We start from the raw sequence: 54,331 nt of genomic DNA on the forward strand, positions 1-54,331 counted from the left end.
CTTCCACCCTACAGCCCCGATCTCAACCCGATCGAAATGGCATTCTCAAAACTGAAAACCCTGATCAGGAAAGCTGCCGCACGAACGTACGATCAACTTTGGGCCGCCGTAGGGAAGGTCTGCGACCTTTTCTCAGACGAAGAGTGCTACAACTACTTCAAGGCCGCAGGATATGAGGGCCATTGAGTGCAACATGCTCTAGATGGTAAGGACGAGCGGGCAATGGTCTGAAACCTCCGGATCGTAAACTACGTCAAAATGCTTCACTGCATTGGTATCATTGATCAGCATGTAGTCGGCAAACTTACCCGGCTTTTTATATTGAGAGTTTCGTGTGGTCTTGAACCCGCGTCCAGTCACGAGCTCGACCAGCCCAGCATCGGCCAAGATACGAAGCGTCTCGCTTTCTGGTTCAACGTTGAAGTCACCGCAAATTACCACCACATCCTCTGGCTCAGACACGTGCTGCGAGAGGTCGAGCAATCGTCGCGCCTGCTGTGTACGTTCAGGTGTATCCATCTTTCCCTTCAGATCACGCAAACCATGCATATGCGTAATGCTGATGGAATGATTGGAATCGTAATCGTACACGCGCACGCCATGGGCACTTCGAGAACGAGGGTGTTCACCGTAGCCAACTGGCGAGAAAGTCTTGTGGACGAAACCCTGAACCTGACCAATTATCGGCACGGATTTATGCACAAAAGTTGCCAACCCCCATTGTGACGGGATCGACTGTTCCCCATCCCACAAGACACCCTGCGCAGCCGGACAGAAAACAGCGACGTGATCCGGTAGCGCTCTCGCCACATCGCAGAAGAAGTTTGCGCGTTGCGGCAGGATGTGGTCCCCGTCACGGTAGGTCAGCCACTCCTTATCTGAGGCTGGGCTATGGACAACCTCTTGTAAGCATAGAATTTCAGGAGTGGCCGTCTGGAGAAAGAGGAGCAGGTCTTCGTGGAGCTTCCCACCCCAACCATTCAAGCACATAATGTCCATAGAGGTTCCCTTTTCTCCATCCCAACCTGACATTCTCTGCATCACAGAAAAACTGCAAGATGGGCTCTTCGCGGCCATTAGATCGGTTGCAGCATCACGGTGTATATGCACAAACCGCGTTGTCACGGACGGCCCATACCGGTCACTCGTCTAGGTGCCTTGTTGCTGCGGTCGCAGCCCGCATAGCGGACATTCATGCAGAGCGCAGCATTTCGGGTCGATTGGATGACTGCAGCGCGGTACGGAGCCACCGTTCAGCGGGTCTTTGGGAAGGTCCGCTCTTAGCAATCGTTTCGGTTTCGAAGTGCTCATTAGGCCTAAGTTGACACTGTCTCCCAAAGTCTAGGGTAAACTTGAACGAAGCCAAATCCATCGACGGCCAAATCTGCTTCGTACCCACTATCGACCGAAGTGTACCTATAGGTATTCTCGTTCAACCGCTCATATCGTTGCTTCAGCGGTTTGAACGTCCAAGTTTCGTCATCCAACCAGACAGCGGCAAACTCTGCATGATCTCCAATCCTCAGCTCAAGTCGCTTGATCGCATTCGTGTTCGTGGCCGGCGTAAATCCCAGATCGATATCGACCAATGAGTCTACGGCACTCACAACTTTTCCATTCGAGGTCCAGGTGCCGTCGTCTTGTCGCGAAAGAGCAAGATCAAGTTTATCAGCGCCAACCCAACGCTCGACGGTAGCGGCGCGACACTCCCAATTGTCGTTGCATGTTACGGAATAGGCTATTCGTGTCGGAGAATTCTCGCCAGCGTAAACGGCCATGCCAGAGACTAAGCGAGAAGTCCCGTTGTCGATAACCGAACAGGCTTCTGTGCCTACGGCATCAATTCGCCGCCACATGGTACTTCGCATCAATGTCTCCGACTATCGTTGTTGCGTTGCACATAAATAGCAGACTTTCGTTCGTGGCGCAGCATTGGGCATTTGGGGCTCGAAGCTATCATTGCGGGAGATTGGTTTCGTGTGCTTTGCCACGCAACAGATATGGAAGAGGTCAACCAGACCACCGGTGGCGATTGTTCAGTTTCGGGGCTGATCCAGCTCCTAATGCCCGTGCGGCTCTTCATCCAGTGATCCGTGGATTGCGAATTGGTCCAGTCCTGCCTCTTGCGGTGGGATGATCCGGTAGCTTTCGCGTACCCCGGCTTCTGTCAGTTCGCGGCTGACCATCAGCAGCGTGTTGGCCGTCTGGTCGGCGCAGAGCGCGGACATCTGTTGGATTTCTTCGGCCGCCACATCCCGTGCCGCGTCGACTGATGGTGCGCCGTAGTGGCTGACAAAATGTGCCGCCAGCGCCTCTGTCAGCGCGTCGATCTCTGCGGGTTCTGCTTTGGTGATCGCCACGACCGTCACCCGCCCGAAGGTTTCCAGCCCCAGCCAGCCGTTGGTGAAGGCTTGCCGTGCTTTGCCTGACAGGTCAGCCTCGGACCAGTTGGAAAATTCAAAGCCGCCGGAGATGCACCATTCGCCGGTGCGTGCGGGTGTGTGAAAGATATTCATGTCGCTTTCGTCGAAATGGATCGCGCGGGCGAGATAGTGATCGGTCATGCGGGCTCCAACAAAGTGGTCAGCGGGGTGAGTGTGGTGCCATCGTCGCTGCGGCGCAACAGGCCGAAGCGGTCGTCGGCACCTACAAAATCGTCGAGCTTTTGCAGCAGGCCGATCCATTCGGCGTGCAGCGCGGCAGGGCCTGCATCTGTCCAGCGGCTGATCCAGAGCAGGCTGTGCCGCGCCCAGGCCTCAAGCAGGTCAGTCGCGGTGATATCGCCGCAGCCTTCGGCATGCAGCGCGGTTTGCCCCGGTGTGTCCCCCGGTGTTTCGCTGGCAGGCCAAAGCGGCACTCTCAGCCCCACCACCAGCCAGTCGGGAATGGCCGTGGGGTCAGCGGTTGAGGCCCGCACTTGCAGCCCGCCGCAGTGCGCGCCGTTCACGATAATGCGCCCCTCCCAGCCTAGATGCACCGCGACTTCGGGCGGGGCGATGGCGCCAAGCGCGTTTTGGAACCCGACGGCGCAAGCGGGCAGCATGGACATGGCGTCAGCCAGCGGCACATCGGGGGCGAGGATGAGTGCGGCGCGCATCGGGTCGCTGCCCAGATGATGCACGATAACCCCGGCATCGCAGCCATCATGCGCCATGGTCACAGCGACGCTGAGCGGGTCATCGACGGTGGCCTGCCCTTGTAGCAGGGGTGGAAAGACTGGCCCGTTCATCCTTTGCCGTCAGCGATCAACTGCCGGGCAAGACTACGAAAGGCCTGCGCCTGCGCGCTGTCGGGTTTCGATACCACAACCGGCGCGCCGCCATCGGCTGCAAGCCGGATGTCCAGATGCAGCGGCAGTTCGGCCAGCAAAGGCACGCCCAGTTTTGCCGCCTCTTTCGCGACGCCGCCATGGCCGAAAGTGTGTTCCTCGTGCCCGCAGTTGGAACAGATATGCGTGCTCATATTTTCGACCATGCCGATGATCGGCGTGCCCAACTGGTTGAACATGTCGATCCCTTTGCGCGCATCAAGCAGCGCCACGTCTTGTGGAGTCGAGACGATGATCGCGCCGGTCAGTTCGGCCTTTTGCGCCAGCGTCATCTGCACGTCCCCGGTGCCGGGGGGCAGGTCGACGAGCAGCACGTCCAGCGCGCCCCATTGCACCTGGCTGAGCATTTGCTGCAAAGCGCCCATCAGCATTGGCCCGCGCCAGACAACTGCCTGATCTTCGTTTGTCATCAACCCGATCGACATCATTGTGACGCCATGATTACGCATTGGCAGGATCGTCTTGCCATCGGGCGAGGCTGGTCGCCCGGACACGCCCAGCATGCGCGGCTGCGAGGGGCCATAGACATCTGCATCCAGCAGCCCGACCCGCCGCCCTTCGGCGGCCAGCGCGCAGGCGAGGTTGGCAGACACGGTTGATTTGCCCACGCCGCCCTTGCCGGACGCGATGGCGATGATCCGGTCGATGCCGGGGATTTTCTGCGGCCCTTTGGGTTCCGCGCTGCGCTGCGGTTTCAGGTCCGGCGGTGCGGCGGGGCTGCTATGGGCCGTCATGATTGCCGACACGCTGCCAATACCGGGCAGTGCTTTCAGCGCGGCCTCTGCGGCGGCGCGCACCGGTTCCATTTGCGCGGCGGCAGAGCCCGGCACCTCGAACACAAAGCGTATGTTGCCTTCATCGACATGCAGCGCCCGGACAAGTCCGGCGCTCATGATGTCATCGCCCGAAACAGGGTCGTTAATCGTCTTCAGGGTCGCGATGACCACGTCACGTGTGATGGTCAAATCAGCTGTCCTGCCCGGTGATCTTGCCGGTCACCTCATGTTCGAGCCCCAGTTCGGGGATACTGAGCACCATCTTGGCGTCAAAGCTTTTCCCAGCGGCACCATTAGCGCGCATCGCTTCTTCGATGGCTTGCTGCGAGGTGACGCCGACCTGTTTGAGAAACTTGCGCATGGACATGTTGAAATCGTCGCTCATCTTCTTTTCCTTAGCTGAATGGCTTAGTGATCCCGGCGTTTTGACAGGTAGTCATCGGTGGTTCTGACGCGGGGCCGTGCGCCGCCGGTGAAGGGGTTGTTGTCAGAATGATATTGCGCCTGAATCCTGCAATTGTCGCACATCTGGATCATCCGCGCGGCCTGTGGATTGGCGAACATCGCATGTTTGCCTGCAAGCTTTTCGGTGATCTTTTCAATCGTGGATTTCACCCCGAACAGGCTGCCGCATTCTACGCAGGCAAAGGGTTCTTCTTCGTGCAGCACAACCTCTGACAGGGCCTGATCGCTTAGGTTCAGGCGCGGTGCCAGCGTGATCGCTTTTTCCGGGCAGATATTGGCGCATAGCCCGCATTGCAGGCAGGCGTCTTCCTGAAAACGCAGTTGCGGCATGTCTTCGTTATCTGTCAGCGCACCGGACGGGCAGAGCGAGACACAAGACAGGCACAGCGTGCAGGCCTCGGCATCCACAAGGACGGCACCATAAGGCGCGGTATCCGGCAGGGGGATCAGCGCATCGGCGGCGAGTGCCTTGCCCGCAGTGCGGGTGATCTGGCGACGTGTCCCGATCGCAAGAATAGGCGTCGCCACGGCGTCCATCACGGGCGCATCATAGAGTGCATCGGACAGTTGATCCGGATCGGCGAGATCGTGCAGCGTGATCTTTGGCCCGCCGATGGCTGTGGCCAGTTCCGCCTCGCGGTGCAACGTGTCCCGGTCAGAGGTGGGGGAGAGCAGGATATCGAGGGCGGCGAAGCCTGCGCCCAATCCGGCGAGCATTTCCGCGTGGCCGAAGCCTGCCAGTGCTGTGACTGCAAGGGGAATGACGTCGGCTGGCAGCCCGCGCCCGAACCTCGCGGCCAAGCGCAGCATCTCGGTCCCGTGTGCATCGTCGTGGACCAGCAGGCGGGGATTGCTGCCGCCTGCCTTGCGATAGGTTTCCGCCAGCGTTTGAATGCGTCGGAACAGGTGGCTGACGGGCGGTGCGTCATAGGTGATCGCCTCTGACGGGCAGAGCGCGGCGCAGGCCCCGCAGCCTGCGCAGATCAGCGGGTCGATGGCCACATGATCCCCGGCAGATGTGATTGCGCCGGTCGGGCAGGCGTTCAGACAGTTGGAGCACGCGGGCTTTTCGGCGCGGGAATGGGCGCAGAGCGCTTCTTCGAGACGGACATAAAGCGGCTTTTCGAATGTGCCGACCAATTGTGCCGCAGCAAAGACCGCAGCGGATACCGATGGCGCATGTTTCGGGTCTGCCCGCAGATAGCCGTCACGCTTTTCCGGGGCCGGGAACAGCGGGGTGCCCCCGGTCAAATCAAGGATCACGTCACATTGCGATCTGGCATTGTCGCGCGGGGCGGTGAAAGACAGCGCGCCGCGCCCGGATGGGTCGACCTCTTGCACCGCATCAAGCTGCATTTCGAAATGGCCCAATGTGCCCGTGGCGCGGATCAGCCGCCCCCGGATGATGTCATAGGCGTCGGTCACTGGCGGCTCTGTCGCATCCGACAGCAGCAGTGTGACGCTAAGCGTGTCCGACAGTCTTTGCGCGGCGTCCAGCGCCACCTCGCCATCGCCAATAATCAGACAAATCCCATCAGAGGTAATGTCGCGCACCTTTGGCTCTACCAGAGGCAGCAATGCGTCCGCAGCAAGTGCGGCCATCTTGGGACCTTTTGACGCGGTGTCCTCGGACCAGCCCGCGCGGTCACGCAGATCGACGAAATCAGGCGTTACCGCTTTGATTTCATGGGCAAGGTCTTCGAAACGGCGCCGTTCTTGCTGGCAGGCGATGATTACATCGCCGCCGGTCATCGCTGCGGCGGCATGATCTGTTTCGCGGGTACATAGGGCCGTATGCACAGGGGAACACGCCATGCCTGTTGCCGCTGTGATGCTGTCAGCATCAATCACCTGACTGCCGGAACAGTCACATAAAATCAGTTTTTTAGGGTGATTTTGCCCGTTCGGCATGCTCTTCCTCCACGGCGTTTGTGCTGTGCCGTCGGGCAACCTTAGCCGCTGGCAGAGGTGCGGGCAAACCGGAAAAAAAAGATAGGGAAATTGCTGCGGTGCGGCAGAGTTACCCACCAAAAAGTGCTTTGACTGGCGCGCATTTTAGTACAGCATACAACCATATACAGACCGGCGACGTAGCGCTTTGGGAGGAGCAATGGTCAACAATCCGCATCAAGATCAATCCATGCCGGTCGGCGTGGTGGTACGCCGCAGTCCCGGGGTGACCCGTTGGGCGGCGTGGTCGTGGAAAGCGGTGTCTGTATTACCCGGTGCTGCGCCGGCCAATTGGCGGTTGCTGCGCGAAGAGGGCGGCGTGGCCGAGTTTCACGCCGCCACACCGGTGCTTCAACTGCATCCTGCCGACAGTGAGGCGTATCTGGTCACCCTGTCTGATAAGACCCCGGCGGTCTATGTGGTGATGCGCCAGACTGGCGTGGCTGACAGGCCGCTGCAGGTGTTGCTTGTCACTGCCTCACCCTATGAAGCGCAGGATTACATGGATAATGGCGAGGATGTCGTAGAAAAGCTGCCAATGCCCAGCGGGCTGGTGGGCTGGATTAGCGATTTCGTGAATGCCCATTACGAAGAAGAGATCTTCGTCAAGCGCCGCCGTGACCGCAAGCATGTTGATCTGGTCGAAGACGGCGTGGGCGATGCGCGAATCGCGCAGATGACGGATGTTTACCGTGCGCCCGGTCGTAAGGAGCCTGCCGCATGAACAAACCGCAGACCGATTTCTGGTCGCGCCGCAAAGCGCGTGTCGCCGAAGAGGCCGCTGCACCGGTCGAGGCGCAGATGCCGGAAGCGGAGCCGATGTCAGACGCGGACATCCTTGCTGCGCTCGATTTGCCTGATCCTGATACGATTGCTTTGGGTGACGATATCAAGGGCTTCATGGACAAGGCTGTGCCTGCTCATCTCCGTCGTCGCGCATTGCGTACCCTTTGGCGGACGAACCCGGTGCTGGCCAATCTGGATGGGCTGGTCGATTACGCGGATGATTACACCGATGCTGCGACAGTGAAGACTGACATGCAGACCGCCTATCAGGTCGGCAAGGGCATGCTGGCCCATGTGCAGGAAATGGCGCGCCAAGCCGAGGCGCTGACCGCCGCCGGGCCTGAAGAGATCACAGAGGAAGAGGCGCTGCCCGTGACCGAGGTCGAAACCCCAGAGATACCGGATCATGCGGAGCGGGCTGTCGCGGTGGCAGAGCAATCCCCAGCCCCACGCGCCCGCATGCGGATCAGCTATGGCGCAGACACTCAAAGCGAGGCCCCGGTATGAGCGTTGCCGCCGATACGATCGCAGTCAGCGCAGAGGACCGGCTGCGCGCCGATCTTTATAACTACCTTGGTCTGATGCTGTCCGGGCCGCCGGATGATATGCTGCTTGGCCAGACGGCGGCGCTTGACGGGGACGACAGCGAATTGGGCCGCGCGGTGGCGCAACTGGCCCGTGTTGCCGGGGCGATGCAGCCGAAAACGATCACGCGCGAATTCAATGCGCTGTTCATCGGGCTGGGCCGGGGAGAGCTGTTGCCTTTTGCCAGCTATTACCTGACCGGGTTTCTGAACGAAAAACCGCTGGCAAGCCTGCGCACGGATATGCAACGGCGCGGCATTGCCCGCGATCCGAATGTGTTCGAGCCAGAGGATAACATCGCGTCGCTGATGGAGATGATGGGCGGGCTGATCGTGGGGCGCTTTGCTGCGCCACCTGCGCCGCTCGACGAACAAAAAGCGTTTTTCAACAAACACGTGGGCGTATGGGCAGGTCATTTCTTTGCTGATCTGGAAGCGGCCAAAAATGCGGTGTTCTATGCATCCGTAGGAACGGTGGGGCGCTTGTTCATGGAGATCGAACGCGAAGCGTTTCGAATGATTGCGGCATGATCCGCGTGGAAGATAGCGGCGGTTTCGCCGCGTGTGAAAGGAAGGCTTAAATGGCACAGGGTAAGGAAGACGGCACAAGCCGTCGCGATTTTCTGAAACTCGGGGCGGCCGCACCGGCAATGGTTGCGGCGACCGCGTCCGGCGCAGCGGCAGAGCCCGCGCAGGTCGACCTGAATGCAAACAAGATACAAGACACCGCCCATACACGCGCCTATCTGGCCAGCGCCCGCTTCTAAGGGCTTTTAACCACACACCCAGCGAGTCCGGGCAAGCCGGCGCCAGCAAGGGAGAACGATATGTTACGCAAAAAGACCAATGGTGTTGCGCGCCGCGCCGGGATTGAGACCCAGTCGACCAAAGGCACCATGGATCGCCGCAGCTTCCTGCGCGGCTCTGGATTGACCATCGGCGGGCTGACCGCCATCGCCGCAACGGGCGGCACCGTCACTGCCGCAAATGCGCAAGAGGCCGTGAATAGCGCGGTCAAAACCGTCAAATCTGTCTGCACCCATTGTTCTGTCGGCTGTACGGTGATTGCCGAGGTCGATAACGGCGTCTGGACCGGGCAAGAGCCGGGCTGGGACAGCCCATTCAATCTGGGCTCGCATTGTGCCAAAGGGGCCTCTGTCCGCGAGCACGCCCATGGCGAGCGCCGCCTGCGTTATCCGATGAAGCGCGAAAACGGCGAATGGGTCCGGATCAGCTGGGATCAGGCGATCAATGAGATCGGCGATCAAATGATGTCGATCCGCGAAGAAAGCGGCCCGGACAGTGTTTATTGGCTGGGGTCGGCTAAGCATAATAACGAACAGGCCTATCTGTTCCGCAAGTTTGCCGCCTATTGGGGCACCAACAACGTCGACCACCAAGCCCGGATTTGCCACTCGACCACTGTGGCGGGTGTTGCGAACACATGGGGCTATGGCGCCATGACGAACAGCTACAATGACATCCACAAATCCAAGGCGATTTTCATCATTGGCGGCAACCCGGCAGAGGCGCATCCGGTGTCGCTGCTGCATGTGCTGAAAGCCAAGGAAGAAAACAACGCGCCGCTGATCGTCTGTGATCCGCGCTTTACCCGCACTGCGGCCCATGCTGATGAATATGTGCGCTTCCGTCCCGGCAGCGATGTGGCGCTGGTTTGGGGTATTCTTTGGCATATCTTTGAAAACGGTTGGGAGGATGAGGAATTCATCCGCACCCGTGTCTGGGGTATGGACCAGATCCGCGACGAAGTGAAAAAGTGGGACCCCGAAGAGGTTGAGCGCGTCACCGGCACACCCGGATCGCAGCTAGAGCGGGTCGCCCGCACGCTGGCCAATAACCGACCCGGCACCGTGATCTGGTGTATGGGCGGCACGCAGCACACCAACGGCAACAACAACACCCGCGCGTATTGCATCTTGCAACTGGCGCTGGGGAACATGGGCACCGCTGGCGGGGGCACCAATATTTTCCGGGGCCACGACAACGTGCAAGGGGCGACCGATCTGGGCGTTCTGGCGGATACGCTGCCGGGGTATTACGGCTTGTCGGATGGCGCCTGGGCCCATTGGGCGCGTGTCTGGGAAGAGGATATTGACTGGCTCAAGGGGCGCTTTTCAGAGGCCGCATTCGGCGATACGTCGATGATGAACCTGAACGGGATCCCGGTCAGCCGCTGGATTGATGGGGTTCTGGAAGATAGCGAAAATATCGACCAGCCTGACAACACCCGCGCGATGGTGCTTTGGGGCCATGCGCCGAACAGTCAGACCCGTCAGAAGGAAATGAAAACGGCGATGGAAAAGCTCGACCTGATGGTCGTGGTGGACCCTTATCCGACAGTCTCGGCCGTGTTGCAGGACCGGACAGATGGTGTCTATCTGCTGCCCGCCTGTACGCAGTTCGAAACGCGCGGATCGGTCACGGCCTCGAACCGGTCACTGCAGTGGCGTGACAAAGTGGTTGAACCACTGTTCGAATCTCTGCCGGATCACACGATCATCGCGAAGTTTTCCGAAAAATTCGGGTTCCACGACAAGATTTTCCGCAACATCGCCATCGATGATGGGGGAGAGCCGAATGTAGAGGATATCACCCGCGAATTTAACCGTGGCATGTGGACCATTGGCTATACCGGTCAAAGCCCGGAGCGCATGAAAATGCATATGGCCAATCAGCATACCTTTGACAAGACATCGCTGCGCGCTGTTGGCGGGCCTGCTGATGGTGATTATTACGGGCTGCCGTGGCCCAGCTGGGGCACTGCCGAAATGAACCACCCCGGTACGGCGAACCTATACGACATGTCGCTGCCTGTGGCCGAAGGCGGCCTGACATTCCGTGCCCGCTTTGGCGTGGAACGCGATGGTGACAATCTGCTGGCCGAGGGCGTCTATAGCGTTGGGTCCGAGATCGAGGATGGCTATCCCGAATTCACCATGCAGATGCTGATTGATCTTGGCTGGGATGGTGATCTGACGCCTTATGAGCGTGCGGTGATTGAATGGGTGTCCGGCTTCCGCGACACGCGGCCCGGCACCGAGGAGGTGGGGGAAACCTCGCAAACAGGGGAAATCCCGTCGGATTACAGCGACAAGGTTGGCGGCGTGAACTGGAAGACCGACCTGTCGGGCGGTATCCAGCGTGTGGCCATTGCCCATGGCTGTGCCCCCTTTGGCAACGCCAAAGCCCGCGCTGTGGTCTGGACATTCCCCGATCCAGTGCCGCTGCATCGCGAACCGCTATACAGCAATCGCCGTGATTTGGTGGCGGATTACCCGACCTACGACGACCGGAAATTCTGGCGGGTGCCGACGCTTTACAAGTCGATCCAGGAAAATGACTTTTCCGAGGATTATCCGATCATCCTCACCTCTGGTCGCTTGGTCGAATATGAAGGCGGCGGGGATGAAACCCGCTCCAACCCGTGGCTGGCCGAATTGCAGCAAGATATGTTCGTCGAGATCAACACCCGTGACGCTAATAATCTTGGGGTACGCGAAGGCGCTGATGTCTGGGTCGAAGGGCCCGAAGGTGGCAAGGTCAAGGTAAAGGCGATGATTACGGAACGGGTCGGGGCCGGCGTCGCCTTTATGCCCTTCCACTTTGGTGGGCATCTCGAAGGCGTGGATTTGCGGGATAAATACCCCGACGGCGCGGACCCTTATGTTTTGGGCGAAAGCACCAACACCGCGCAGACCTATGGCTATGATTCAGTGACCCAGATGCAAGAGACCAAAGCGACTCTTTGCAAAATCTGGACAGCGTAAGGAGACAAGAAGATGGCAAGAGCAAAGTTCCTCTGCGACGCTGAACGCTGCATCGAATGCAACGCCTGTGTCACGGCCTGTAAAAACGAGCATGAGGTCCCTTGGGGGATCAACCGCCGCAAGGTTGTCACTATAAATGACGGGAAACCGGGCGAGCGGTCGATTTCGGTCGCCTGTATGCATTGTTCCGATGCACCTTGCATGGCGGTCTGCCCGGTCGATTGCTTTTATCAAAGCGAAGACGGCATCGTTTTGCATTCTAAGGATCTGTGCATCGGCTGCGGGTACTGTTTTTACGCTTGCCCCTTTGGCGCGCCGCAATACCCGCAGGCGGGCAATTTCGGATCACGCGGCAAGATGGATAAATGCACCTTCTGTGCTGGTGGGCCCGAAGAAAACCACTCTGCCGCGGAATTCGCCAAATACGGGCGCAACCGGATCGCAGAAGGCAAGCTGCCAATCTGTGCCGAAATGTGTTCGACCAAGGCGCTTTTGGCTGGTGACGGGGACGAAGTGTCCAGCATCTACCGCGAACGCGTGGTCGCCCGCGGCTTTGGCTCCGGTGCCTGGGGCTGGGGAACCGCCTACGACCAGAAGGGCGGCTAAACCCGCAATGGCGGGCGGCTGATGCTGCCCGCGATACGTGTCAGAATGACCAAGGAGCAGGCCATGATTCGTGCCATTTTTGTGATGTGTTTTGCGTGTTTCCTTGGGACAGCGGCACAGGCGCAAGAGGTTGCCCCACCCGACCGCACGGCAACGGGTGGTGCCCAGACGCTTGAAGATATCATGGCGCGCCAGCAGCAGCTGGAAATTGACGAAAGTTTCCGCAGCGACGCGCTTGGCGATCCGGATGCGGCGGCACCCGCCACGGACCCATTGGGTACGCGCGGCGGTGTGTCTGACGCTGAAATCTGGCGCGCGCTGCGCTATGATGCGGCGGATGTGACAACGCAGTCCCGTGGTGCTGCCAGCGATGTTCTTATTCAGGATAGCGGCATGTGGTGGCTGCAGTTCCGCGAAGGGCCGCTGGCGACCTATGGGGCGTATTTGCTGGGCGGAACGATTGCGCTTTTGGCGCTGTTCTATCTGATCCGGGGGCGTATCCGGATTGATGGCGAAAAGACAGGGCGGACGCTCACCCGGTTCAAGGCGATTGAACGGTTCGGACATTGGCTGATGGCAGGCTCATTCGTGCTGCTGGCGCTGACCGGTCTGATCAGCCTGTTTGGGCGCAAGGTGATGATTCCGCTGTTCGGACACGACAGCTTTGCCACGCTGGCGCTGGCGACGAAGTGGATCCACAATAATGTATCATGGGCCTTTATGCTGGGTCTGATCATGATCTTCTTTATGTGGGTGCTCGAAAATATCCCCAATCGGACGGACCTGAAATGGATCGCCGTGGGCGGGGGTCTGTTCAAGAAGGGCGTGCACCCGCCTGCAAAGAAATTCAACGCGGGTCAAAAGGTGATTTTCTGGTCGGTGATCCTGCTGGGCGGGTCAATCTCGCTATCTGGCCTGTCGCTGCTTTTCCCGTTCGAACTGCCGATGTTTGGCAAGACCTTTGCGCTGATGAACGATACCGGGCTGCCCGCAATACTGGGCTTTGGCGTGCTGGAAAGCAATCTGACGCCTCATGCCGAAATGCAATATGCGCAGCTTTGGCACGCGATTGTCAGTTTCCTGCTGATGGCTGTCATCATCGCCCATATCTATATCGGCTCTGTCGGGATGGAAGGCGCGTTTGATGCGATGGGATCGGGCGAGGTCGAAGAACAATGGGCCCGCGAACACCACAGCCTGTGGGTGGATGAGGTGAAGGAAAAAGAGACCTCTCACGCGACGCCCGCAGAATAGGAAGGATCAGCCGATGAAAGCCATGCTTGCCGCATTTGCGACCACCGCACTGATTGCCGTCGTTGCGTATTTCGGATTGCATCAGGCGGGGTTTGGGTCAGAAGACCGCACCACCAGCGATGCGGTCCGTCTGTCGGATTAATCGCCGTCGGCGACCCCGCGTGCCCGCAACCTTGCCCGGCGCGCGCGATAGCTGGGCAGCATGATCAGCAACACCGCGATGGCCAGTAGCGCGAGCGTCAGGGGCCGTTCGTAGATAAAGCTCCACCCGTCATAGAGGTTCATTGACCGGGAAAAATTGTTTTCCAACATCGGTCCCAGAATGAACCCGATCAGCAGCGGGGCCAGCGGGTAGTCCGCAAAGCGCAACACTGTCCCGCAGACACCCAGCCCAACAAGGATCAGCAGCTCTGTCGCGTTGTTCTGGCCGATATAGGCCCCCATCAGGGTAAAGAACAAAATGAACGGTATCAGGAAAGTGCGCGGTACAGCGAGGATTTTGGCGATATAGGGGATCAAGGGCAGGTTCAGGATCAACAAGATCAGGTTGCCCAGATACATAGAGATAATCACCGCCCAGAAGATTTCAGGGTCGTCGATCATCAGGCGCGGCCCCGGTGAAACATTCAGTGCCACCAGTGCCCCCAGCAGGATCGCTGTGGTGCCAGAGCCGGGAATGCCCAGCGTCAACAGCGGCACGAAGGACCCGGTGCAGGCCGCGTTATTGGCGCTTTCGGGGGCGGCGAGCCCTTTGAGACTGCCCTTGCCGAATTGTTCCTGATCTTCCTTCGACGCGATATTGCGTTCCACCGCATAGCCCAGAAAAGAGGCAATCGTCGCGCCTGCGCCGGGCAGCACGCCGATCAGGAAGCCTTGGATGGACTGCCTGCCGATGACCGGCGCGATGCTGCGCGCCTCTGCCCGTGTGATGCGTAGGTCTTTGATCTCGTTCTGGCCACTTTCAGAGCCGGAACGTGCAGGATCAAGGATCAGGTAGATCGCCTCTGGCAGGGCGAACATGGCCATGGCCAATGTGATGAACCCCAGCCCGGACTGCAAATCCATCACACCAAAGGTAAAGCGGGGCATGTTGAACAGCACCCCTTCGCCAATCGTGGCAAGCATCAGCCCCACGATGGTCATCAGCAATGCTTTGGTGACCTGTCCGGTCCCAGCAAAGGCCGCGATGGCGGACAGGCCGACCACCATCAGCGCGAAATATTCGGGGGAGCCAAAGAGCAAGGCAACCGTCGATAGCGCAGGGGCAAAGATCAACAGCAGCACAGCGCCGATTGTGCCACCAGAGAACGACGCAATCGCCGCGACGGTCAGCGCTTTGCCTGCCTTGCCTTGCCGCGCCAGCGGGTAGCCGTCAAAGCTGGTGGCGACGGTGGATGCCACGCCGGGCGCGTTGATCAGGATGGAAGAGGTCGAACCGCCAAAGATCGCCCCGTAATAGACCCCCGCCAGCAGGATCAGCGCGGCGGATGCATCGCCGATGGAAATGGCGACCGGGATCATGATTGCGATGATCGACATCGGCCCAAGGCCGGGGAGCATGCCGATGAATGTCCCGATCAGGCAGCCGCCCACGACCATCAGAATATTGGAAATCGAAAATGCGGTGCTGAGCCCGATCATCAAACCGTCTAGCATCGTTCAGACCCCCAGAAAATATGGCCAAGGGCGCAGAAAGATGCCCAGCACCTCTTGCACCAGATACCAGACGCCGACGGCGGCGATCAGGGCGATGATGGTCAGCACGATGAACCGCCGTTCGCCCAAGATCAGCGCGCCGGTCATCAAAAAGCCAACGGTTGATCCCAGAAAACCCAAAGGGCGCAGCATCAGCGCATAGGCCACCATCAATCCCAGCAGGATCAGCGCTTGCCCCAGTTTATAATCGGTCAGCCGCCGATAATTGATGTCACCTGCGGCAGGATCACTGCCGCCTTTTTCGAAGCCCAGCACAATGATCAAAGCGCCGATCATCGCCATCACGGACAGTAATTTAGGAAAGGACGAGGGCCAGATCGGGTTGTTGCGCATAAACGGCGCAAGGGTCCCGTCCATCGTAAAGAATGCGGTATAGCCGTAGGCTGTGCTCATCAGTAAAATGACCAGCGCTATCCAGCGGTCAAGTGCCATCTTTATCCCCCCAAATGTATTTGCCCGGCAGGGTGGTTGCCGGGCAGAGGCTTTATAGAAAGCCCAGCTCGCGCATTAGATCACCGATGACCTGTTCCTGATTTTCCAGAAAGCTGCGGAAGTCGTCGCCGTTGTTATGAATATCGACCCAGCCGTTCCGGTCGCGCACGGTTGACCATTCCGGGGTGTCATACATCTTGGCCAGTGCGTCTTGATACATGGCCAGCTGATCCACTGGCAGGCCGGGGGCCGCAAAGAAGCCGCGCCAGTTGACGAACTCCATATCGATACCCTGTTCCATCATCGTGGGTGCGTCCGGGTAGGTGTCACTGCGTTCCGGGGCGGTGATACCGATGATTTTGACCTCGCCCGCGTTGGCCAGATCGACCGCTTCGGAAAACCCGGTGCTCAGTGCTGCGATCTCGCCTGACAGCAGGGCGGCCATTGCCTCACCGCCCGCATCATAGGGGATGTATTTGACCGCTGTCGCGTCTTCGCCTGCGGCTTTCATCACCATTGCGGCCACAAGATGGTCAAGGCTGCCGGGGACAGAGCCGCCACCGACCGCCGTGCCGCGCGGGTCGTCCTGATATGCGGCGACCAGATCGGTCATGGAATTGACCGGGCTGTCTTTGCCCACGACGATGGCGGCGTAATCACCAATCGTCCCGGCCACAAGTGTCAGATCCCGGAAGTTCTGCGGGAAAACACCCGTCAGCGACCGGATCACGATGGGGGTCGAATTGACCATCAGGGTGCCGTGCTGGCTTTCGGCGTTTTCGATCAGATAGCCAATCGCCTTGCCGCCGCCACCGCCCGACATGTTTTCATAGGTGGCCTGACCGACCAGCCCGGCTTCGGTCAGCGCCTCGCCGGTGCCGCGCGCGGTCCCGTCCCAGCCGCCGCCTGCACCGCCGGGGATGAGAAAGTGGATGCTATCCAATACCTGATGGCCGTCCGCGAAGGCGGGTGTGCTGAATGAAAACGCTGCCGTCGCCGCAGCCAGCACGACCCGCCGGGTCATGTTCTTTGGTTTCATAATGTCCTCCCTGGTGAACAACGATGTCGCTGTCGCATTCAGTCTTGTACATCCGGCCTACAAATACAACAGATGCGATAGTCTGGGACAGGCCCCGGTCATGCCAGTTGTCGCGCGGAGCGCGCGCGCTGCTGATCCTGCGAAACAGGGTCTGGCCAGTTATTCCTAAAACGTTATAGTCCGAGCCGGAGCAAGGGAGGATCAGATGAAAACCATTCAGGGACCCGCGCTGTTTCTGGCGCAATTTGCAGGCGACGAAGCACCGTTCAACGATTGGAACGGCATCACAAAATGGGCGGCAGATTGCGGCTATAAGGGCGTGCAGGTGCCCAGTTGGGATGCCCGGTTTATTGATCTGAAAAAGGCCGCAACATCCAAGGATTACTGCGACGAATTTCAAGGGCAGGCCGCCGCCAATGGCGTGACCGTGACAGAGCTGTCGACCCATCTGCAAGGCCAGCTGGTCGCGGTGAACCCGGCCTATGATACGGCGTTTGACGGCTTTGCTGACCCATCCGTGCATGGTGACCCAAAGGCCCGTCAGGCGTGGGCGGTGGACCAGGTGAAACTGGCGCTGACCGCATCGCAGAATATGGGCCTGACCGGAATGGCATCATTTTCCGGCGCGCTGGCCTGGCCTTATATCTATCCTTGGCCGCAGCGCCCCGCCGGTCTGGTCGAGGCCGCATTTGATGAACTGGCCGCGCGCTGGCGTCCGATCCTGGATCATGCCGAGGATTGCGGCGTGGATGTCTGTTATGAAATCCACCCCGGCGAAGATCTGCATGATGGGGTGACGTTTGAAATGTTTCTTGAACGGCTGGACGGTCATGCGCGCTGCAATATGCTGTATGATCCGTCGCATTACGTCCTGCAATGTCTGGATTATCTGGACAATATCGACATCTACAAAGACCGCATCAAAATGTTCCACGTTAAGGATGCCGAGTTCAACCCGACCGGGCGGCAGGGGGTCTATGGCGGCTATCAGCCTTGGGTGGACCGGGCGGGCCGGTTCCGCAGTCTGGGCGATGGGCAGGTTGATTTTGCGGCGATCTTTTCCAAGATGGCGGCCAATGATTTTGCTGGCTGGGCTGTAGTCGAATGGGAATGCTGCCTGAAGCATCCCGAAGACGGCGCGCGCGAAGGGGCGCAATTCGTCAAGGACCACATCATCCGCGTGACAGAACGCGCCTTTGATGATTTTGCCGGTGGCGCTGTGGATGATGCAACCAACCGCAAAATGCTGGGGATCTGATCATGGTGAAACCTATCAGACTGGGCATGGTTGGCGGCGGCAATGATGCCTTTATCGGCGGGGTGCATCGCATTGCGTCCCGCATCGACGGGCGGTTTCAGCTTGTCGCGGGCGCGCTGTCTTCGACCCCGGAAAAGGCGCGCGCGTCCGGTGCGGCGCTGGGGCTGGACCCGGCGCGGACCTATGATGATTTTGAGGCGATGGCGACCCGCGAGGCAGGGCTGGATGATGGGATTGAGGCGGTGGCGATTGTCACCCCGAACCATGTCCATTACGCCGCCGCCCGTGCTTTCCTGAAACAAGGCATTCACGTGATCTGTGACAAGCCGCTGACCGCGACGTTGGAGGATGCCAGAAAACTGGTGAAAGAAGCAGATGACAGCGATGCGCTGTTTGTGCTGACCCATAATTATACCGGCTACCCCATGATGCGGCAGGCCCGTCAGATGGTGGCAGAGGGTCAGTTGGGCAATTTGCGCGTCGTGCAGGTGGAATATCCGCAGGACTGGCTGACCAAGGCTGATGACAGCAAACAAGCCAGTTGGCGCACCGACCCCGCGCAATCGGGCGTTGGCGGCGCGACAGGCGATATCGGCACCCATGCGTTCAATCTAGCGAGCTTTGTCACCGGGTTGGAACTGGAAAGCCTATGCGCCGATCTGCAAGCCTTTGTGCCGGGGCGTGAATTGGACGACAATGCCCATGTGATGCTGCGCTTCAAGGGTGGCGCGCGCGGGATGCTGTGGTGCAGTCAGGTGGCACCGGGCAATGAAAATGCGCTGCGCCTGCGGGTTTATGGTGACAAAGGCGGGATTGAATGGGCGCAGGAAAACCCCAATCAGCTGTGGTTCACGCCGTTTGGCGAACCCAAGCGCTTGCTGACGCGAGGCGGGGCCGGGGCGACGGATGCGGCAAACCGTGTCACACGCATTCCCGGCGGCCATCCCGAAGGCTATCTGGAAGGATTCGCTACGATTTATCGCGAAGCGGCGGATGCAATTGAAGCCCATCGTGCGGGCCATGCGCCCGATCCAGAGGTGATCTATCCCACCATCGCAGACGGTTTAGTGGGGATGCAGTTTGTCGATGCCTGCGTCCGCTCGTCCAAACAGGACGGGGCGTGGGTGACGCTAGCGGGCTAGCGTGCGGGCGACCTGTTCGGACAGGCTCAACACCGCTTGGGCTTGTGCCGTGGCGAGCCCGGTCAGCGTCTGATCCGGCAGCGGCTTTGTGATCGCGAAAGTATGGGTGCTGTTGGGAAAGCTGATTCCGTCGCCGCCCACATAGAACTGACCGCTGAGCCGGAAAACCCCGTCGGCCCCGGCCAGCATCCGTTCAACCCTGATATCAATGGCCACATCGGGCAAATCAACAAAGGGCCAAGGGTCGGCACCCACATCCGTGTTTAGGATATCCGCAAGGTTGCGGGCCACGACTAGCGTCATGGCGCGTTGCGGGTCATCGGCCCACAGCACGTCTTCGTTGCTGGCAATCAGGCCTTCGCCTGTCTCGGCGGCGATTTCTTCGACTGCGGCATAGGTTGGCAGGGTGATCGTGCGCACGACTGCGCTGCTGACCAGCGGGCGGAGTTCCAACTGCGAGTCGAGCGCGACCAGTGACAGGCGTTCGGGCGATGCACAGGCGCTGAGCGTCGCGATGGTAAGAAAGGCCAGTCTTTTCAGCATGATCAACGTCCTGTCAGAAGCGATTGGGGGTTGCGCTGGATAGCGCGGGCCAGATCGGACACCGCATCGGCGGCGGCCTGAATGTCGCGCAGGGTCGACAGCGTTTCCGAGCTAAAGCGCGACCGTTCACCATAGCTGGCAACGACCGTGCCGGTCTGATCGACCAGAATGCTGGCGCGCTCTGACAGATCAGGCAGCCCTTGCACGGCCTCTTCGATGGCCTGGGCGGCTTCACTGGCAGAGGCAAGTGCTGCATTCACATTCTCAACCGCACCGCCTGCGCGTACTTCGGCAAGGAAGCGGCGCATTTCGTCCAATGCGCCATTCAAAGAGCCGGGCAGGGCGACGGCGTCCTCTGTGCCGATCAGCCGGTCGATGGAATTAAGCGTTTCAGTGGCAGAGGCGACCATCGCCTCCACCTCTAGGCTGTTGGCTTTGGCGGTCAGCGCTTCGATCTGGGCGGTGATTTCGGGCAGGTTCTGCGTGGCTTCTTCAACATTTGCGGCAGCGCGGCTGGCGGCGGCAATGGCAACGTCAATATCGGTAACCAGTTCTGTCTCGGCCACACCGGCGATGATCTGATCCAGATCGGCGATCACGTCACGGACATCGCCGGGGATTGCTTGCAGCGCTTCAGAGGACACCAGCGCGCGGGCGTCGTCGATCAGCCCAACCAAAGCTTCGGGTGCTTGGCGTGTGTACTCATCGCCTGCAAGCCGTTCGATGCTGTTCATCATGCTGATGGCGCTATCCATCAGTTCTTCCACCGGAAGGGCGTTGATCCGGGCCAGCACACCTTCGGCAGTGGCGGCCACATCGGAAATATCAGAATCCGTGGTCGGGATCACAGGGTAGGGGCCAGAGGTCAGGTTCATGATGGCGGGCAATGCATCATCAATTTGCACCAGTTCAACATTCAGCGAACCCGATAGGATATTGCCGGTTACCATCCGTGCCCGCAAACCGCGTGCGACGAAATCGGACAGAAGCACCATCGCGTCTTCGGCGGTGGATCCCGCGCTCATCCCCAGACGAGACGGCTCGATGGCTAAAAGCGCCTGCAAGCGGACCTCGGCGGTGGGACCTTCACCGACGACGATGGCGTTCAGGTCGCCGACTTCGCCGACGCGGATACCTTGAAAGCGGACCTCTGATCCGACAGTCAGCCCGCTGACGGATTCTTCAAACAGCACCGCCACATCCAGCGTTTCCGCATCGGGATCGGTGAACAGGCTATCGCGGGCTGTTTCTTCGTCAATGAAAATGTTGAACCGATGGCCGGGGTCAATCGGGGCACCGCCCGACACGATGGTGTCGAATTCGACGCCACCTTCGATCAGCGATGCAATCGAATTCACATTCAGCGACACCCCGGCGGTGCCAAAGGACAGGCTGAAACCGGATGTGTCCCAAAACCGTGTGCTGGTGGTGAGTCTGCGGTCATAGGGGGATTCGATAAAGGCGTTGACTAAGACCTCTGTCCCGTCTTCGGACAGTTCCGGGGTTTCCAGATAGCCGACTTCAATCCCTTTGTGTAGCACCGGTGCGCCAGCGGAAACCGCGCTGCCATCATTGGTGCGCAGCGTGATTAGGGTGCCGCGTTGCCGGGCGAGCGTCAGGACCGGCTCTTCGAAGCCGACGAAATCATCTTGGGCGACATCCGCGTCGGTGTCCCAATTGCCTTCGATATAAACGCCCGACAGCACGGTATCGAGCCCGGTAATCCCGCGCACAGACACATCAGGGCGCACGACCCAGAACTGCGCATCATCATCCAGATAAGGCGCGACAGAGTTTTCGATGCGGGCATGGACCAATACAACAGTCAGCCCTGCGTCGAATTCGACGCTTTCGACTTCGCCCACGATCACATCGCGGTAGCGGATTTTTGTTTCGCCTGCCGTCACACCGGATGCGTTTTCGAAACTGATCGTGATCAGCGTGCCAAGGTCCTGATAGTTCCGCCACGCGGCCCCCAGCGACACGGCCAATGCGATCACAGGGACCAACCAGACAAGCGAAAGACGCTGCCAGATACGCTGCTTGACCGGCCGCACATCCAGCGGGGCGGGACCTGTCGATTGTTGATCTGTCATGCGGGGTCCCGATCAGCGTCCCAGATCAGCCGGGAGTCAAAGCTTTGTGCAGAGAGCATCGTGAAGATAACAGAAAGTGCAAAGCTCACGGCGGCAATACCCGGGTTAATTGTGGCGATAGTATCGAGTTGCACCAGCGCCGACAGGATTGCAACGACAAACACATCAATCATGGACCATCGGCCAATAAACTCTACCACTTCATAAGCCATATGGCGTGTATGCGGATCGCTTTGGGATCTGTTCTGCACGCTGAGCGCCAGATAGATGATCGCAATGAACTTGCCGATGGGGATCAGGACAGAGGCGATAAAGACGATGGCCGCCACGCCGTAAGATCCATGGTCAAACAGCTCAATCGCCCCGCCGATAATTGTGCTTTCCGTATGTTCCACCAGCGTATTGGTTAGCAACATCGGATAGGTGTTGGCGGGAATATAGGCGATGATCCCGGCGATCAGCCAGGCCCAGACCTTTTGCAGGCTTTCCGTGTCACGGCTGCGCAGGGCGCCGTCGCACCGTTTGCAGGTTTTTGCGTCCTGCAAATGTACCTGCCCACACCGCTGGCAGGCGACCAACCCGGCTTGCCGTGCCGAGATCAGGCCGCTGATTGGTCCAGTGCTTCCCAAATCGAATACCTACAAATCATTTGATCCTTGAGCACCGTGATGATCACGACCCCCGCGAAGGCCCAGAAGGCAGGGCCGATGGTCACAGCCGCCATACCTGCGACCTTTATCAGCGCCACAGTGACGCCGACGATGAATATTTCTGCCATGCTCCATGGCCGCAGCCGTTCGGCCAGCCCAAAGGCAATCCGCGCCCCTGCCCGTGGCGGTTGTTCCCGCACCAACGGCCCCAGCGCATAGATCAATGCGCCAAGCCGCATCAGCGGGATGACAATGATAAAGAATGCAACCGCCACGACCAATGGGATCGCTAGGCCTTCGTTAAAGGCCATAATCGCATCAATGACGGAGGTGGCATTATGCAGCCCGCCTGCATCAAGGCTGAGAAACGGAAAGCTGATTGCAGCAAGCATCAGCACGAAAGCGGTCAGCGCAAGGCTGAGGATACGCGCCATCGCCGCAGGCTGCGAGGTCATCAGCACCACACCACAACGCTGGCAATAGGCCCGCGAGCCGGGCGGCAGCGTGGCCGCATTATGCAGCGTGTCGCATTGCGGGCATGCAACCAGATCATCCAGCGGTGGCAAGGCCATGGCCAAGGGCGGCTCCTGTTTCATGCACGGGACTTGCCCCGCGCTTGTCGCGACGATATCGCGTTGATTACAGATAGGCCACGACCCCTTTCAGAACAACTCTACAAAGCGAGATTGCGTATGACTGACACTGTATTCCCGCCACGCGCCACCCCTGTTGTGCCCGTCAAAGGGCAAGGCGGCTTTCCCGTTGGGCGTATTTTCTGCGTCGGGCGCAATTACGCCGCCCATGCCGCCGAGATGGGCCATGAGGTCGACCGCGAAGCGCCGTTTTATTTCACCAAATCCGCCCATGCCGTGCTGCTGTCGGGCCAAGACATGCCCTATCCCCCCCGTACCAATGACCTGCACCACGAGATGGAGTTGGTGGTCGCAATCGGGGCAGAGGCACGTGATGTCGCGCCTGCAAATGCGATGGATGTGGTGTTTGGGTATGGCTGTGGGCTTGATATGACCCGTCGCGATCTGCAAGCGCAGGCCAAAGAAAAACGCAGGCCGTGGGACACTGGCAAAGATTTTGATCATGCGGCGATCATTGGTCCGATCACCCCAGCGCAAGAGGTTGCTGCGCTGGGGCCGCAGCGTATTCAATTGAGTGTAAACGATCTGGTCACGCAAGAGGCGCATCTGTCTGATATGATCTGGTCAGTCCCGGAGATCATCGCTGATCTGTCGACGCTTTACACCCTGTGCGCCGGAGACCTCATCATGACAGGCACCCCCGCCGGGGTCGGCCCTGTGGTGCGGGGTGATGTGTTGAAGGGGACCATTGGCGATCTGGAACCGGTGGTGACGCGGATCGTCTGACCGGCGGGTACCGACAGCACCGGCATTGATTGCCAAATACATGGTCAGTGATTAAAGGGTGCGTGACCTCTGGCAGCGATGCCGGGGGTCGCTTTGCATCAGGAGATGACCCCGCATGTTGCACCGCGCGATCCATGGACTGGCCAAGCTTATGGCATTGCTGGGCGGTGTCGTCTTGTGCCTGCTGGTGACGACGGTCTGTGTCAGTATCGTGGGCCGTATGCTGAACGGGCTGGCGCATGATGGGGCGCTGGGGGCCGTCGGGCCATGGCTGCTGGAACGGGGCGTGGGGCCGATCAACGGTGATTTCGAACTGGTCGAAGCCGGGATCGCCTTTGCCATCTTTGCATTTCTGCCGCTGACGCAGCTGACCGGGTCACATGCCAGCGTCGATATCTTCACCAATGGGCTGGGCCCGCGTGCCAACCACCTGATCGCGACATTCTGGAGCGTAGTGATGGCGCTGGCCATTCTGCTGATCAGCTGGCGGCTTTTCGTCGGGATGCAGGACAAGATGCGCTATGGCGAAACCACCTATCTGATCCAGTTTCCGATCTGGTGGGCCTATGCCGCCAGCTTTGCTGCCGCGCTGGCCACCAGCATTGTCAGCCTTTACTGCGCCGCGATGCGCCTGACAGGTAAGCGTAAGATATGACCGATCTGGCCCTTGGGTACCTGTCCTTTCCGGTTCTGCTGCTGCTGATTTTTCTGCGCGCGCCCATCGGATTGGCGATGTTGATCTGCGGGATCGGCGGGCTGTGGCTAGCCACGGATGGCACGGTCGTTTTCATGGCCAAGCTGAAGTCAGAGGTGTATTCGACCTTTTCCAGCTATAACCTGTCGATCATCCCGATGTTCTTGCTGATGGGGCAGTTCGCGACCCATTCCGGCATGTCCCGCGCGTTGTTCAAGGCAGGCGAGGCGTGGTTGGGGCACCGCAAAGGCGGCATGGCGATGGCGGCTGTCGGGGCCTGCGCCGGGTTTGGCGCAATCTGTGGATCGTCCTTGGCGACCGCCGCCACGATGAGCAAGGTCGCCCTGCCAGAGCTGCGCAAATATGGCTATTCTGGCGGGTTTTCCACGGCGACGCTGGCGGCAGGGGGAACGCTGGGTATCCTGATCCCGCCGTCTGTGATCCTCGTGATCTATGCGATCCTGACCGAGCAGAATATCGCAAAGCTGTTCGCGGCGGCTTTTGTGCCGGGCTTGCTGGCCGCACTTGGCTATATGCTGACCATTGCAATTTATGTCCGGCTGTACCCCGAACAGGCGGGCACCCATTCGCGCCTGGCCTATGCGCAAAGGTTCAAGGCACTGTCGGCCGTCTGGCCTGTGTTGCTGGTCTTTGCGTTGGTTGTTGGCGGCATTTACAATGGGTGGTTCACCCCAACCGAAGGCGCTGCCGTGGGGGCGATGGGCACCGGGCTGATCGCGCTGTTTTCACGCGCGCTGAATTGGGCTGTGTTCCGCGACAGCATCGCCCAGACGGCAACCGGCACAGGCATGATCTTTTTCATCGTGCTGGGGGCAGGGTTCTATAACGGGTTTCTGGCGCTGACACAGGTGCCGCAAGAACTGTCGGCTTTTGTGACCGAACAGGGGTTCAGCCCTTGGGTGGTGATGGTGCTGATCCTGGCCTTCTATCTGATTTTGGGTTGTCTGATGGACAGCCTGTCGATGATCCTGCTGACGATCCCGATTTTCTGGCCGGTGATCCAGACGCTGGATTTCGGGATGAGCACCGAAGAGGTCGCGATTTGGTTCGGCATCCTTGTTCTGATTGTGGTTGAGGTTGGTTTGATCACCCCGCCGGTGGGGATGAACCTGTTCATCATCAACAACATGGACAAGGACACGCCAATGGTTGCGACCTATAAGGCGGTGCTGTTCTTTGTCGGGTCCGACATTTTTCGCGTGGGGATCTTGCTGCTGTTCCCGGCAATCACGCTGTTTGTAATCGACGGGACGCTGGCAGGCTGGTGGGCCGCGATGAGCACGCTGTTCAGGTAGTTACATCCGGCTTGTCACGCCCGGTGCGGGGGGTAATCTCTGCGATCTCTTGCGCTGCACGGATGACATCGGCCAGCGCCGTTGCTGGCGCATCGCCAAAGCGGTCTGGGTCATTTTCCAGCTTTTCAAGATAGACCCGCAAGGTCGCGCCTTCGGTCCCTGTGCCGGACAGGCGGAACACGACGCGCGCGCCGTCTGAGAAAAGAATGCGCAGCCCTTGGCCCGTCGTCTCACTGCCATCAACGGGGTCGGTATAGCCGAATTCGTCGGCCTCACTGACGGTCAGCCCTGCAAAATGCTGACCGGGCAGGGAGTTCAGCCTTTGCCGGATCGCGTCCATCAACCCATTGGCGGCAGTGCTGTCCACCGCTTCGTAATCGTGACGGGTGTAGAAATTGCGGCCATAGGTTTGCCAATGGCTTTGCATCAGTGAGGCCACGGATTGTTTTGTCGCCGCAAGGATGTTTAGCCACATCAATACCGCCCAAAGCCCGTCTTTTTCGCGCACATGGTCCGACCCGGTCCCGGCACTTTCTTCGCCGCAAAGCGTGACCTTGCCTGCATCCATAAGATTGCCAAAGAATTTCCAGCCGGTGGGCACCTCGAAACATGGCATGTTTTTCGCCTGCGCCACACGGTCCACGGCGGTAGAGGTCGGCATGGATCGCGCGACACCGGCCAGACCGCCCCTGTAGCCGGGGGCAAGCTGCGCATTGGCAGCGATCACCGCCAGACTGTCCGACGGCGTAACATATGCGCCCCGGCCCACGATCATATTGCGGTCCCCGTCGCCATCGCTGGCGGCACCGAAATCAGGCGCGTCGGGGCCAGTCATGATGTCCATCAGCGCATGCGCCCAGATCGGGTTGGGGTCCGGGTGACCGCCGCCGAAATCGGGCAGGGGGGTGGCATTGATGACGGTGCCGGGTGCGGCCCACAGCTGGTTTTCAAGCAGCTCTTGCGCATAGGGGCCGGTGACGGCGTGCATCGCGTCGAACCGCATGGTGAAGCCGTCGCTAAACAGCCCGCGAATGGCGTCGAAATTAAAAAGCGTTTCCATCAGGGCGGCGTAATCGGTGACAGGATCGATGATCCGGACGGCCATATCGCCCAGCCGTCTTTCGCCCGGCTGGCCCAGATCAATATCCTGCGCGTCCAGCATTTTATAGGCGCGCATGCTTTTGGTTTCGGCCAGAATTTGGTCGGTCACTGCCTCTGTCGCGGGACCCCCATTGGCCATGTTGAATTTCAGCCCGAAATCCTCGTCGATGCCGCCGGGGTTATGGCTGGCCGACAGGATAAAGCCGCCATCGGCTTTGTTCAGTCGGATCAAATGCGATGCGGCGGGGGTTGATAGCAACCCGTTCCGGCCGACGATCACCTCTGCTGCGCTATTGGCGGCGGCCATCCGCAGGATCACCTGAATTGCGCGGTCGTTGAAAAACCGGCCGTCGCCACCGACGACAAAGCGTTTGTCAGCAGCCCCACCAATGGCGTTCAGGATCGCCTGCACATAGTTTTCCAGAAAATGCGGCGCCATAAAGTCGCGGGTCTTGCGGCGCAGGCCAGAGGTGCCGGCCTTTTGGTCAGGGATCGGCTGTGTCGCGACGGTATGGGCGGTCATGGCGGCTCCGGTATTCTGTGTCTGTGTCTGTGGCTTGGCAACTAGGTAGAGGTTTGCGGCTGCCCGTCAAAGGTAAAGTCGCAGGGCAGCGCGCGGTCGATCACGCGCTGTGCGTTGGGAATGTCATTGCCCTCGGCCCGGCGCGTGGCGACGGCACGGGAATAATTCAGGCTTAGCCAGCGCTGGATCAGCCGTGCGCGCAGTTCCGGCATCGGCACGTCCAGACGCGCGGTCAGGTCCCACAGCGGGGCAAGTTCGGACCACGGGGCTTCGTCGAACATCAGGTAATTGCCTTCGACCACGACGATCTGGATTTCGGGCGGCACAGCGACCGCCGCAGCAATGGCCAGATCGCGGGTGCGGTCAAAGACCGGGGCGAAGACCTCTTGCCCCATGCGCAGGGCGCGCATCATGCGGATAAACCCCGCCCCGTCAAAGGTTTCCGGCGCGCCCTTGCGCTGGCGCATGTCGCGCGCATCAAGGATCGCATTATCCAGATGAAACCCGTCCATCGGCACAGCGATGGCGGTGCGCCGCTGTGCGTTCAACCGGCGGACCAATTCTGTGGCGAGTGTGGATTTGCCGCTACCCGGTGCGCCTGTCACAGCGACCAACTGCCGTCCTGCGCCGCGTTCCAAAAGCTCTTCTGCGAGTGTGGTGACGTAGATATCGCGCGTAAACATGAAATACCTGCCTGCCTGCGGGATTTGCCCCGTCTTGTGCGCCAAGCCTAGCGTGGACAGCCCCGCACCGCGACCTTTTTCTGTGCGGTGGCTGTTTCGACGTGCAAAGACGCGGGTGAAACGGCCACAAAAGTGGCAAGCGCCCGTCTTATGCCCTAGGTAAGACGGGTGAGAAACCGAAGAACGGAGCAACCCGCGTGATAAGCAGGCTTAAAAAGCTGTGGCGTCTTTTATGGGCGGTGTTCATCATGGCGGGCGAAAAGCACCTTGGCCTGATCGCGGCGGGTGTCGCGTTCTTTGGGATATTCGGGATTTTTCCGGGGCTAGCTGCGATTATCGCGATTTTTGGGCTGCTGGCTGATCCGGTTGTCATTTCCGAACAGCTTGTCTTGATGGAAGGGATCATTCCGCCCGAAGTGTTCCGTATTCTGGCGTCACAGGTCAACAGTCTGATCACGGCACGGCCTGAAACACTGGGGTGGGCGACTGTGGTGTCCATCAGCGTGGCGCTTTGGTCTTGCCGGGCGGGGGTTGGGGCGCTGATCGGCGGGTTGAACGCGATTGCCGGTCAGCGGCTGCGCAATGGCGTCTGGCAGGTCGCTGTCGCCTTTATGCTGACCATCGCGCTGGTGGTGCTTGGGATCGTGGCGCTGATGGTGGTGGTGATCCTGCCGATTGCGCTGACCTTTGTGCCGCTTGCTGCCTCTACCGCGTGGATCCTTGAAGGGGTGCGCTGGCTGATCGCACTGGGCGTGCTGCTGGTCGGGCTGTCGCTGCTTTATCGTTTCGGCCCGGCCCGGATCGGCGGACGGGGGCGCTGGTTCACGATTGGCGCGTTTATCGTGGTGATCCTGTGGGTCGGCGCGTCTATGGGCCTGTCTTACTATCTGACGAATTTCGCCAGCTATAATGAGGTCTACGGATCAATCGGAGCGGTCATCGGTCTGTTGCTGTGGCTCTATGTCAGCGCCTACTTGATCCTGCTGGGCGCGGCGCTGAATGTGCATGTGCATGGACATCTTTCCGATACGCTCCAGACCGATCCGCAGACCGCATTTCTGGATGAGGATAGCCGCCAGACGCCCGATGCCGCTGGCCGCTGATCCTTAGGTCAGACCTGACCGCCTGCGATATTAACCGTCTGCCCGTTCACGCTGCGCGCCCCGTCCGAGCAAAGCCACATCGCAGCAGAGGTTGTTTCATCCACCTCAAGCAATTTACGGTGCCGGTTGCCGCGGGCCATCACTTCGATTGCCCCGGCTTCATCCACGCTGAAACGTTTCATGACGCTCGGCAATTGGTTGCGCACGATGGGCGTGTCCACATAGCCGGGGCAGATCGCGTTAAAGGTAATGGGGCGCTTCATGTATTCTTCGGACAGCCCGTGGATCAGCCCGATAACCGCGTGTTTCGATACGGTATAGGGGATTGCCCCTTTCAGCCCGCGCAGGCCCGCGACGGAACTGATGATGATCATGCGTGCATCATCGTCAGGGCCAAGCGTAGCGAGCGCGGATTGCAGCGTCAGAAACACGCCATCAAGGTTCGTGCCCATTGTGCGCTGCCACGCGGCCAGACTGGTATCGGCAAATGGCCCGCCTTCGGCGATGCCAGCATTGGCCACGCAAATCTGCACCGGGCCGCGCGCTGCGGCCGCCTGTGCCATGCCATCACGGACAGAGGATTCATCGGTCACATCCATCACCAGGGGGTGCAAGCGGGGGTTTTGGGCTGCGACCTCTTCCAGCTTATCGGCCCGTCGCCCGGTGATTGTCACCTCGGCCCCGGCTTCTGCCAGTGCCACTGCGATTCCCTGACCGATGCCTGTACCACCGCCGGTCACCACTGCGTGTTTGCCTGTGTGTTCCATTTTCCATTCCTCCATTTGGTGGCGATGCTACAGCGGTCTGTGCGATCGGCAAGAGGCGGGACAGCTTTACCGCGTGGATGGACAAAGATTGATATCTTGCCTTTGTGACCGGGGATGGTCACGATGTTCCGCATACGGCGCATATTGTGGAACCAGATTTTCAGCGGTAGCCAAAAGAGGCGCCGCTGGGTGAAATTATTTGAACTGCAAATATTTGAACGTTCCGACGCTCTCTTGTGAAATATAATTCTGACAGTTAACTCTTTTGAAACGGTAAGCAAAAATATGGGGGATGGTCCGTGAAAATCGGCACACCGAAAGAGATACTCGCGGACGAGGATCGGGTTGCAATGACACCCGCCTCGGCCAAGGATCTGCAAAAACTTGGGTATACATGCGTGATCGAAACCGGGGCCGGGGCCAAGGCCGGATTTTCCGATCAATCCTATAAGGATGCAGGCGTAGAGGTGGTGAAAACCGGGGCCGCGCTGTTCAAGGCCGCCGATATCGTCGCCAAGGTCCGCCCCCCGACCGACACAGAGGTCAAGCGCCTACGCAAGGATCAGACCCTGATTTCCTTCTTCTATCCTGCCCAGAATGAAAAGCTGATGGCGGATGCGAATGCGAAGGGTGCCACCGTCATCGCGATGGATATGGTGCCCCGGATCAGCCGGGCGCAAAAGATGGATGCGCTGTCCTCTATGGCCAATATCGCAGGCTATCGCGCGGTGATCGAGGCAGGCAACAACTTTGGCCGCTTCTTTACCGGGCAGATCACAGCCGCCGGTAAGGTACCACCTGCAAAGGTGCTTGTTGTCGGGGCCGGTGTGGCAGGCTTGGCCGCGATTGGCACGGCGACATCGCTGGGCGCGATGACCTATGCGTTCGACGTGCGCCCCGAAGTGGCCGAACAAGTTGAATCAATGGGCGCGGAATTCGTCTTTCTTGATTTCGAGGAAGAGCAACAGGATGGCGCCAGCACGGGCGGCTATGCATCTGTATCCTCGCCCGAGTTTGCGGCAGCGCAGCTTGCCAAATTCCGCGAACTGGCCCCGGACATGGACATCGTGATCACCACCGCGCTGATCCCGGGCCGAGATGCGCCAGAACTGTGGACCAAGGACATGGTTGACGCGATGAAGCCCGGATCGGTGATTGTCGATCTTGCGGCCGAGCGCGGCGGAAACTGCAAGCTGACGGTCAAGGATGAAAAGATTGTCACCGAAAACGGTGTGACGATCATCGGTTATACGGATTTCCCCAGCCGGATGGCCGCGCAATCCTCGACGCTTTATGCGACCAACATCCGCCATATGATGACCGACCTGACGCCCGAAAAAGACGGCAAGCCAGTGCACGATATGGAAGACGACGTGATCCGCGGCGCGACCGCCACCCACGCGGGAGAGGTCACTTTTCCACCCCCACCACCCAAGGTGCAAGCGATTGCAGCCCAGCCGAAAAAGGCCCCACCGAAAGAGCTGACCGCCGTCGAAAAAGCGGCACAAGAGGTTGCCGCGTTCCAGAAAGAGACCCGCAATCAGGTGACATTGCTCGCCATTGGTGCGGCGCTGCTCTTGGGTGTGGGGCTTGTCGCGCCTGCCAGCTTTATGCAGCACTTCATCGTTTTTGTGCTGGCGGTCTTTGTCGGTTTCCAGGTGATCTGGGGGGTGGCGCATAGCTTGCACACGCCGCTGATGGCAGTGACCAATGCGATTTCGTCGATCATCATTCTGGGCGCGCTGATGCAGATCGGATCAGGGTCGTGGCTGGTGATGATATTGGCTGCGCTGTCGGTCTTTATGGCCGGGATCAACATTTTTGGCGGCTTCATGGTGACACGGCGCATGCTCGCCATGTTCCAGAAATCGTAAGCGGGAGCAGGACACATGGATTTCGGATTTACCACTGCCGCTTATGTTGTTGCGGCTGTTCTTTTCATCCTCGCGCTGGGCGGACTGAAGAACCAGGAAAGCGCCAAACGCGCGATCTGGTACGGCATTGTCGGCATGGCGCTGGCTGTGCTGGCCACACTGATGGGGCCGGGGGCAGGGCTATGGTTGCTGTCGCTGGTGTTGATTGCTGCCGGTGCTGTAATCGGTATGCAATTGGCGCAGCGGGTCCAGATGACTCAAATGCCCGAACTGGTCGCGGCGATGCATTCGCTGGTTGGTCTGGCGGCTGTGTTCGTCGGGCTGAACGCACATATCGAGATCGGTCGCGTCACCGCCGCCTATGTCGACGCGGGCCTGCCCTTTCCGCAGGAAAGCTATGGCACGCTGACCGGTGCCGCCAAAGAGATTGCGGATCAGTTCCGGGGCTTTGCGGCCATTGTGGCGAAGAAAACCGGGGTTGAAATCAACATCCTGCGGGTTGAGCTGGTGCTGGGTATCTGGATCGGCGCAGTCACCTTTACCGGGTCGGTCATTGCCTATGGCAAGCTGGCAGGGCGTGTTGGCTCAGCCGCGGAAAAACTGCCGGGCGGGCATGTGCTCAATATCGCGGCGGCGGCGATTTCGGTGATTTGTCTGATCTGGTATCTGGCATCGGGCGGGTTTGTGCCGCTCATGCTGCTGACGCTGGCGGCGCTGTTCATCGGCTATCACCTGATCATGGGGATTGGCGGGGCGGATATGCCTGTCGTGGTTTCGATGCTGAACAGCTATTCCGGTTGGGCGGCGGCGGCGATTGGGTTCAGCCTAGGCAATGACCTGCTGATCGTTGTGGGAGCCTTGGTTGGCTCTTCCGGTGCGATCCTGTCCTACATCATGTGCAAGGCGATGAATCGCAGCTTTATCAGTGTGATACTGGGTGGCTTTGGCGGCCCGGCGGGTGAGCAGATGGCCGTGGAAGGTGAGCAGGTGGCGATTGATGCTGATGGTGTCGCGACGGCGCTGAATGAGGCGGATAGCGTTATTATTATCCCCGGATACGGGATGGCTGTGGCGCAGGCACAATCGGCTGTGGCGGAGCTGACGCGCAAGCTGCGGGCGAAGGGCAAGACCGTGCGATTCGCGATTCATCCGGTCGCGGGGCGGCTGCCCGGGCATATGAATGTGCTGCTGGCAGAGGCGAAGGTGCCTTATGATATTGTGATGGAAATGGATGAAATCAATGAAGATTTTCCGGATACGGATGTCGCCATTGTCATCGGGTCCAACGACATCGTGAACCCGGCCGCGCAGGATGATCCGAACAGCCCGATTGCGGGGATGCCGGTGCTGGAGTGCTGGAAAGCCAAGCAGGTTTTCGTGTCCAAACGCGGGCAGGGGACGGGCTATTCGGGCATCGAGAACCCGTTGTTTTTCAAGGAAAATACACGGATGTTCTATGGCGATGCGAAGGCGTCGCTGGACGCACTGCTGCCCAAGATCGACTGAGCGGATCTTAACGAGGTCTAAACGAACCGCCCGCGCTGATGCGTGGGCGGTTTTCCGTTTTATGGGCCTTTGGCGAAAACATGTTTTTTGCCAGTGCCTTAGCGGGTGGTGAGGGATCGGACTGTTATCGGACTTCCATCGGACCGCACCGCGCGGGTTTGCAGGTTTTTGTTAGGAAAGACGTTGAGGCAGGCGGGTTAAGACGCGGTGTGACCCCCGGCCCGACCCGCCGGACGGCCCGTGCTGATCAGAAGAGTGACGCGGGGATTTCCATCGGATTGCCGTCGGACCGGGGTTGGATTGGCATAGGTGCGGCCAACAGCGCGGATTGCCAGCCATGGGGCCGCGCGGGTGGGGATGTTCCTGTAGAGGTGTTTCTTTGTGGATGGGTGATGAACGGTCCAAACCTGCCGTTGGCCAGTGCGATCAATGCGGCGATGCAGCTTCCCCGAAGCGGACATTCATTGGTCGCGCAGCGCGTTTCGCCTGCCGAGGTCTGCTGTGCGGGACAAACCGAGCTTTCGCCGCACCTGCGCCAAGGTCCGCTTCAGCTGAAAAGCTCCATCGGCCAAGCACACTCTACCGGCGAATGATCTTTTTCTCCGGACGGGTCGCAGCGTATCCGATTGCCATTATGAGTATTGCGCCGATCACCGTCCATTTGTCTGGAAGTGTTCCAAACACAATGAAGCTGAGTGCCGTGGCAGATACAATTTCCAGGTAGTTCAGCGGTGCAAGGACCGACGCTGGTGCACGCGCAAAGGCGACAATTATCGCCATATGCGCAATCGTTGAGATGACGCCAAGGGACGCCAGGGCCATCCACGTAGAGACCTGCGTCGGCCATATGATCTGAGCGCTGTCAGTAACTGCGTTGCCAGCATAGAGCCAAAACGCGAGGATACCTGTTCCAGAGGCGGCTGCAACGACGTGCATCGAGAGCGGCGAACCTTGACCCGATGCCATTCGCGTGAGCAGAAAATAGATGGCGAACAGGAAAGCCGCTGCAAGCGGGTAGAGGGCATCCAAGCCAAGACCGTCGAATCCGGGGCGAACGATCAAGAGTACACAGGGGAAACCGGCTACGCACAAAGCGACCCTGCGGAAAGTCAGGTGTTCTTTCAGCGCGGCTCCACCAAGTAGCGTCAGGATCAAAGGGGCCAGAAACAGGATCGCTGCCGAGGCAGGGAGTGGCAGGGTAGCAAGGCCGGTAAAGAAGCAAGCGGTGGCTCCGGCGAGCGCGATTCCACGTGCGAGATTGGTCTTTGTCCACGCTGAGCGTAGGTCAGCCCAAGAGCGCCCCAACGTGGACTGCCCCTGTATCGACGTCTCTTCAAGAAAAATTCCCGGTACGAGCAAGATGGCAATGGGCAGTAAAGCGAGCGTAAACACGCCTTGGCCAATAAACCTCGCTAAAGCCACCTGTGTGCCTGGCATCCCGTCTACGGCGAGCACTTTCGCGATCACGTCCATGATCGGGATTGTCAGCATCCCGAATGCCATCAGGAGAAAGGCAGAGCTGTGACCTGCCAGAGTCAGGTCGATTTTCGGCTTGGGTTCAATGGGGTTTCGATCAGTCATGACCTTACATGCCATGTAGTAACTGATCGGCAAAACAGGTTGTTTTGCTCAGACTGATCGGCCATCCTGAACAGGATGAATGTTGTTAAGAACGAGTTGGAAGCCGAAAGCGCCCGCGCCAAAGCGCTGGACGCCGACGCGCTGCGCACATTCGTCGCTGTTTGCGAAACGGGTTCGTTCAGGTCTGCCCAAGACATTGTGCACCGTTCTCCCGCAGCAATCAGCGGCAGAATCGCTAAGCTTGAAAGGCAGATTGGCAGGCCACTTTTCAACCGGCATGGGCGAACCGTGCAGCTCAACGAAGATGGCAAGGCGTTGTTGAGCTATGCGAGACGCATGCTTTCTCTGAACGGTGAGATCGCAGCACGGTTTGGAACCCGACAGACGGTGGGCAGAGTGCGCTTCGGTGCGCCGGATGATTACGGAACTCGCTGGTTGCCAGACATCCTCAAGACCTTTGCCCGAACCTATCCAGCAATCGAGGTGAGCGTTGTTCTTGGACCGAGCAGCGAAATACTGGCGCAGATCGAGAGCGAGAAACTGGACGTGAGCCTTGTGACTTTTGCAGAGAACGACCCGCGCGTTTCAGGCAAGATCGTTCATCAAGAGCGATTGATCTGGGTTGGTGCCGCATCGGGTTCAGCAGCCCATCAGACACCTCTTCCTCTCGCCTTGGCCGACGAAACCTGTGCATGGCGGCAAGTTGCAATTGAGGCGTGCGCCAACATAGACCGTGCTTATCGGATTGCGCTAACGAGTGAACATTCGGCAGGCCAGGTCGCGGCAGTTATGGCGGACTTTGCCGTCGCTCCATTGCCGGAAAGCATGTTGGATGCGGGTCTGGAAGCAATCAGCGCTGATATTCTTCCTAGCCTACCGGACTATACCGTTCGCCTTGTCGCCCGACCCAATCTCGAACCAGCCGTAGAAGCGCTGGAACAAAGCGTTCAAGCAGCTTTGCGCGGCCACGCTTAAGTTCAACCGATCTATGATAATTTATCAAATTTGGGGGAAGCAGTCGTTCATGCGGGGCGCAGCATCGGTGACTTTGGGCTCTCTGCCGCCATTCTCCGCATCGCGGCATCCGAAGTCCGGCGCTTATGCGGTAACGTCATTCACGGCCCAAAGCAGACCTTGGTCGTGACTAAGCGCTCTACGATGCAGCTTTTCGAAAGCGGACGTTGATCAATCGCGCAGCATTTTTCAGATTAAATGAGGTGATGGCGGACAAAGCACAAATTCGTCGCGGTTGTATGCCGTTTCTGACCGCTCAATTAACCTGATGACGCCGACGAGAGACAGATGGTCGGCCGGGCAACGAGATCTTTGCATCAGCGCGTTCGCCTTGACTGATGACTTTCCCATTTGCGACAACGTGTAACCGCGCTGCACGCAGGCGTAGCGCCTCAATCGGATTGCCCGCGTCGAGCACTACAAGTGACGCCTTGGCGCCGACGTGTAGTCCATAATCAGCAAGGTTCATCGTCTTCGCATTATGGGTTGTGACCATTTCAAAACATGTCCGCATCTCTTCAGGGCTGGTCATTTGAGCCACGTGTAAACCCATGAATGCCACATCAAGCAAGTCTGCGGTGCCAAGTGAGTACCAAGGGTCCAAAACGCAATCCTGTCCCCAACCGACATTGATCCCATGGGCCTGCATTTCTTTCACACGCGTGAGCCCCCGACGCTTGGGGTAGGTGTCATGTCGCCCCTGCAGAACGATATTGATCAGCGGGTTAGGGATTGCGTTGATTTGAGCCTCAGCCACCAATGGCAACAGTTTGGAAACATAATAATTATCCATCGAATGCATCGAAGTAAGATGTGACCCTGCCACGCGTCCTTGCAACCTTAGCCTCTGGGTTTCATAGGCCAATGTCTCGATATGGCGCGACATCGGATCGTCGGTTTCATCACAATGCATATCGACCTGCAAGCCGCGTGTGGCCGCGAGTTCGCAAAGCTCTCGAATGGATGCAGCCCCATCGGCCATCGTGCGTTCAAAATGCGGGATGCCGCCAACCACATCGACGCCCATATCAAGTGCGCGGACTGTGTTGTCGCGCGCTGTTGGGTCGCGATAGAACCCGTCCTGCGGAAAGGCGACAAGTTGAAGGTCGATGTAATCTTTCACCTGATCACGCACATCAAGAAGCGCCTCAACCCCCAGCAGCCGGTCGTCGCAAACATCCACATGGCTTCGGATCGCAAGCAGGCCCATGCTGGCCGCCCAGTCACAATAGGTCAGCGCACGGCCAACAATTTCGTCCTGTGTCACCACCTGCTTAAGCTCACCCCACAATCCGATCCCTTCCAGCAACGTGCCAGAGGCATTGATACGTGGTGTCCCGTACGACAGGGTCGCATCCATGTGAAAATGCGGGTCAACAAAGGGCGGGCTGACCAGATCGCCGGTCGCATCAACCACTTGGCCAGCTTGCGCACCGTCAAGCGCGCCCACCGCGGCGATCTTGTTACCGACAATTCCAATATCGGCAATGTCACCATCCGGTAGGGTCCCACCCTTGATCATCAGATCGAACATCAGCGTTCTCCTTTATTGAACGGCACCATCAAGGCAGCAGGAACCGCTGCACGGCGCGACATGATAACAAGTGCCAAAATGGACAAGATATAAGGCATCATCAGGAATATTTGATAGGGGACGACTGTACCAATGCTCGTTTGTTGAACCCGAATTTGCAGCGCATCAAATGCCGCAAAGAGCACGGCCCCGAGCAATGCCTTGCCCGGTCGCCATGACCCAAATACCACCAAGGCGATGCAAATCCAGCCGCGTCCATTGACCATCTCAAAAAAGAAACTGTCGAAGGCCGACATCGTCAAAAACGCACCGCCCACAGCCATCAACCCGCTCCCAACGATCACAGCGCCCATGCGGATTGCCGTGACAGACAGCCCTTGCGCGGCAACAGCATTCGGATTTTCACCTGCTGCGCGTACTGCCAACCCAACGGGCGTCCGGTACAACAGGAAACTCACAATCACGACCAGCACAAAGGCAAGGTAGGTCAGCGGCGTCTGTGAAAACAGAGCCTCGCCAATTATGGGAATATCAGATGCAAGCGGAATTTCATAAGGTTGAAACGCTTCGATCTTTGGTGGGCTTCTGACCTCTGGTAGTGCCAATCGGTAGGCATAATAGGTTGATGAGGTCGCCAGCAGCGTAACCCCTAGTCCAACCACGTGTTGCGAAAGCCCAAACGGCACTGTTAACGTACTATGCAGCAAACCGAAGACCATACCGACGAACATCGCGACGCCAACACCGACCCAAAGCCCGGTGCCGGAGTATACAGCCATCCAGCCCGCAAAGGCCCCCGCGACCATGATCCCTTCAATCCCGAGGTTCAGAACACCGGCTCGTTCGCAAACGACTTCGCCCAAAGTTGCAAAGATGAGCGGGCTCGCAATGCGGATCGCAGCGGCCCAAAAGCTGGCGGAAAATAGGATTTCGACGATTTCCATGACGTCAATCCCTCACGATCCGGAACCGTGTCAGCATGATCGCCAACACCATCAATAAAAGCGCGATCGCTAACATCATATCCGCGAGATAAGTTGGCACACCCGCCGCCCTGCTCATGCTGTCAGCGCCTACGAAAATGCCTGCGACAAACAAGGCTGCCCCCACAACGCCTAATGGGTTCAGCAACGCAAGCATGGCCACGATGATCCCCGTATAGCCGTAGCCGGGCGACAGATCGAGCGTGAGACTTGCCTTAACACCTGCGACCTCCGAAAATCCGGCGAGCGCCGCGAGGCCCCCCGACAACAAAGCCGTTTTCAGCAAAGTCCGGTTCACCGGAATACCAGCAAACGCCGCCGCTTGCCGGTTTAGACCGACGGCGCGCATCTCATATCCCAAGGTCGTGCGAGTCTGGATCAACCAGATGAGAACGGCTGAAATGATCGCCACCCCGAAGCCCCAATGCAAACGTAACCCGTCGAACATGTTGGGCAGCCGCGCTTCAGCGATGAGACGGGCGGATTTGGGCCACCCCATTCCCATCGGGTCTTTTAGGGGGCCTTCCAACAACATAGAAATGAACAGCAAAAAAATGAAATTAAACAATAAGGTTGTAACAACCTCATCTACACCAAACCGGGTTTTCAAGATCGCGGGAACCAACAACAATATTGCCCCCGCCAGAATAGCCGACACGGCCAAAACCGGCAGCAAAGCAGCTGTTGGCCACGGTAAAACTCCGGTCCCCAACAACACGGTCATCAATGCGCCTGCATAAAGCTGGGCTTCAGCCCCGATGTTCCAAAACTTTGCCCGAAATGCGACCGCGACAGCAAGCCCCGTGAAAATCAGCGGCGTAGCGCGATTCAACGTTTCAAGGATCGCAAACGCCGATCCAAACGCCCCCTTTAGGATCAGATATAGGACAGAAAATGGGTTCGCTCCCGCGATCATCGCGAGCAGCGACGCGATCAAAAACGTGGCGCAGAGTGCGCCAAACGGAAACCCCAGTTTGCGTGTTAAACTTGGGTCAGTGATTGGTTCAAGACGCATGTTTTTTCTCGTCCTCAAATCCTTGACCGGCCATCCATAACCCCAATTGCGCAGACGTCATCTGCCCACGATCAAACTCCGGCGAGAGGCGGCCATCTGCAATAACATGAATAACGTCAGACAGAGCTATGATTTCGTCCAGATCTTCCGAAATCAGCAAAACAGCCGCACCCCGTTCACGCGCGGCCAAAAGCTGAGTGTGAACGTAATTCACAGCACCGATATCCAATCCCCGAACTGGTTGGTTGGCCAGGATAACCTGCGGATCAGCCTCTAACGTGCGCCCCAAGATTAATTTTTGCATATTGCCGCCTGACAGTAACCGGATCGGCGTGGCTGGGCCGGGACACCGGACATCGTATTTGGTGATAATTGCATTCGCAAAATCGCGTGCGGACCTCCAGTTCAACCAACCCGCTTTGCTGAAGCCATCGGTTGCGTATCGTTCGAGGATCGCGTTTTCGGTCAAGTCAAAGTCGGCAATCGTGCCCGTCTTGTGCCGGTCTTCTGGAATCCGTGCAATCCCGCTTTGTACGGCGATACGCGGCGTCCACTTTTGTTGGCTCTTGCCATTCAAAGTCAGAGTACCGGAGGCAGGTTTCAGCGTTCCGCCCACCAGACCTGCAACAGCAGCTTGCCCGTTACCCGAAACGCCTGCCAACCCAATTATTTGCCCTGCTTTCAACGCCAAAGAAACAGATTTCATCCCCGGCGCGCTGCCTTGGTTGGGCGTTGTGACATTCGTTACTTCCAAAAGCGTCTTACCGGGGGTCGCAAGCACTACTTTGGGGGCTTGCGCTTGAGTGCCCATCATCATGGCCGCAAGAGCGGCCTTGTCGGTGTCTTCTATTCGCGCGCCGCCGGCCACCTTACCGTGGCGCAATACGACCACACGATCAGCGATCGCCATCACCTCATGCAGTTTATGAGAGATAAAAATAATCGACAGCCCATCCGAAACGGCCAATCGCAACGTGGCAAATAGGTCGTCCGCTTCTTGTGGTGTCAAAACGGCAGTTGGCTCATCCAAGATCAAAATGCGCACATCGCGGTAAAGGGCTTTGAGGATTTCAACCCGTTGCCGTTCACCCACCGTCAGCGCACCAACGCGCGCATTACAGGCTACCTCCAAGTGATACTTCGCTGATAGTTCTGAAATCCGCCGCCGCGCTCCCTGCCGATCGGCCCGCATTCGTAATAAGGACTCAGTCCCAAGAGTGATATTCTCCAGCACTGTTAGATTGTCAGCGAGCGTAAAATGTTGATGCACCATACCCAGGCCTGCGTCCAAGGCTGCGCGTGAATTACCTGATGGAAGGTCCTTACCAAAGACGCGCACGACACCACTATCGGCGGCGTATTGGCCGAAAAGGATATTCATCAACGTGGTTTTTCCAGCACCATTTTCACCCAAAAGAGCGACGACTTCACCTTGGTTCAATGACAGGCTGACCGCATCATTTGCGGTCAGCGCGCCAAATCGCTTTGTGATGCCTTCTAAACTAAGTGCCTCAACAGCCGTTTTGTTCACGACGACGTTGGCTCTTCATCATTGATGGTCACGGCAAACGCACCCGACATTATCTCTGCGGTGCGTTTCTCAATCAACGCCATTGCTTCAGCTGGAACCTTGCCTTCAAAAGTCCCAAGCGGTGCAAGCGAAGTACCGCCAGCATTCATGAATGAATAAATCCCATAATCTGCTGCAGTAAATGTGCCTGCCTGAACCTCGGCGATAGCTTTGTCTAACGTCGGTTCAAAATGCCAGATCGCGGACGCCACGACCGTGTCAGGGTATTCAGCCTGAGTATCAATGACGTTACCGATGGCCAAAACGCCTTTTTCTTTTGCTGCGTCTGAGACACCGAACCGTTCTGCATAAAGAACATCTGCACCGCTTTCGATCATCGCAAAGGCAGTTTCTTTGGCTTTGGGCGGATCAAACCAGCTGCCGATAAAGCTGACTTGGAATACGATGTCTGGGTTCATTTCCTGCGCGCCAGCCATGAAGGCATGCATCAAACGGTTCACTTCCGGGATCGGGAAACCACCAACCATGCCAATATTGTTGGATGTGGTCATGGCCCCGGCAATAATACCCGAAAGATAGGCCGCATCTTGTATGTAGTTGTCAAAAACGGCAAAATTTGGCAACGCAGGATCTTCTTTAAAGCTAGAACCCATGAGGAAAGCGACATCAGGGTACTGAGCGGCGACTTCACGGGCCTCTTGCTCGGCCCCGAAAACTTCACCGATAATCAGCTTGTTTCCCGCTTCAGCATATTCGCGGATGACGCGGGCATAATCAGTGTTGCTCACGTTTTCGGAATAGCTGTACGTGATATCACCCCGATCTTGGGCAGCGACGGCCGCGATGTGAATGCGACTGACCCATTGTTGTTCAACAGGCACGGTGTAAATCCCAGCGGTCTTAATCGGCTCCGCCGCGAGAGCACGGGTTGCGCTCGCCAGCAGCGCGGACGCTGCAGTTGTAATCATAAAGTGACGGCGCGTAGGGCGAAATGCGTTAGACATGTCGTGTTCTCCTGTTGTGTGATTGCTCAAACCGTTGAGAGAATTTATCAAACGGTCAATAAAATTCCGGCATGGCAAGGTCCAATGCCGCCCTTCGCTCCCTGACCTATAAAAAAAGGGCAATACGCCCGCAGTTTAAGCAGCGTTCAGTTCATCGACTCGTACTCGACGTTCGGAAAAAACTCGGACTATGCGTTCCTGCTAACATGATACCGGTCGTTAGCTGTAACTTACCTTAGTGGTGAAGGTTTTCCAGCGCGGATCGTGCGCCCGCCAAGACGCCAGCCTCACGCCGCGACCCGCATCGGAAAACCCTCAACAAAAGCGAACTTGAGCCGGATCATCGACGCTGCATCGATGGCTGATCGAGCCGTTTGAGCTCGTACAGGGAGTCAAGCATATCTGCATGCAAAGCCCCTTTCGTTGGAACAAATTGGGTGCAATACCTGTGGTTAGGGGAGCGAGCACGATGACATCAGCCTGTCTTCTTGAGTTTGCCGAAAAAGTCCCCGGGTTGCATGACTGAAATTATCCACAATAAGAAATCCGATAAGGTGATGAGGTTCCTTGGTCGTAACGGACTGTTGGGGCGGCGCGCAATGTTTTGGTCTTGGTACATACCACGTAATTTCGGAGACTGGATCGGACCCTATTTGTTCGAGAAGATCACCGGGAAGCGCCCGGTCTACCACGACGTATCGTCACGCACCCAGGGCGGTTGCTACTTTACCGCTGGAAGTATCCTACGCAGAATTCGCTTCGAAGATGATGCGATTGTCTGGGGAAGCGGTATTATGTCCGCCGACGACGAGGTGCTACGTCCACGCCGCACCCTGTGCGTACGGGGGCCATTGACGCAGCAGCGACTTCAAGATTTGGGTTTTGAATGCCCGGATCGGTTTGGTGACCCAGGCCTGCTTTTGTCACGGGTCTATCCTCAGGTCAGCGTGACTGCGACCCATCGGCTCGGTCTGATCCCACATTTTGTGGACCTGCCCGCTTTTCGCGAAATTGATCTCGCCGCCGGGGTGAAGCTCATTGATGTGACACAGCCGGTCGAAAAGGTCGCGTCACAGATTGCTTCTTGTGAGGTAACGATGTCGTCTTCGCTTCACGGACTTGTTGTGTCCCATGCTTATGGCGTGCCTTCGATGTGGTGCGAACCGGTGGCGGCGATCCATGGCGATGGTTCCAAGTTCCGTGATCACTTTCATGCATTACGTGTCGCGCCACCGGTAGCGGCCCCGAACTCTGTCTGGCGAGATCACGCCACGCTGCGCGTGCCAGACCACGCAAGTGCACCAGACATCCGTAGGTGCGTGAACGACCTGATTTCAACCTGCCCCTTTGGCCCGATCAGATGATTACCGCGAATCTTGTCACATACCCGCCGCGTAGGAACGCCGTGATAAACGTTGCACGCAGCGTAGCGCCGCAAGTCGATCGCCTGAATCTGATCCTCAACGAATATACTAACCCAATCCCCGAACTTGTTGAACTTGAGAACGTTCATCAGATCATCCCTGATCAGGATCTAAAGGATACAGGAAAATTTCTACCTGATATCGGTCAAAGCGAATTTGTGTTTTTGATCGACGATGACCTGATTTACCCAAAAGACTATGTGTCTGATACGATTTCGCACCTGAAAGATCTCGGACATGGGATTGTGGTGGGCTATCATGGAAGCCTTTTTTATCGTCGTCCACCTTTGAGAATTTCACGACGTGCGTTGCGTAAATGGTGGGAGTTCTCTCCGAAAAGAATCGCGGACAATCGAAAGGTCTTACATTTTAGTCACGCAATCGAAGACCGGCTGGTGGTCGACCAACTTGGCACCGGTACGGTAGCCCTTCATGCGACCCAATACCCTGAATTCGACTTCATGAGAACTAGCAAGCGGTTTGTTGATGTCCGGTTTGCGCGGTGGTGTTTCCAGAATAATTGGCGCCAAGTTATTTTGCCGCGGCCCGAGCAGTGGATCGGGGAGGCGAAATTTCCAGAAACGATTTTTCGGGGATTCACTAAATCTCATGATCAAGAGGTTGCCGCGGAAATACGATCCTTCGCACGCAAGGCATCAGGATTGGGAAAACCTGTTTGAGGTTCCGCCATACACAGCCCATGGATAGAACTGTTTTGTTGGGTCTGGGCTACTGGCAAAAGTGACGTTCTAGGCTGTCAGCGAAACGTGCGTTTTAATGCCCCGCCAGATTTTTTGATGCAAGCCTGCGTATTTTGCGGAGATGCCGCCTTATGCGATCGCGCCGCAAAGTTTGTTTCCACGGCGGTATTGGTACGCCTGCCTGTCGAAGCGGTTCGAATTCTGCGTCGAGATGGTTTTGCCCACGACTTCCAAACCAAAGCACAAGATTTTCGTAGATGCGTGCCCGGTTTTCTGGGTAGCTGTTCAGGTCAAAGGCTGCACCGAAACGATCAAGGGCGCCGAGGCCATCCAGTTGCGCAAGCGTCTGCGCGCATTTCCAGCATTCTCCACAATTGATGACGCCGTTCTGGTATCTTTTGTCCGCGGGCCCGACGCAAACATCCAGAAATCTGTGAGCCTCTGGCCGATCAGATAGGAAGGCGATCTTGTCGGGTCGAGATAACCCCGCCGCGCCGGCTTGAAATGTCGTGTGTTCCGTCGTCATCAATGGAGCAAGGACAGGTTCCGCAAATTCGATGATGTTGCTGGGGCCGAAGCTTGCTCTGTCATACCCGACATTTCCGGAGGGATGAAATTCTCGAATACCACGCCCTAACGCCAAAGCGCCGGCACCATTCCTCAGACTGACGGTGCGTCCAAGACTGCGCAGTTTCGGGTTCGGAAGCGAACGGTAGAATGCATCAAGATTGGAATTGAGCGTGATGACGCGTAGACCATGTGGCGCTGCGAAGGCCCGCGCCCGGTCTTTCGCAGCGGCGAGCCGGTGTCTGGAATCATCACTGAGCATCGCACCTACCTGAAAAATCGCGAGTGTATTGATTCTTGCCCGTTCGGGTACGTCGGGCCCGACGCGCGTTAGTACGGTTGCCATACTGTCAACGCCGCCAGAAAAACCTGTCGCCACCAAAGACCCGTTTGCACGTTCGGGTGCGCTCGTCCCCGCGTCTATGCTGATTTCGGAGAAACCGGCGGGGTCGTAATGGCGCAGGAATATCCCAAGATCCCAGCGGAGGTTATGCAATAGCCGGGGTGAAATGTCGGCTTCAATAATTAGGTCCTGTCCACTGGCCAAGGCCACATAATAAAGCGCCAGCGCTGCCCAACTCGGCTCATCCACATCCAGCAAGTCATAGTTTTCCGGATCAGTCTCGAACCAAAGCACAGACGGTGCGTCGAGCTTGCTACTGACGTCGCAGCGTAGCGTTGCGCCTTGCGATGTGGACTCGATGCGAAAGTTTTTTAAAGTAAGCATTAGTTGTTCGTTTCGTCACAATTTCCACAAGTCATGTCCAATCAGCACCAGATTAAAGCAAATTGATGGCGCGTTGCAGTTTGCGCCACCGAGCTCTCGCCTAGGTTCGAACAGCAACCTTGAAGGTATTGCCGTGATTCCTGCCGTCTTGTCCATTCAGTATTAGCTGTCTGAGGCAAACAGGGTGAGACTGTCATCTGATTTGCATGCCTCCTCTAGAGCTTCGGCCTTGAAATCTGGATCGGCGGGATTCCCACGGGACCATTTTTGTGATTCACCATATGCGGAGACGGATCATGGGCAAATCACTATCAATGGACGTACGAGAAAGGGTCGTCGCGTTGGTGGACGAAGGCCAGTCTTGTCATGAAGCCGCGTGGTGCTTGAGGATATCCGCGATCAATCGCTCGGACCGAATGCCGAAGCAATAGCCGACCAACAGCATCCGGATCAGTAGTTCAGGATCGATCGACGGACGACCCGTGTGGCTGTAGAAATCCGCAAGATATTTGCGAATACTGCCAAGATCGACGAACCGATCAATGGAGTGCAACTGATGATCTTGGGGAACATGGTCCTCCAGCGAAAACTCGTAGAACAGTGCCGCCTGCGCTTCCTACCTCGGTCCCATCATCGCCAATCCATCCCTACAAGAAGAATTGAATCAGCAACTTAGGCCTCAATCAACAACAAGTTTTTCAACAAAATGTGGCTAAACCAACCCAGCGTTACTCCTGGTTCAAAGGCCTGCTTTGGGAATGGAAAGCAGTTAACTGGAAGCGGACCCGTAGACGAATCTTGAAAAATGTTTCCCTAAGCCGAAGACCGATAGCGCGGCACGCCATAGCAAAATGATCGGTCTACTGCGGGGCACTTGCCTGCTAACCTATTGATATCATTCGGGCCGATTTTATCTACTGCGGGACACCGTTTCATTGATTTTATTGGATTTTTGGGTGAAGTGGTGGGCGACCCTGGAATCGAACCAGGCGTGCGTCTCCGCGAGGGAGTTACAGTCCCCTGCCACACCTTGCGGCCTGTCGCCCACTGAGCGGCTGATTACCTGTGGCCTGCGAACGCGTCAACCGCAAAACGTGGCTTTTCTGCCGGCCACTTCACACATGCCCGATTGTCATGTATCGCGCGTGCAAATGCCGGGATTGGATCGCAGATGAAAAAGCCGAAATGGGTGATTGCCAAGGAACAGGCCAAGCGGGTGGCGGCCAATGAAACGGTCTGGCTGTTCGGCCTGCATGCGGTGCGCGATGCGCTGGAAAACCCCGCCCGCGAAAAGCTGCGGTTAGTTGTGACCCGCAACGCGCTGGAGCGGTTGGGCGACGCCGTGGCCACGGGTGGGCTGGAGCCCGAGATCTCTGACCCGCGTAAATTCGCAGCACCTTTGGACCCGCAATCTGTTCACCAGGGCGCGGCACTGGAAGTGAAACCGCTGGATTGGGGAACGCTGGAGGATGTGGCGCTGGGGCAGGGCGCGCAGCCGCCGCGCATGGTGCTTCTCGACCGGGTGACAGACCCCCATAATGTCGGCGCAATCCTGCGTTCGGCCGAGGTTTTTGGCGCGCGCGCTGTGGTCGCGGTACAGCGTCATTCTGCGCCGGAAACCGGTGCCTTGGCCAAGACCGCCAGCGGCGCGCTGGAACGTCAGCCTTATCTGCGGGTCCGCAATCTGTCCGATGCGATGACTGCGCTGAAAGACATGGGCTATCTGGTGTTGGGGCTGGATGGTGACGGCGAGCAAAGCATTGAAGAGGCGGTTGCGGAAAAGCGTGACCGCGCCATTGCTATCGTGATGGGGGCCGAAGGACCGGGTCTGCGTGAAAAAACCCGCGAAACTTGTGATGCGCTGGTGCGGATCGACGCCGCGGGTGGTTTTGGCTCGCTCAACGTTTCTAATGCGGCGGCTGTCGCGCTCTACGCGGTACAGCGCTGAAGGCCAGGGGCATGTCGATAACCAAAATCGCCACCTGTTGTTATTGCGGTACGAAAGCGGCGCTGGTGCTGCGCGGCAGAGAGCGACATGAACTAGCTTGCAGCAGCTGTGGCGCACCGTTGCGGGCACTGAAAATGTTACCAAAAGCACGCAGGGCCGCAAATGCGCCAACTGCGGTACTTGTGCGAAAACCGAAAGCAAAACACGGGGACCGTCGCAAGGAAAAATCGTCGCAACGGGGCGAGAAACGATTTAATTTCAGCCGCTTCGGCCGCAAAATCATCTCGGAAATCTGGGATGTGATCGAGGATGCTTTTGACTAATGACCGGCTCACTCTTGCTCACGGCTTGGCGAGGGGGCTAGGCGAAACGTGATAGTGTACGTATCTTCGCAGGATCTGCTGCCGGAGACTGTCCATGATCAAACGACGCACACTGTTGGCGATGCTTGCCACAGCGCCCCTTGTTGCTACACGGGCGCAGGCTGGGCCATCGCGGATCAGTTCCAATGATGGTTACGCCATCGGCGGCTATGATCCGGTTGGCTATTTCGCCAGCGGTGCGCCGGTGCCAGGGGTGGATGCGCATATGTTGATGTGGCGCGGCGCGGTCTGGCGATTTGCAACGCAAACCAACCTGTCCATATTCGAGCGGAACCCCATCGCCCATGCCCCGCGCTATGGCGGGTACTGCGCCTATGCGATGGCCCATGGTTTCTTGAAGGTTTCCGACCCGCAGGCCTGGCGCATATACGAGGGGCGCCTTTATCTGACTGCGTCGCCCAGCATCCTGACCCATTGGTCGGATGACATTCCTGCAAACGTGGCGCGCGCCGATGAATGTTGGCCTGCTGCATTTATGGCGGGGTGATTGGCGCAGATATGCGGGCTGCGAGTGTATATTGTGACCCGCACACGCAATTTAACGGACCGTTCACATTTCCCTGATCACATCTTTCCAGAGTAAGACTTGTGCTTAACTCTTTAAGTGAAGCGCCGCGATGGAACCTGCGCGCTTTGTATCACTGTCCCTCGTTCCATAACTCGCGCCCGGATGTCTCCGGGCGCTTTTTTATTGCGGACCCTGCGGCTAAGGTGTGGCTATGACATATTCCGACGATTTCCTGCGCAACGTGCTCAAACGCACGCAGACTATTGCTGTGGTGGGCATCTCTGCAAACCCAGCGCGTCCCAGCTATTACGTGGCGCGGTATCTGGGGCTGAAGGGCTATCGGGTGATTCCTGTTAATCCGGGGTTGGCCGGGCAGCGATTGCTGGGGGAAATGGTCTATGGCGATCTAGCAGAGGTGCCGGACGATGTGGATATGGTCGATATTTTCCGCCGCTCGGACGCGGTGCCGGGGATCGTGGATGCTGCGCTGGCGCGCTGGCCGAAACTACAGACGATCTGGATGCAGATCGGGGTGGAACATGCCGAAGCCGCGGCCAAGGCACAGGCGCGCGGCATCGACGTGATCCAGAATCGTTGTCCAAAGATCGAATATCAGCGGCTGTTTGGTGAACTGCGCATGGTCGGGTTCAACACCGGGATCGTGTCGTCCAAGCTTTAACGGCTGGCCTTTTCCGCGATGCCGGATTTTCCTTGCCGTTGGGCAAGCTCTGACAGGACTTCATCCAGCGTCACATCCCGTGCGGCCAGCATCACCAGCAGGTGATAAAGCACGTCAGCCGCTTCCGAGGTCAGGCGCGCCTTGTCGCCTTTGACCGCTTCGATAATGGCTTCTATCGCCTCTTCCCCGAATTTCTCGGCGCATTTTTCGGGACCTTTGGCCAGCAATTGCGCGGTCCAGCTGCTATCAGGGTCCACGCCTTTGCGCGATGCGATCAGCGTTGCGAGTTCATCCAAAATCATAGCCGTACCGGTATCCCTGCTGCTGCCATATGCGCCTTGGCTTCGCCAATCGTATAGGTGCCGAAGTGAAAGATAGAGGCGGCGAGCACCGCGCTCGCCCCGCCTTCGGTGACGCCTTCCACAAGGTGATCCAGCGTACCGACCCCGCCTGAGGCAATGACGGGCACATCAACCGCGTCGGAAATCGCACGGGTCAAGGGCAGGTTGAAGCCGGATTTTGTGCCGTCGCGATCCATAGAGGTCAGCAGAATTTCACCAGCGCCTTTTTCGACCACCGTGCAGGCGAATTCCACCGCGTCGATCCCAGTGGGCTTGCGACCGCCATGGGTGAAAATCTCCCACTTGCCGGGGGCCACCGTCTTGGCGTCGATTGCCACCACGATGCATTGTGATCCGAACCGCAGCGCCGCCTCGGCCACCACATCGGGGTTCGCCACGGCGGCAGAGTTGAAGCTGACCTTATCCGCCCCGGCCAACAGCAGATCGCGCACGTCGTGATGGGTGCGGACCCCACCGCCGATTGTCAACGGCATGAAACACTGTTCGGCGGTGCGCGTTGCCAGATCAAACATCGTGCCCCGGTTTTCATGGGTGGCTTTGATGTCCAGAAAGACAAGCTCATCCGCGCCAGCGGCGTTATAGGCGACAGCCTGTTCAACAGGGTCGCCCGCGTCGATCAAATCGACAAAGTTCACGCCTTTGACGGTGCGGCCTTCGGCGACATCCAGACAGGGGATAATACGGGTTTTCAACATGACAACGGCTGGTTTGTTTCTACACGAATGTCTATGTGTTTATTCTGCTATGAAGGCAATGCCGCGTTCCGCCATTTAAGCATCCTAAGGAGATTCTAATGGAATTTTACCTTGTCTATCATGGTCCACTTTCATCGACGCAACGGAGAAGCAAGGGGGAGAAGAAACAAAAGCTAAACGAACAGCGCTGGCACATACGTCGCGCGTTCCACGACCAACTGAAGGAACTCTGGCGGACGAACAAAACTTTGAGTGGGTGGACGTCGCCAAGGTCTGAGTTCGAAAATATACGCCCTGTGAGTGATACTATCAGTCTACTTGCAAGTGACGATGATGATGAGCCATTAGCGGATTTGCTGGCCGCGAAAAATTATAGGGGTGGGTTCGACTTCGTTCCACTTGCTTCGAAGCACCTGTATCTTGCGGTCCATCTCGACGTCCTCTTCATGCGCCGCGACGCTCCAGGAGGGGTGGTTCATAATGGTGATCTAGACAATAGAGTAAAAACTTTGGTGGACTGTTTGCGTATGCCTCAGCGGCAAGAAATGGATGGTGCAAAAGATGTTTTTGTAGAGTCTGAACGCATTTATTGCCTGATGGAAGACGACGATCAACTTTCCAAATTATCGGTCGAAACGTCTGCACTTCTGCGCCCCAAACGGCTGGACGAGGATGACGCGGAAGTTGATTTGATAATGTCTGTCGCCGTGAAGCCTTACATGAACACCCAGTCGGGATTGGCGTTTGTCTGAAAAAAAAATCAAGACAGTACTGTCAAAGCAGTCTGTAGATCAATCGCCCCGTCATAAAGCGCACGGCCTGAGATCGCGCCGGAAATCACGCCGGTGTCACGCAGGGCGATCAGGTCGTTCAGGGAAGAGACACCGCCGGAGGCGATGACCGGGATATCGACGGCCCGTGCCAGATCTGCGGTCGCGTCGATGTTCGGTCCCTTCATCGCCCCATCGCGCATGATGTCGGTATAGATGATGGCAGCGATGCCGGCGTCTTCAAACGACCGGGCAAGGTCTGTCACCATCACATCGGTTTCCTCCGCCCAGCCACGGGTTGCCACCCGGCCATTGCGGGCATCCAGCCCCACAGCGACCTTGCCGGGAAATGCCTTTGCCGCTTCGCGCACCAGATCAGGGTTTTCCACGGCCACTGTGCCAAGGATCACACGGGCCAGCCCCTTGTCCAGCCAGCGTTCGATTGTGGCCATATCGCGGATGCCGCCGCCAAGTTGGGCAGGAACCGGGCAGGCTTTCAGAATCGCCTCTACCGGGGCCGCATTCACCGGCTCACCAGCAAAAGCACCGTTCAGATCTACCAGATGCAGCCATTGGCACCCGGCGTCCACAAACGCACGGGCCTGTGCTGCCGGGTCGTCGTTGAAAACGGTCGTCTGTTCCATATCACCATGCACCAGACGCACGGCGTTTCCGTCTTTCAGGTCAATCGCGGGGTACAGGATCATGGGGCGGCCTTTCATAAAATCTGCCGCGTTTATGCATGGGGGCCGGGGGAATGCAACGTTGCGGAAACCTGTGACATCAGGCTTGATCCAGCACACTCGCCGGGCGCATGCTGTGCCGTGTGCTCAGGGAGGAAAAATCATGCGCAAATTGATAGTGACTGCGGCTGCCGCGATGACATTGGCAGGGGCCGTGTTTGCCGACCCGCTGGAAGGGGTCTGGCAGACAGTACGCGATGATAACGGCAATTTTGGACATATTCAGGTGGCCCCGTGTGGTGATGCGCTGTGTGGCCAGTTGGTGCGGTCATTTGATTCGAGCGGAAGCGAAATTCCCTCCGATCTGATCGGTCGCAACATCATCTCAGAGACCACGCCCAACGGCGGCGGCGCGTATCGGGGCAAAGTGTTTTCGCCCGACCGGGATAAAACCTACAATTCGCGGCTGCAATTAAATGGTGACCAGCTTTCTGTGTCCGGCTGCGTGTTCGGCATTTGCCGCGACGGCGGCACTTGGGTGCGGGTAAACTGACCATATCACGCTGGGGCGGGGTTCGTCCCGCGCCAGCGAATTGGAAACCTGTTCGCTATTATAAATCAAAATATAGCCCAGTGGCAGCAGGGCGGCTTGGCGGATCGGCATATTGCACCTATGATCGGTCATTGGGGGCACTTGGTGACAGGTGCAATTTATGAAACGGACGAAAACCGACCGCAAGCTCTGGCATAGGCTGGAGGGCTATAGTTTTCATGAGCGCCCACTGACCCGCTCTTTGGTTGATCGACTCGAAGATGAAACGGGGCATTCCACCGACGTCTGTTATACGCTGGTAGAGGAATATCGGCGTTTCATGTATCTTATGGGCAGCACGGGCGAAACGCTGTCCCCGTCACCCATCGTCGATCTGGTCTGGCGGCTGCATATTCAGGACCAGCGCGCCTATTTCGAAGATTTCTGTCCACGCATTATCGGGCGCACGATTCACCACCCCGAGGACTTCCCTCCATTGCAGCATGATCCGGGCTATGAACGGACGCTGGAATATTATGCGCAGGAATTCGGGCGCCCCTTGGTGCAATATTGGCCGGACCCGGATGTATCATCGGTCCGCTTCTCGACCGGGCTAATGTGGATCATCGGCGTCGCGGCCTTTGCGCTTTCGGTGATTTTTGGGTCTTATGTGTTTGCCTTTTTTGGGGCATTTGTCATTACGGCAAGTGCATTCCTGCAATGGAAGTTTTCATCACTTCCTTTGCAGAACCTGACACCAGAGGGCGACCATGAGCGATCTGTTTGACGACGAACCGGGCGACAACACACCGGAATTTTCGGTTTCCGAGATTTCGGGAGCGGTCAAAAAGGCGATCGAAGGTGGTTTTTCCCATGTGCGCGTGCGCGGTGAGGTGGGGCGCGTTTCCCGCCCGGCATCGGGGCATATCTATCTGGACCTGAAAGACGACAGGGCGGTGCTATCCGGGGTGATCTGGAAAGGCCGCGCGCAGGGCCTTGCCCACCGCCCCGAAGAGGGGATGGAGGTTATCGCCACCGGCAAGCTGACGACCTTCCCCGGCCAGTCGAAATACCAGATGGTGATCGAAGACATCGCGCCCGCCGGGGCCGGTGCGCTGATGGCCATGCTGGAAAAACGCAAGGCGCAATTGGCCGCCGAAGGGCTGTTCGCGCCTGAGAGGAAGAAGCCGCTCCCTTATCTGCCCGAAATCATCGGCGTTGTGACCTCACCCTCTGGCGCGGTGATCCGTGATATTTTGCACCGCCTACGCGACCGGTTCCCGCGCAAGGTGCTGGTCTGGCCGGTCGCTGTGCAGGGCCAGAAATGCGCCGCAGAAGTCGCCGCCGCGATTGACGGGTTCAACCGGCTGACCCCGGGCGGCGCGCTGCCACGGCCTGATCTGTTGATCGTGGCGCGCGGCGGCGGATCGTTGGAGGATCTGTGGGGCTTTAACGAAGAAATCGTGGCGCGGGCTGCGGCGGCGTCAGACATCCCGCTGATCTCTGCCGTGGGGCATGAAACCGACACGACGTTGATTGACTACGTGGCCGACCGGCGTGCGCCCACACCCACCGCCGCCGCTGAGCTGGCAGTGCCCGTGCGGTTAGAGCTTTTGGGCTGGGTGGATCAGCAAGGCATGCGGTTAAGCCGGGCACTGCTGAGCGGGATACAACAACGCCAGCAAAGGCTGCGCGATCTGGGCAGAGCGCTGCCGCAGCCAGACGCGCTGGTCGAAGGACCCCGCCAACGGCTCGACTATTTGGCTGACCGGCTGCCGAACGCGCTGCGCGCCGCAGCGGCCAAAAAACGGCTTCAGATGTCAGAGGCCGCCCTGCGCCCCGGTATCCTGACACGCCACATGGCCGATGACCGGCGGCGGCTTGATGATACGGCAAAACGGCTGGTGCCTGCGTTAAAACGCAGGTCACGGGATGGCGCTGTTGCGCTGGAACGCGCGGCGCGGGGCTTGCGTGCAGAGGTGCTGCACGATCGTCTCGCCCGGCAGCGTGAGCGATTAGATAATATCGCGCATCGCCTGTCAGATCGCGCCACCCGGCAGCAGCAGGATCGGGTCGCGAGGTTGCAGTCGCTTGACCGGCTGCGCGAAACGCTGGGCTATGTTGAAACGCTCAAACGCGGTTATGCTGTGGTGCGTGGCGATGGAAATGTCGTGACTGGCAAGGCCGCAGCGGAAAGCGCGCAGGTGCTGGAAATAGAATTTGCAGATGGCCGGATGCCGGTCAGTCGGGGGGGGCCGCGCTAGCCTGTGCGCATTCTGTGATCAGTAGTTCTGCCGGAACTGTGGTCACGATGACAGGTCGTTGCAGATC

Annotated in this window: 57 protein-coding genes, 1 tRNA gene and 2 pseudogenes (1 of these 60 cut by a window edge); 30 read left to right on the forward strand and 30 right to left on the reverse strand. The window is 58.1% G+C overall.

What is annotated here, in order from left to right; translation table 11 throughout:
- Positions 1-186: transposase (locus ACJ5NV_RS03710; protein WP_411642281.1), on the forward strand; the 186-nt coding region annotated here is incomplete at its 5' end.
- A 12-nt stretch (positions 187-198) separates the two neighbouring features.
- Here the strand turns inward: ACJ5NV_RS03710 and ACJ5NV_RS03715 are convergent.
- The 7 genes from ACJ5NV_RS03715 to ACJ5NV_RS03745 all read right to left on the reverse strand — a co-directional run bounded on the left by ACJ5NV_RS03715 (position 199) and on the right by ACJ5NV_RS03745 (position 6,480).
- Entirely contained in the window at positions 199-999 is an 801-nt protein-coding gene (locus tag ACJ5NV_RS03715; RefSeq protein ID WP_411642282.1) for an endonuclease/exonuclease/phosphatase family protein, read from the reverse strand.
- A gap of 317 nt (positions 1,000-1,316) precedes the next feature.
- A complete protein-coding gene (locus ACJ5NV_RS03720; RefSeq protein ID WP_411642283.1) occupies positions 1,317-1,868 on the reverse strand; it encodes a putative glycolipid-binding domain-containing protein in 552 nt (183 codons plus the stop codon).
- Positions 1,869-2,060: 192 nt separating this feature from the next.
- Positions 2,061-2,564, reverse strand: a complete 504-nt coding sequence (locus ACJ5NV_RS03725) for a DUF6505 family protein (RefSeq protein WP_411642284.1) — start codon at positions 2,562-2,564, stop codon at positions 2,061-2,063.
- Complete coding sequence (locus tag ACJ5NV_RS03730) at positions 2,561-3,229, reverse strand: biotin/lipoate--protein ligase family protein (protein WP_411642285.1); 669 nt, start codon at positions 3,227-3,229, stop codon at positions 2,561-2,563. Before ACJ5NV_RS03730 ends, ACJ5NV_RS03725 begins: the two co-directional genes overlap by 4 nt.
- Positions 3,226-4,293, reverse strand: a complete 1,068-nt coding sequence (locus ACJ5NV_RS03735; protein WP_411642286.1) for an Mrp/NBP35 family ATP-binding protein — start codon at positions 4,291-4,293, stop codon at positions 3,226-3,228. The genes ACJ5NV_RS03730 and ACJ5NV_RS03735 overlap by 4 nt, the downstream gene beginning before the upstream one ends.
- 1 nt (position 4,294) lies before the next feature.
- Positions 4,295-4,489, reverse strand: a complete 195-nt coding sequence (locus tag ACJ5NV_RS03740) for a DUF6494 family protein (RefSeq protein ID WP_411642287.1) — start codon at positions 4,487-4,489, stop codon at positions 4,295-4,297.
- A 23-nt stretch (positions 4,490-4,512) separates the two neighbouring features.
- Positions 4,513-6,480 (reverse strand): 4Fe-4S binding protein, encoded by a 1,968-nt coding sequence (locus tag ACJ5NV_RS03745; RefSeq protein WP_411642288.1) that lies wholly within the window; start codon positions 6,478-6,480, stop codon positions 4,513-4,515.
- Between the two features lie 199 nt (positions 6,481-6,679).
- Here ACJ5NV_RS03745 and ACJ5NV_RS03750 point away from each other — a divergent pair, with 199 nt between their 5' ends.
- From ACJ5NV_RS03750 to ACJ5NV_RS03785, 8 genes are all read left to right on the forward strand, one after another.
- Positions 6,680-7,243: a DUF3305 domain-containing protein gene (locus tag ACJ5NV_RS03750; RefSeq protein WP_411642289.1), complete on the forward strand. Its 564-nt coding sequence runs from the start codon at positions 6,680-6,682 to the stop codon at positions 7,241-7,243.
- Positions 7,240-7,812 carry a DUF3306 domain-containing protein gene (locus ACJ5NV_RS03755; RefSeq protein ID WP_411642290.1) on the forward strand — a complete coding sequence of 191 codons (573 nt, stop codon included), beginning with the start codon at positions 7,240-7,242 and terminating at the stop codon, positions 7,810-7,812. Before ACJ5NV_RS03750 ends, ACJ5NV_RS03755 begins: the two co-directional genes overlap by 4 nt.
- Complete coding sequence (locus tag ACJ5NV_RS03760; RefSeq protein ID WP_411642291.1) at positions 7,809-8,420, forward strand: TorD/DmsD family molecular chaperone; 612 nt, start codon at positions 7,809-7,811, stop codon at positions 8,418-8,420. Before ACJ5NV_RS03755 ends, ACJ5NV_RS03760 begins: the two co-directional genes overlap by 4 nt.
- Before the next feature lie 50 nt (positions 8,421-8,470).
- Complete coding sequence (locus ACJ5NV_RS03765; RefSeq protein ID WP_411642292.1) at positions 8,471-8,656, forward strand: twin-arginine translocation signal domain-containing protein; 186 nt, start codon at positions 8,471-8,473, stop codon at positions 8,654-8,656.
- Positions 8,657-8,716: 60 nt separating this feature from the next.
- On the forward strand, positions 8,717-11,677 hold the full coding sequence (locus tag ACJ5NV_RS03770) for a formate dehydrogenase subunit alpha (RefSeq protein ID WP_411642293.1): 2,961 nt from the start codon (positions 8,717-8,719) through the stop codon (positions 11,675-11,677).
- A 12-nt stretch (positions 11,678-11,689) separates the two neighbouring features.
- Positions 11,690-12,283 (forward strand): formate dehydrogenase FDH3 subunit beta, encoded by a 594-nt coding sequence (gene fdh3B / locus ACJ5NV_RS03775; protein WP_411642294.1) that lies wholly within the window; start codon positions 11,690-11,692, stop codon positions 12,281-12,283.
- Positions 12,284-12,346: 63 nt separating this feature from the next.
- The gene (locus ACJ5NV_RS03780; RefSeq protein WP_411642295.1) at positions 12,347-13,537 is read left to right on the forward strand and encodes a formate dehydrogenase subunit gamma; all 1,191 of its coding nucleotides are present in this window, start codon (positions 12,347-12,349) and stop codon (positions 13,535-13,537) included.
- Between the two features lie 13 nt (positions 13,538-13,550).
- Positions 13,551-13,679: a hypothetical protein gene (locus ACJ5NV_RS03785; protein ID WP_411642296.1), complete on the forward strand. Its 129-nt coding sequence runs from the start codon at positions 13,551-13,553 to the stop codon at positions 13,677-13,679.
- Here ACJ5NV_RS03785 and ACJ5NV_RS03790 read toward each other — a convergent pair.
- The 3 genes from ACJ5NV_RS03790 to ACJ5NV_RS03800 are packed head-to-tail and all read right to left on the reverse strand — an operon-like array spanning position 13,676 to position 16,724.
- Positions 13,676-15,193 (reverse strand): tripartite tricarboxylate transporter permease, encoded by a 1,518-nt coding sequence (locus ACJ5NV_RS03790; RefSeq protein WP_411642297.1) that lies wholly within the window; start codon positions 15,191-15,193, stop codon positions 13,676-13,678. The two genes, ACJ5NV_RS03785 and ACJ5NV_RS03790, sit on opposite strands and share 4 nt — an antisense overlap.
- Before the next feature lie 3 nt (positions 15,194-15,196).
- Complete coding sequence (locus ACJ5NV_RS03795) at positions 15,197-15,685, reverse strand: tripartite tricarboxylate transporter TctB family protein (protein ID WP_411642298.1); 489 nt, start codon at positions 15,683-15,685, stop codon at positions 15,197-15,199.
- A 52-nt stretch (positions 15,686-15,737) separates the two neighbouring features.
- On the reverse strand, positions 15,738-16,724 hold the full coding sequence (locus tag ACJ5NV_RS03800) for a tripartite tricarboxylate transporter substrate binding protein (RefSeq protein ID WP_411642299.1): 987 nt from the start codon (positions 16,722-16,724) through the stop codon (positions 15,738-15,740).
- Positions 16,725-16,929: 205 nt separating this feature from the next.
- On the opposite strand from ACJ5NV_RS03800, the gene ACJ5NV_RS03805 reads away from it, so the two are divergent.
- Together ACJ5NV_RS03805 and ACJ5NV_RS03810 are read left to right on the forward strand one after the other, a co-directional pair.
- Positions 16,930-17,982, forward strand: coding sequence for a sugar phosphate isomerase/epimerase family protein (locus ACJ5NV_RS03805; protein ID WP_411642300.1), 1,053 nt, complete (start codon positions 16,930-16,932; stop codon positions 17,980-17,982).
- A 2-nt stretch (positions 17,983-17,984) separates the two neighbouring features.
- Positions 17,985-19,124 (forward strand): Gfo/Idh/MocA family protein, encoded by a 1,140-nt coding sequence (locus ACJ5NV_RS03810; RefSeq protein ID WP_411642301.1) that lies wholly within the window; start codon positions 17,985-17,987, stop codon positions 19,122-19,124.
- Here the strand turns inward: ACJ5NV_RS03810 and ACJ5NV_RS03815 are convergent.
- The 4 genes from ACJ5NV_RS03815 to ACJ5NV_RS03830 are packed head-to-tail and all read right to left on the reverse strand — an operon-like array spanning position 19,113 to position 23,009.
- Positions 19,113-19,667 (reverse strand): PqiC family protein, encoded by a 555-nt coding sequence (locus ACJ5NV_RS03815; RefSeq protein WP_411642302.1) that lies wholly within the window; start codon positions 19,665-19,667, stop codon positions 19,113-19,115. The two genes, ACJ5NV_RS03810 and ACJ5NV_RS03815, sit on opposite strands and share 12 nt — an antisense overlap.
- 2 nt (positions 19,668-19,669) lie before the next feature.
- On the reverse strand, positions 19,670-21,763 hold the full coding sequence (locus ACJ5NV_RS03820; RefSeq protein WP_411642303.1) for a PqiB family protein: 2,094 nt from the start codon (positions 21,761-21,763) through the stop codon (positions 19,670-19,672).
- Complete coding sequence (locus ACJ5NV_RS03825; protein ID WP_411642304.1) at positions 21,760-22,392, reverse strand: paraquat-inducible protein A; 633 nt, start codon at positions 22,390-22,392, stop codon at positions 21,760-21,762. The genes ACJ5NV_RS03820 and ACJ5NV_RS03825 overlap by 4 nt, the downstream gene beginning before the upstream one ends.
- A complete protein-coding gene (locus tag ACJ5NV_RS03830) occupies positions 22,362-23,009 on the reverse strand; it encodes a paraquat-inducible protein A (protein WP_411642305.1) in 648 nt (215 codons plus the stop codon). Before ACJ5NV_RS03830 ends, ACJ5NV_RS03825 begins: the two co-directional genes overlap by 31 nt.
- A 96-nt stretch (positions 23,010-23,105) precedes the next feature.
- Here ACJ5NV_RS03830 and ACJ5NV_RS03835 point away from each other — a divergent pair, with 96 nt between their 5' ends.
- From ACJ5NV_RS03835 to ACJ5NV_RS03845, 3 genes are all read left to right on the forward strand, one after another.
- Positions 23,106-23,792: a fumarylacetoacetate hydrolase family protein gene (locus ACJ5NV_RS03835; RefSeq protein WP_411642306.1), complete on the forward strand. Its 687-nt coding sequence runs from the start codon at positions 23,106-23,108 to the stop codon at positions 23,790-23,792.
- Between the two features lie 115 nt (positions 23,793-23,907).
- The gene (locus ACJ5NV_RS03840) at positions 23,908-24,447 is read left to right on the forward strand and encodes a TRAP transporter small permease (RefSeq protein WP_411642307.1); all 540 of its coding nucleotides are present in this window, start codon (positions 23,908-23,910) and stop codon (positions 24,445-24,447) included.
- Entirely contained in the window at positions 24,444-25,802 is a 1,359-nt protein-coding gene (locus tag ACJ5NV_RS03845; RefSeq protein WP_411642308.1) for a TRAP transporter large permease, read from the forward strand. Before ACJ5NV_RS03840 ends, ACJ5NV_RS03845 begins: the two co-directional genes overlap by 4 nt.
- Here ACJ5NV_RS03845 and ACJ5NV_RS03850 read toward each other — a convergent pair.
- Positions 25,795-27,426: an alpha-D-glucose phosphate-specific phosphoglucomutase gene (locus tag ACJ5NV_RS03850; protein ID WP_411642309.1), complete on the reverse strand. Its 1,632-nt coding sequence runs from the start codon at positions 27,424-27,426 to the stop codon at positions 25,795-25,797. The genes ACJ5NV_RS03845 and ACJ5NV_RS03850 overlap by 8 nt on opposite strands.
- Before the next feature lie 41 nt (positions 27,427-27,467).
- On the reverse strand, positions 27,468-28,109 hold the full coding sequence (locus tag ACJ5NV_RS03855) for a nucleoside/nucleotide kinase family protein (protein ID WP_411642310.1): 642 nt from the start codon (positions 28,107-28,109) through the stop codon (positions 27,468-27,470).
- 197 nt (positions 28,110-28,306) lie between these two features.
- Between ACJ5NV_RS03855 and ACJ5NV_RS03860 the strand changes: the two genes are divergently transcribed.
- Complete coding sequence (locus ACJ5NV_RS03860; RefSeq protein ID WP_411642311.1) at positions 28,307-29,212, forward strand: YihY/virulence factor BrkB family protein; 906 nt, start codon at positions 28,307-28,309, stop codon at positions 29,210-29,212.
- A gap of 8 nt (positions 29,213-29,220) precedes the next feature.
- On the opposite strand, the gene ACJ5NV_RS03865 is transcribed toward ACJ5NV_RS03860, so the two are convergent.
- Positions 29,221-29,979 carry an SDR family NAD(P)-dependent oxidoreductase gene (locus ACJ5NV_RS03865; protein WP_411642312.1) on the reverse strand — a complete coding sequence of 253 codons (759 nt, stop codon included), beginning with the start codon at positions 29,977-29,979 and terminating at the stop codon, positions 29,221-29,223.
- 299 nt (positions 29,980-30,278) lie between these two features.
- On the opposite strand from ACJ5NV_RS03865, the gene ACJ5NV_RS03870 reads away from it, so the two are divergent.
- The 3 genes from ACJ5NV_RS03870 to ACJ5NV_RS03880 all read left to right on the forward strand — a co-directional run bounded on the left by ACJ5NV_RS03870 (position 30,279) and on the right by ACJ5NV_RS03880 (position 33,952).
- Entirely contained in the window at positions 30,279-31,853 is a 1,575-nt protein-coding gene (locus ACJ5NV_RS03870) for a Re/Si-specific NAD(P)(+) transhydrogenase subunit alpha (RefSeq protein ID WP_411642313.1), read from the forward strand.
- Positions 31,854-31,868: 15 nt separating this feature from the next.
- Positions 31,869-33,359, forward strand: coding sequence for an NAD(P)(+) transhydrogenase (Re/Si-specific) subunit beta (locus tag ACJ5NV_RS03875; RefSeq protein ID WP_411642314.1), 1,491 nt, complete (start codon positions 31,869-31,871; stop codon positions 33,357-33,359).
- A gap of 80 nt (positions 33,360-33,439) precedes the next feature.
- The gene (locus ACJ5NV_RS03880) at positions 33,440-33,952 is read left to right on the forward strand and encodes a hypothetical protein (RefSeq protein WP_411642315.1); all 513 of its coding nucleotides are present in this window, start codon (positions 33,440-33,442) and stop codon (positions 33,950-33,952) included.
- Here the strand turns inward: ACJ5NV_RS03880 and ACJ5NV_RS03885 are convergent.
- Positions 33,939-34,940 (reverse strand): DMT family transporter, encoded by a 1,002-nt coding sequence (locus ACJ5NV_RS03885; protein WP_411642316.1) that lies wholly within the window; start codon positions 34,938-34,940, stop codon positions 33,939-33,941. The two genes, ACJ5NV_RS03880 and ACJ5NV_RS03885, sit on opposite strands and share 14 nt — an antisense overlap.
- Before the next feature lie 75 nt (positions 34,941-35,015).
- On the opposite strand from ACJ5NV_RS03885, the gene ACJ5NV_RS03890 reads away from it, so the two are divergent.
- Positions 35,016-35,915: a LysR family transcriptional regulator gene (locus ACJ5NV_RS03890; RefSeq protein WP_411642317.1), complete on the forward strand. Its 900-nt coding sequence runs from the start codon at positions 35,016-35,018 to the stop codon at positions 35,913-35,915.
- A 295-nt stretch (positions 35,916-36,210) separates the two neighbouring features.
- Here ACJ5NV_RS03890 and ACJ5NV_RS03895 read toward each other — a convergent pair whose 3' ends face one another.
- From ACJ5NV_RS03895 to ACJ5NV_RS03915, 5 genes are read right to left on the reverse strand one after another with little or no spacing between them, the layout of a single operon-like run.
- Positions 36,211-37,488 carry an amidohydrolase family protein gene (locus ACJ5NV_RS03895; RefSeq protein WP_411642318.1) on the reverse strand — a complete coding sequence of 426 codons (1,278 nt, stop codon included), beginning with the start codon at positions 37,486-37,488 and terminating at the stop codon, positions 36,211-36,213.
- Positions 37,488-38,432, reverse strand: coding sequence for an ABC transporter permease (locus tag ACJ5NV_RS03900; protein WP_411642319.1), 945 nt, complete (start codon positions 38,430-38,432; stop codon positions 37,488-37,490). The genes ACJ5NV_RS03895 and ACJ5NV_RS03900 overlap by 1 nt, the downstream gene beginning before the upstream one ends.
- Positions 38,433-38,436: 4 nt before the next feature.
- Entirely contained in the window at positions 38,437-39,486 is a 1,050-nt protein-coding gene (locus ACJ5NV_RS03905) for an ABC transporter permease (RefSeq protein WP_411642320.1), read from the reverse strand.
- Positions 39,476-41,017, reverse strand: a complete 1,542-nt coding sequence (locus tag ACJ5NV_RS03910) for an ABC transporter ATP-binding protein (protein ID WP_411642321.1) — start codon at positions 41,015-41,017, stop codon at positions 39,476-39,478. The genes ACJ5NV_RS03905 and ACJ5NV_RS03910 overlap by 11 nt, the downstream gene beginning before the upstream one ends.
- Positions 41,014-42,021 (reverse strand): BMP family protein, encoded by a 1,008-nt coding sequence (locus ACJ5NV_RS03915; RefSeq protein WP_411642322.1) that lies wholly within the window; start codon positions 42,019-42,021, stop codon positions 41,014-41,016. The genes ACJ5NV_RS03910 and ACJ5NV_RS03915 overlap by 4 nt, the downstream gene beginning before the upstream one ends.
- Before the next feature lie 599 nt (positions 42,022-42,620).
- Here ACJ5NV_RS03915 and ACJ5NV_RS03920 point away from each other — a divergent pair.
- Both ACJ5NV_RS03920 and ACJ5NV_RS03925 read left to right on the forward strand, forming a co-directional pair.
- Positions 42,621-43,385: a polysaccharide pyruvyl transferase family protein gene (locus ACJ5NV_RS03920; RefSeq protein ID WP_411642323.1), complete on the forward strand. Its 765-nt coding sequence runs from the start codon at positions 42,621-42,623 to the stop codon at positions 43,383-43,385.
- Positions 43,386-43,426: 41 nt separating this feature from the next.
- Positions 43,427-44,125: a glycosyltransferase family protein gene (locus ACJ5NV_RS03925; RefSeq protein ID WP_411642324.1), complete on the forward strand. Its 699-nt coding sequence runs from the start codon at positions 43,427-43,429 to the stop codon at positions 44,123-44,125.
- A gap of 94 nt (positions 44,126-44,219) precedes the next feature.
- Here ACJ5NV_RS03925 and ACJ5NV_RS03930 read toward each other — a convergent pair whose 3' ends face one another.
- Positions 44,220-45,440 carry an adenine nucleotide alpha-hydrolase family protein gene (locus ACJ5NV_RS03930; RefSeq protein WP_411642325.1) on the reverse strand — a complete coding sequence of 407 codons (1,221 nt, stop codon included), beginning with the start codon at positions 45,438-45,440 and terminating at the stop codon, positions 44,220-44,222.
- 296 nt (positions 45,441-45,736) lie between these two features.
- Here ACJ5NV_RS03930 and ACJ5NV_RS03935 point away from each other — a divergent pair.
- A pseudogene (locus tag ACJ5NV_RS03935) lies at positions 45,737-45,838 on the forward strand (IS630-like element ISSpo6 family transposase); the annotation flags it as partial.
- Here ACJ5NV_RS03935 and ACJ5NV_RS03940 read toward each other — a convergent pair.
- Together ACJ5NV_RS03940 and ACJ5NV_RS03945 are read right to left on the reverse strand one after the other, a co-directional pair.
- Positions 45,832-46,041, reverse strand: a pseudogene (locus ACJ5NV_RS03940) (transposase); the annotation flags it as partial. The pseudogenes ACJ5NV_RS03935 and ACJ5NV_RS03940 overlap by 7 nt on opposite strands.
- 361 nt (positions 46,042-46,402) lie before the next feature.
- Positions 46,403-46,486, reverse strand: a tRNA-Tyr gene (locus ACJ5NV_RS03945).
- Between the two features lie 125 nt (positions 46,487-46,611).
- Between ACJ5NV_RS03945 and rlmB the strand changes: the two genes are divergently transcribed.
- The 4 genes from rlmB (at position 46,612) to ACJ5NV_RS03965 (ending at position 48,958) form a co-directional block, all read left to right on the forward strand.
- A complete protein-coding gene (rlmB, locus tag ACJ5NV_RS03950; RefSeq protein WP_411642326.1) occupies positions 46,612-47,388 on the forward strand; it encodes a 23S rRNA (guanosine(2251)-2'-O)-methyltransferase RlmB in 777 nt (258 codons plus the stop codon).
- 11 nt (positions 47,389-47,399) lie between these two features.
- Positions 47,400-47,711 (forward strand): hypothetical protein, encoded by a 312-nt coding sequence (locus ACJ5NV_RS03955; RefSeq protein ID WP_411642327.1) that lies wholly within the window; start codon positions 47,400-47,402, stop codon positions 47,709-47,711.
- A 94-nt stretch (positions 47,712-47,805) separates the two neighbouring features.
- Positions 47,806-48,258: a YHS domain-containing (seleno)protein gene (locus ACJ5NV_RS03960; RefSeq protein WP_411642328.1), complete on the forward strand. Its 453-nt coding sequence runs from the start codon at positions 47,806-47,808 to the stop codon at positions 48,256-48,258.
- A gap of 232 nt (positions 48,259-48,490) precedes the next feature.
- Complete coding sequence (locus ACJ5NV_RS03965; RefSeq protein ID WP_411642329.1) at positions 48,491-48,958, forward strand: CoA-binding protein; 468 nt, start codon at positions 48,491-48,493, stop codon at positions 48,956-48,958.
- Here the strand turns inward: ACJ5NV_RS03965 and ACJ5NV_RS03970 are convergent.
- Positions 48,955-49,260, reverse strand: a complete 306-nt coding sequence (locus ACJ5NV_RS03970; protein WP_411642330.1) for a phosphoribosyl-ATP diphosphatase — start codon at positions 49,258-49,260, stop codon at positions 48,955-48,957. The two genes, ACJ5NV_RS03965 and ACJ5NV_RS03970, sit on opposite strands and share 4 nt — an antisense overlap.
- On the reverse strand, positions 49,257-50,015 hold the full coding sequence (hisF, locus tag ACJ5NV_RS03975; protein ID WP_411642331.1) for an imidazole glycerol phosphate synthase subunit HisF: 759 nt from the start codon (positions 50,013-50,015) through the stop codon (positions 49,257-49,259). Before hisF ends, ACJ5NV_RS03970 begins: the two co-directional genes overlap by 4 nt.
- A gap of 98 nt (positions 50,016-50,113) precedes the next feature.
- Here hisF and ACJ5NV_RS03980 point away from each other — a divergent pair, with 98 nt between their 5' ends.
- Complete coding sequence (locus ACJ5NV_RS03980) at positions 50,114-50,767, forward strand: hypothetical protein (RefSeq protein ID WP_411642332.1); 654 nt, start codon at positions 50,114-50,116, stop codon at positions 50,765-50,767.
- A gap of 8 nt (positions 50,768-50,775) precedes the next feature.
- Here ACJ5NV_RS03980 and hisA read toward each other — a convergent pair whose 3' ends face one another.
- The gene (hisA, locus tag ACJ5NV_RS03985) at positions 50,776-51,492 is read right to left on the reverse strand and encodes a 1-(5-phosphoribosyl)-5-[(5-phosphoribosylamino)methylideneamino]imidazole-4-carboxamide isomerase (protein ID WP_411642333.1); all 717 of its coding nucleotides are present in this window, start codon (positions 51,490-51,492) and stop codon (positions 50,776-50,778) included.
- A gap of 139 nt (positions 51,493-51,631) precedes the next feature.
- On the opposite strand from hisA, the gene ACJ5NV_RS03990 reads away from it, so the two are divergent.
- The 3 genes from ACJ5NV_RS03990 to xseA all read left to right on the forward strand — a co-directional run bounded on the left by ACJ5NV_RS03990 (position 51,632) and on the right by xseA (position 54,264).
- Complete coding sequence (locus tag ACJ5NV_RS03990; RefSeq protein WP_411642334.1) at positions 51,632-52,021, forward strand: DUF2147 domain-containing protein; 390 nt, start codon at positions 51,632-51,634, stop codon at positions 52,019-52,021.
- Between the two features lie 160 nt (positions 52,022-52,181).
- Positions 52,182-52,787 carry a glycine-rich domain-containing protein gene (locus ACJ5NV_RS03995; protein ID WP_411642335.1) on the forward strand — a complete coding sequence of 202 codons (606 nt, stop codon included), beginning with the start codon at positions 52,182-52,184 and terminating at the stop codon, positions 52,785-52,787.
- Positions 52,771-54,264, forward strand: a complete 1,494-nt coding sequence (gene xseA / locus ACJ5NV_RS04000; RefSeq protein ID WP_411642336.1) for an exodeoxyribonuclease VII large subunit — start codon at positions 52,771-52,773, stop codon at positions 54,262-54,264. Before ACJ5NV_RS03995 ends, xseA begins: the two co-directional genes overlap by 17 nt.
- Positions 54,265-54,306: 42 nt before the next feature.
- On the opposite strand, the gene ACJ5NV_RS04005 is transcribed toward xseA, so the two are convergent.
- On the reverse strand, positions 54,307-54,331 hold the 3' portion of the coding sequence (locus ACJ5NV_RS04005) for a hypothetical protein (protein ID WP_411642337.1). The gene runs 386 nt beyond the window's last position; only the last 25 of its 411 coding nucleotides appear in the window; its start codon lies beyond the right edge, outside the window; its stop codon occupies positions 54,307-54,309.

Source organism: Loktanella agnita, assembly GCF_046640325.1.
Classification (GTDB): Bacteria; Pseudomonadota; Alphaproteobacteria; order Rhodobacterales; family Rhodobacteraceae; genus Yoonia; species Yoonia agnita.

What these genes read in the sequence shown, in the direction of transcription:
- ACJ5NV_RS03715 (WP_411642282.1), bottom strand. Translation starts at nt 999, where the DNA reads ATGGACATTATGTGCTTGAATGGTTGGGGTGGGAAGCTCCACGAAGAC.
- ACJ5NV_RS03720 (WP_411642283.1), bottom strand. Translation starts at nt 1,868, where the DNA reads ATGCGAAGTACCATGTGGCGGCGAATTGATGCCGTAGGCACAGAAGCC.
- ACJ5NV_RS03725 (WP_411642284.1), bottom strand. Translation starts at nt 2,564, where the DNA reads ATGACCGATCACTATCTCGCCCGCGCGATCCATTTCGACGAAAGCGAC.
- ACJ5NV_RS03730 (WP_411642285.1), bottom strand. Translation starts at nt 3,229, where the DNA reads ATGAACGGGCCAGTCTTTCCACCCCTGCTACAAGGGCAGGCCACCGTC.
- ACJ5NV_RS03740 (WP_411642287.1), bottom strand. Translation starts at nt 4,489, where the DNA reads ATGAGCGACGATTTCAACATGTCCATGCGCAAGTTTCTCAAACAGGTC.
- ACJ5NV_RS03745 (WP_411642288.1), bottom strand. Translation starts at nt 6,480, where the DNA reads ATGCCGAACGGGCAAAATCACCCTAAAAAACTGATTTTATGTGACTGT.
- ACJ5NV_RS03750 (WP_411642289.1), top strand. Translation starts at nt 6,680, where the DNA reads ATGGTCAACAATCCGCATCAAGATCAATCCATGCCGGTCGGCGTGGTG.
- ACJ5NV_RS03755 (WP_411642290.1), top strand. Translation starts at nt 7,240, where the DNA reads ATGAACAAACCGCAGACCGATTTCTGGTCGCGCCGCAAAGCGCGTGTC.
- ACJ5NV_RS03760 (WP_411642291.1), top strand. Translation starts at nt 7,809, where the DNA reads ATGAGCGTTGCCGCCGATACGATCGCAGTCAGCGCAGAGGACCGGCTG.
- ACJ5NV_RS03765 (WP_411642292.1), top strand. Translation starts at nt 8,471, where the DNA reads ATGGCACAGGGTAAGGAAGACGGCACAAGCCGTCGCGATTTTCTGAAA.
- ACJ5NV_RS03770 (WP_411642293.1), top strand. Translation starts at nt 8,717, where the DNA reads ATGTTACGCAAAAAGACCAATGGTGTTGCGCGCCGCGCCGGGATTGAG.
- fdh3B (WP_411642294.1), top strand. Translation starts at nt 11,690, where the DNA reads ATGGCAAGAGCAAAGTTCCTCTGCGACGCTGAACGCTGCATCGAATGC.
- ACJ5NV_RS03780 (WP_411642295.1), top strand. Translation starts at nt 12,347, where the DNA reads ATGATTCGTGCCATTTTTGTGATGTGTTTTGCGTGTTTCCTTGGGACA.
- ACJ5NV_RS03785 (WP_411642296.1), top strand. Translation starts at nt 13,551, where the DNA reads ATGAAAGCCATGCTTGCCGCATTTGCGACCACCGCACTGATTGCCGTC.
- ACJ5NV_RS03790 (WP_411642297.1), bottom strand. Translation starts at nt 15,193, where the DNA reads ATGCTAGACGGTTTGATGATCGGGCTCAGCACCGCATTTTCGATTTCC.
- ACJ5NV_RS03795 (WP_411642298.1), bottom strand. Translation starts at nt 15,685, where the DNA reads ATGGCACTTGACCGCTGGATAGCGCTGGTCATTTTACTGATGAGCACA.
- ACJ5NV_RS03800 (WP_411642299.1), bottom strand. Translation starts at nt 16,724, where the DNA reads ATGAAACCAAAGAACATGACCCGGCGGGTCGTGCTGGCTGCGGCGACG.
- ACJ5NV_RS03805 (WP_411642300.1), top strand. Translation starts at nt 16,930, where the DNA reads ATGAAAACCATTCAGGGACCCGCGCTGTTTCTGGCGCAATTTGCAGGC.
- ACJ5NV_RS03810 (WP_411642301.1), top strand. Translation starts at nt 17,985, where the DNA reads ATGGTGAAACCTATCAGACTGGGCATGGTTGGCGGCGGCAATGATGCC.
- ACJ5NV_RS03815 (WP_411642302.1), bottom strand. Translation starts at nt 19,667, where the DNA reads ATGCTGAAAAGACTGGCCTTTCTTACCATCGCGACGCTCAGCGCCTGT.
- ACJ5NV_RS03820 (WP_411642303.1), bottom strand. Translation starts at nt 21,763, where the DNA reads ATGACAGATCAACAATCGACAGGTCCCGCCCCGCTGGATGTGCGGCCG.
- ACJ5NV_RS03830 (WP_411642305.1), bottom strand. Translation starts at nt 23,009, where the DNA reads ATGAAACAGGAGCCGCCCTTGGCCATGGCCTTGCCACCGCTGGATGAT.
- ACJ5NV_RS03835 (WP_411642306.1), top strand. Translation starts at nt 23,106, where the DNA reads ATGACTGACACTGTATTCCCGCCACGCGCCACCCCTGTTGTGCCCGTC.
- ACJ5NV_RS03840 (WP_411642307.1), top strand. Translation starts at nt 23,908, where the DNA reads ATGTTGCACCGCGCGATCCATGGACTGGCCAAGCTTATGGCATTGCTG.
- ACJ5NV_RS03845 (WP_411642308.1), top strand. Translation starts at nt 24,444, where the DNA reads ATGACCGATCTGGCCCTTGGGTACCTGTCCTTTCCGGTTCTGCTGCTG.
- ACJ5NV_RS03850 (WP_411642309.1), bottom strand. Translation starts at nt 27,426, where the DNA reads ATGACCGCCCATACCGTCGCGACACAGCCGATCCCTGACCAAAAGGCC.
- ACJ5NV_RS03855 (WP_411642310.1), bottom strand. Translation starts at nt 28,109, where the DNA reads ATGTTTACGCGCGATATCTACGTCACCACACTCGCAGAAGAGCTTTTG.
- ACJ5NV_RS03865 (WP_411642312.1), bottom strand. Translation starts at nt 29,979, where the DNA reads ATGGAACACACAGGCAAACACGCAGTGGTGACCGGCGGTGGTACAGGC.
- ACJ5NV_RS03875 (WP_411642314.1), top strand. Translation starts at nt 31,869, where the DNA reads ATGGATTTCGGATTTACCACTGCCGCTTATGTTGTTGCGGCTGTTCTT.
- ACJ5NV_RS03880 (WP_411642315.1), top strand. Translation starts at nt 33,440, where the DNA reads ATGTTTTTTGCCAGTGCCTTAGCGGGTGGTGAGGGATCGGACTGTTAT.
- ACJ5NV_RS03885 (WP_411642316.1), bottom strand. Translation starts at nt 34,940, where the DNA reads ATGACTGATCGAAACCCCATTGAACCCAAGCCGAAAATCGACCTGACT.
- ACJ5NV_RS03890 (WP_411642317.1), top strand. Translation starts at nt 35,016, where the DNA reads ATGAATGTTGTTAAGAACGAGTTGGAAGCCGAAAGCGCCCGCGCCAAA.
- ACJ5NV_RS03895 (WP_411642318.1), bottom strand. Translation starts at nt 37,488, where the DNA reads ATGTTCGATCTGATGATCAAGGGTGGGACCCTACCGGATGGTGACATT.
- ACJ5NV_RS03900 (WP_411642319.1), bottom strand. Translation starts at nt 38,432, where the DNA reads ATGGAAATCGTCGAAATCCTATTTTCCGCCAGCTTTTGGGCCGCTGCG.
- ACJ5NV_RS03905 (WP_411642320.1), bottom strand. Translation starts at nt 39,486, where the DNA reads ATGCGTCTTGAACCAATCACTGACCCAAGTTTAACACGCAAACTGGGG.
- ACJ5NV_RS03915 (WP_411642322.1), bottom strand. Translation starts at nt 42,021, where the DNA reads ATGTCTAACGCATTTCGCCCTACGCGCCGTCACTTTATGATTACAACT.
- ACJ5NV_RS03920 (WP_411642323.1), top strand. Translation starts at nt 42,621, where the DNA reads ATGTTTTGGTCTTGGTACATACCACGTAATTTCGGAGACTGGATCGGA.
- ACJ5NV_RS03930 (WP_411642325.1), bottom strand. Translation starts at nt 45,440, where the DNA reads ATGCTTACTTTAAAAAACTTTCGCATCGAGTCCACATCGCAAGGCGCA.
- rlmB (WP_411642326.1), top strand. Translation starts at nt 46,612, where the DNA reads ATGAAAAAGCCGAAATGGGTGATTGCCAAGGAACAGGCCAAGCGGGTG.
- ACJ5NV_RS03955 (WP_411642327.1), top strand. Translation starts at nt 47,400, where the DNA reads ATGTCGATAACCAAAATCGCCACCTGTTGTTATTGCGGTACGAAAGCG.
- ACJ5NV_RS03960 (WP_411642328.1), top strand. Translation starts at nt 47,806, where the DNA reads ATGATCAAACGACGCACACTGTTGGCGATGCTTGCCACAGCGCCCCTT.
- ACJ5NV_RS03965 (WP_411642329.1), top strand. Translation starts at nt 48,491, where the DNA reads ATGACATATTCCGACGATTTCCTGCGCAACGTGCTCAAACGCACGCAG.
- ACJ5NV_RS03970 (WP_411642330.1), bottom strand. Translation starts at nt 49,260, where the DNA reads ATGATTTTGGATGAACTCGCAACGCTGATCGCATCGCGCAAAGGCGTG.
- hisF (WP_411642331.1), bottom strand. Translation starts at nt 50,015, where the DNA reads ATGTTGAAAACCCGTATTATCCCCTGTCTGGATGTCGCCGAAGGCCGC.
- ACJ5NV_RS03980 (WP_411642332.1), top strand. Translation starts at nt 50,114, where the DNA reads ATGGAATTTTACCTTGTCTATCATGGTCCACTTTCATCGACGCAACGG.
- hisA (WP_411642333.1), bottom strand. Translation starts at nt 51,492, where the DNA reads ATGATCCTGTACCCCGCGATTGACCTGAAAGACGGAAACGCCGTGCGT.
- ACJ5NV_RS03990 (WP_411642334.1), top strand. Translation starts at nt 51,632, where the DNA reads ATGCGCAAATTGATAGTGACTGCGGCTGCCGCGATGACATTGGCAGGG.
- ACJ5NV_RS03995 (WP_411642335.1), top strand. Translation starts at nt 52,182, where the DNA reads ATGAAACGGACGAAAACCGACCGCAAGCTCTGGCATAGGCTGGAGGGC.
- xseA (WP_411642336.1), top strand. Translation starts at nt 52,771, where the DNA reads ATGAGCGATCTGTTTGACGACGAACCGGGCGACAACACACCGGAATTT.